Annotated in this window: 50 protein-coding genes and 9 pseudogenes (1 of these 59 cut by a window edge); 16 read left to right on the top strand and 43 right to left on the bottom strand. The window is 68.5% G+C overall.

Features of this window, described 5'->3' with window-relative positions; translation table 11 throughout:
- From ACNFOC_RS03010 to ACNFOC_RS02935, 16 genes and pseudogenes are all read right to left on the bottom strand, one after another.
- Positions 1-393: the 5' end (the start) of an IS5 family transposase gene (locus ACNFOC_RS03010; protein WP_416956281.1), read on the bottom strand. It extends 426 nt beyond the left edge of the window; 393 of the gene's 819 nt are visible here — the first part of the coding sequence; it begins with the start codon at positions 391-393; its stop codon lies beyond the left edge, outside the window.
- A 105-nt stretch (positions 394-498) separates the two neighbouring features.
- Complete coding sequence (locus ACNFOC_RS03005) at positions 499-2190, bottom strand: ISAzo13 family transposase (protein WP_416956280.1); 1692 nt, start codon at positions 2188-2190, stop codon at positions 499-501.
- Positions 2191-2226: 36 nt separating this feature from the next.
- The gene (locus tag ACNFOC_RS03000) at positions 2227-2769 is read right to left on the bottom strand and encodes a transposase (protein WP_416956278.1); all 543 of its coding nucleotides are present in this window, start codon (positions 2767-2769) and stop codon (positions 2227-2229) included.
- A 134-nt stretch (positions 2770-2903) separates the two neighbouring features.
- On the bottom strand, positions 2904-3809 hold the full coding sequence (locus ACNFOC_RS02995) for a hypothetical protein (RefSeq protein ID WP_416956276.1): 906 nt from the start codon (positions 3807-3809) through the stop codon (positions 2904-2906).
- 188 nt (positions 3810-3997) lie between these two features.
- Positions 3998-5128, bottom strand: a complete 1131-nt coding sequence (locus tag ACNFOC_RS02990) for a S1 family peptidase (RefSeq protein WP_521984458.1) — start codon at positions 5126-5128, stop codon at positions 3998-4000.
- A gap of 364 nt (positions 5129-5492) precedes the next feature.
- A complete protein-coding gene (locus tag ACNFOC_RS02985; RefSeq protein WP_416956272.1) occupies positions 5493-5789 on the bottom strand; it encodes a hypothetical protein in 297 nt (98 codons plus the stop codon).
- Positions 5790-5999: 210 nt separating this feature from the next.
- A pseudogene (locus ACNFOC_RS02980) lies at positions 6000-6212 on the bottom strand (transposase family protein); the annotation flags it as partial.
- A gap of 100 nt (positions 6213-6312) precedes the next feature.
- Positions 6313-6516: pseudogene (locus ACNFOC_RS02975) on the bottom strand (transposase family protein); the annotation flags it as partial.
- 160 nt (positions 6517-6676) lie between these two features.
- Positions 6677-6940, bottom strand: a complete 264-nt coding sequence (locus tag ACNFOC_RS02970) for a hypothetical protein (RefSeq protein WP_416956270.1) — start codon at positions 6938-6940, stop codon at positions 6677-6679.
- A gap of 33 nt (positions 6941-6973) precedes the next feature.
- On the bottom strand, positions 6974-7393 hold the full coding sequence (locus tag ACNFOC_RS02965) for a hypothetical protein (RefSeq protein WP_416956268.1): 420 nt from the start codon (positions 7391-7393) through the stop codon (positions 6974-6976).
- Positions 7394-7418: 25 nt separating this feature from the next.
- The gene (locus ACNFOC_RS02960) at positions 7419-7994 is read right to left on the bottom strand and encodes a hypothetical protein (protein ID WP_416956266.1); all 576 of its coding nucleotides are present in this window, start codon (positions 7992-7994) and stop codon (positions 7419-7421) included.
- A 426-nt stretch (positions 7995-8420) separates the two neighbouring features.
- Positions 8421-9260: a transposase family protein gene (locus ACNFOC_RS02955; RefSeq protein ID WP_416956264.1), complete on the bottom strand. Its 840-nt coding sequence runs from the start codon at positions 9258-9260 to the stop codon at positions 8421-8423.
- A gap of 53 nt (positions 9261-9313) precedes the next feature.
- Complete coding sequence (locus ACNFOC_RS02950; protein WP_416956263.1) at positions 9314-9760, bottom strand: hypothetical protein; 447 nt, start codon at positions 9758-9760, stop codon at positions 9314-9316.
- A gap of 312 nt (positions 9761-10072) precedes the next feature.
- Positions 10073-10573, bottom strand: a pseudogene (locus ACNFOC_RS02945) (transposase family protein); the annotation flags it as partial.
- Between the two features lie 39 nt (positions 10574-10612).
- Complete coding sequence (locus ACNFOC_RS02940) at positions 10613-10744, bottom strand: hypothetical protein (protein ID WP_416956261.1); 132 nt, start codon at positions 10742-10744, stop codon at positions 10613-10615.
- Positions 10745-10807: 63 nt separating this feature from the next.
- Positions 10808-11050: a hypothetical protein gene (locus ACNFOC_RS02935; RefSeq protein ID WP_416956259.1), complete on the bottom strand. Its 243-nt coding sequence runs from the start codon at positions 11048-11050 to the stop codon at positions 10808-10810.
- 55 nt (positions 11051-11105) lie between these two features.
- Between ACNFOC_RS02935 and ACNFOC_RS02930 the strand changes: the two genes are divergently transcribed.
- Complete coding sequence (locus ACNFOC_RS02930; protein ID WP_416956257.1) at positions 11106-11867, top strand: hypothetical protein; 762 nt, start codon at positions 11106-11108, stop codon at positions 11865-11867.
- Here the strand turns inward: ACNFOC_RS02930 and ACNFOC_RS02925 are convergent.
- Positions 11827-12615 (bottom strand): hypothetical protein, encoded by a 789-nt coding sequence (locus ACNFOC_RS02925; protein WP_416956255.1) that lies wholly within the window; start codon positions 12613-12615, stop codon positions 11827-11829. The genes ACNFOC_RS02930 and ACNFOC_RS02925 overlap by 41 nt on opposite strands.
- Positions 12616-12743: 128 nt before the next feature.
- Between ACNFOC_RS02925 and ACNFOC_RS02920 the strand changes: the two genes are divergently transcribed.
- The gene (locus ACNFOC_RS02920) at positions 12744-13898 is read left to right on the top strand and encodes a S8/S53 family peptidase (protein ID WP_416956253.1); all 1155 of its coding nucleotides are present in this window, start codon (positions 12744-12746) and stop codon (positions 13896-13898) included.
- A gap of 181 nt (positions 13899-14079) precedes the next feature.
- Here the strand turns inward: ACNFOC_RS02920 and ACNFOC_RS02915 are convergent, their stop codons facing one another.
- The 4 genes and pseudogenes from ACNFOC_RS02915 to ACNFOC_RS02900 all read right to left on the bottom strand — a co-directional run bounded on the left by ACNFOC_RS02915 (position 14080) and on the right by ACNFOC_RS02900 (position 17050).
- Positions 14080-14748 (bottom strand): nucleotidyl transferase AbiEii/AbiGii toxin family protein, encoded by a 669-nt coding sequence (locus ACNFOC_RS02915; protein WP_416956251.1) that lies wholly within the window; start codon positions 14746-14748, stop codon positions 14080-14082.
- 5 nt (positions 14749-14753) lie between these two features.
- Positions 14754-15146: a hypothetical protein gene (locus tag ACNFOC_RS02910; protein WP_416956249.1), complete on the bottom strand. Its 393-nt coding sequence runs from the start codon at positions 15144-15146 to the stop codon at positions 14754-14756.
- A 706-nt stretch (positions 15147-15852) separates the two neighbouring features.
- Positions 15853-16386, bottom strand: a pseudogene (locus ACNFOC_RS02905) (phosphorothioated DNA-binding restriction endonuclease family protein); the annotation flags it as partial.
- Positions 16387-16438: 52 nt separating this feature from the next.
- Positions 16439-17050 carry a hypothetical protein gene (locus ACNFOC_RS02900; protein ID WP_416956247.1) on the bottom strand — a complete coding sequence of 204 codons (612 nt, stop codon included), beginning with the start codon at positions 17048-17050 and terminating at the stop codon, positions 16439-16441.
- A gap of 253 nt (positions 17051-17303) precedes the next feature.
- Between ACNFOC_RS02900 and ACNFOC_RS02895 the strand changes: the two genes are divergently transcribed.
- Positions 17304-18668, top strand: coding sequence for an NAD(P)/FAD-dependent oxidoreductase (locus ACNFOC_RS02895; protein ID WP_416956245.1), 1365 nt, complete (start codon positions 17304-17306; stop codon positions 18666-18668).
- Positions 18669-18699: 31 nt separating this feature from the next.
- Positions 18700-18966, top strand: coding sequence for a WhiB family transcriptional regulator (locus tag ACNFOC_RS02890; RefSeq protein ID WP_416956242.1), 267 nt, complete (start codon positions 18700-18702; stop codon positions 18964-18966).
- Between the two features lie 70 nt (positions 18967-19036).
- On the opposite strand, the gene ACNFOC_RS02885 is transcribed toward ACNFOC_RS02890, so the two are convergent.
- The 5 genes from ACNFOC_RS02885 to ACNFOC_RS02865 all read right to left on the bottom strand — a co-directional run bounded on the left by ACNFOC_RS02885 (position 19037) and on the right by ACNFOC_RS02865 (position 25659).
- Positions 19037-20503, bottom strand: a complete 1467-nt coding sequence (locus ACNFOC_RS02885) for an aldehyde dehydrogenase family protein (RefSeq protein WP_416956240.1) — start codon at positions 20501-20503, stop codon at positions 19037-19039.
- A 56-nt stretch (positions 20504-20559) separates the two neighbouring features.
- Positions 20560-21021, bottom strand: coding sequence for an ester cyclase (locus ACNFOC_RS02880; RefSeq protein WP_329260488.1), 462 nt, complete (start codon positions 21019-21021; stop codon positions 20560-20562).
- A 3-nt stretch (positions 21022-21024) separates the two neighbouring features.
- A complete protein-coding gene (locus ACNFOC_RS02875) occupies positions 21025-21825 on the bottom strand; it encodes an alpha/beta hydrolase (RefSeq protein WP_416956238.1) in 801 nt (266 codons plus the stop codon).
- Positions 21826-21902: 77 nt separating this feature from the next.
- Positions 21903-24599 carry an AAA family ATPase gene (locus ACNFOC_RS02870; RefSeq protein WP_416956236.1) on the bottom strand — a complete coding sequence of 899 codons (2697 nt, stop codon included), beginning with the start codon at positions 24597-24599 and terminating at the stop codon, positions 21903-21905.
- 103 nt (positions 24600-24702) lie between these two features.
- Entirely contained in the window at positions 24703-25659 is a 957-nt protein-coding gene (locus ACNFOC_RS02865; protein ID WP_317887697.1) for a helix-turn-helix domain-containing protein, read from the bottom strand.
- A gap of 201 nt (positions 25660-25860) precedes the next feature.
- Between ACNFOC_RS02865 and ACNFOC_RS02860 the strand changes: the two genes are divergently transcribed.
- Genes ACNFOC_RS02860 through ACNFOC_RS02850 form a run of 3 tightly spaced genes read left to right on the top strand, consistent with a single transcriptional unit; the run spans position 25861 to position 29935 of the window.
- The gene (locus ACNFOC_RS02860; protein ID WP_416956234.1) at positions 25861-28596 is read left to right on the top strand and encodes a helix-turn-helix transcriptional regulator; all 2736 of its coding nucleotides are present in this window, start codon (positions 25861-25863) and stop codon (positions 28594-28596) included.
- Entirely contained in the window at positions 28593-29543 is a 951-nt protein-coding gene (locus ACNFOC_RS02855; protein ID WP_416956232.1) for a carotenoid biosynthesis protein, read from the top strand. The genes ACNFOC_RS02860 and ACNFOC_RS02855 overlap by 4 nt, the downstream gene beginning before the upstream one ends.
- Entirely contained in the window at positions 29528-29935 is a 408-nt protein-coding gene (locus tag ACNFOC_RS02850; RefSeq protein WP_416956230.1) for a nuclear transport factor 2 family protein, read from the top strand. The genes ACNFOC_RS02855 and ACNFOC_RS02850 overlap by 16 nt, the downstream gene beginning before the upstream one ends.
- Here the strand turns inward: ACNFOC_RS02850 and ACNFOC_RS02845 are convergent.
- From ACNFOC_RS02845 to ACNFOC_RS02830, 4 genes are read right to left on the bottom strand one after another with little or no spacing between them, the layout of a single operon-like run.
- Positions 29893-30921: an AraC-like ligand-binding domain-containing protein gene (locus tag ACNFOC_RS02845; protein ID WP_416956227.1), complete on the bottom strand. Its 1029-nt coding sequence runs from the start codon at positions 30919-30921 to the stop codon at positions 29893-29895. The two genes, ACNFOC_RS02850 and ACNFOC_RS02845, sit on opposite strands and share 43 nt — an antisense overlap.
- A 55-nt stretch (positions 30922-30976) precedes the next feature.
- Positions 30977-31933: an NADP-dependent oxidoreductase gene (locus ACNFOC_RS02840; protein WP_416956224.1), complete on the bottom strand. Its 957-nt coding sequence runs from the start codon at positions 31931-31933 to the stop codon at positions 30977-30979.
- A 46-nt stretch (positions 31934-31979) separates the two neighbouring features.
- The gene (locus ACNFOC_RS02835; RefSeq protein ID WP_416956221.1) at positions 31980-32759 is read right to left on the bottom strand and encodes an SDR family NAD(P)-dependent oxidoreductase; all 780 of its coding nucleotides are present in this window, start codon (positions 32757-32759) and stop codon (positions 31980-31982) included.
- Between the two features lie 40 nt (positions 32760-32799).
- Positions 32800-33618 (bottom strand): alpha/beta fold hydrolase, encoded by an 819-nt coding sequence (locus ACNFOC_RS02830; RefSeq protein ID WP_416956219.1) that lies wholly within the window; start codon positions 33616-33618, stop codon positions 32800-32802.
- 319 nt (positions 33619-33937) lie between these two features.
- Here ACNFOC_RS02830 and ACNFOC_RS02825 point away from each other — a divergent pair, with 319 nt between their 5' ends.
- Positions 33938-36685 (top strand): AAA family ATPase, encoded by a 2748-nt coding sequence (locus tag ACNFOC_RS02825; protein ID WP_416956217.1) that lies wholly within the window; start codon positions 33938-33940, stop codon positions 36683-36685.
- A gap of 461 nt (positions 36686-37146) precedes the next feature.
- Positions 37147-37730: pseudogene (locus ACNFOC_RS02820) on the top strand (HARBI1 family protein); the annotation flags it as partial.
- Between the two features lie 38 nt (positions 37731-37768).
- Here ACNFOC_RS02820 and ACNFOC_RS02815 read toward each other — a convergent pair.
- From ACNFOC_RS02815 to ACNFOC_RS02805, 4 genes and pseudogenes are all read right to left on the bottom strand, one after another.
- Positions 37769-39091, bottom strand: a complete 1323-nt coding sequence (locus ACNFOC_RS02815; RefSeq protein ID WP_416956214.1) for a hypothetical protein — start codon at positions 39089-39091, stop codon at positions 37769-37771.
- Positions 39092-39442: 351 nt separating this feature from the next.
- Positions 39443-40263 (bottom strand): annotated as a pseudogene (locus ACNFOC_RS02810) (HARBI1 family protein).
- A 193-nt stretch (positions 40264-40456) separates the two neighbouring features.
- Positions 40457-40847 (bottom strand): annotated as a pseudogene (locus tag ACNFOC_RS56050) (IS982 family transposase); the annotation flags it as partial.
- Between the two features lie 14 nt (positions 40848-40861).
- Positions 40862-41230, bottom strand: a complete 369-nt coding sequence (locus ACNFOC_RS02805; protein ID WP_416956212.1) for an MFS transporter — start codon at positions 41228-41230, stop codon at positions 40862-40864.
- Between the two features lie 350 nt (positions 41231-41580).
- Between ACNFOC_RS02805 and ACNFOC_RS02800 the strand changes: the two genes are divergently transcribed.
- The gene (locus ACNFOC_RS02800; RefSeq protein WP_416956210.1) at positions 41581-42195 is read left to right on the top strand and encodes a GntP family permease; all 615 of its coding nucleotides are present in this window, start codon (positions 41581-41583) and stop codon (positions 42193-42195) included.
- Between the two features lie 743 nt (positions 42196-42938).
- A complete protein-coding gene (locus tag ACNFOC_RS02795) occupies positions 42939-44156 on the top strand; it encodes a sialidase family protein (protein ID WP_416956208.1) in 1218 nt (405 codons plus the stop codon).
- An 85-nt stretch (positions 44157-44241) separates the two neighbouring features.
- Here the strand turns inward: ACNFOC_RS02795 and ACNFOC_RS02790 are convergent, their stop codons facing one another.
- The 4 genes from ACNFOC_RS02790 to ACNFOC_RS02775 all read right to left on the bottom strand — a co-directional run bounded on the left by ACNFOC_RS02790 (position 44242) and on the right by ACNFOC_RS02775 (position 48098).
- Positions 44242-44907 carry a response regulator gene (locus tag ACNFOC_RS02790; protein ID WP_416956206.1) on the bottom strand — a complete coding sequence of 222 codons (666 nt, stop codon included), beginning with the start codon at positions 44905-44907 and terminating at the stop codon, positions 44242-44244.
- On the bottom strand, positions 44904-46160 hold the full coding sequence (locus tag ACNFOC_RS02785; RefSeq protein ID WP_416956203.1) for a sensor histidine kinase: 1257 nt from the start codon (positions 46158-46160) through the stop codon (positions 44904-44906). Before ACNFOC_RS02785 ends, ACNFOC_RS02790 begins: the two co-directional genes overlap by 4 nt.
- A gap of 181 nt (positions 46161-46341) precedes the next feature.
- Complete coding sequence (locus ACNFOC_RS02780) at positions 46342-47178, bottom strand: ABC transporter permease (protein ID WP_416956201.1); 837 nt, start codon at positions 47176-47178, stop codon at positions 46342-46344.
- Positions 47178-48098 carry an ABC transporter ATP-binding protein gene (locus ACNFOC_RS02775; RefSeq protein WP_416956199.1) on the bottom strand — a complete coding sequence of 307 codons (921 nt, stop codon included), beginning with the start codon at positions 48096-48098 and terminating at the stop codon, positions 47178-47180. The genes ACNFOC_RS02780 and ACNFOC_RS02775 overlap by 1 nt, the downstream gene beginning before the upstream one ends.
- 328 nt (positions 48099-48426) lie before the next feature.
- On the opposite strand from ACNFOC_RS02775, the gene ACNFOC_RS02770 reads away from it, so the two are divergent.
- The gene (locus ACNFOC_RS02770; RefSeq protein WP_416956197.1) at positions 48427-49518 is read left to right on the top strand and encodes a hypothetical protein; all 1092 of its coding nucleotides are present in this window, start codon (positions 48427-48429) and stop codon (positions 49516-49518) included.
- 5 nt (positions 49519-49523) lie between these two features.
- Positions 49524-50132, top strand: a complete 609-nt coding sequence (locus ACNFOC_RS02765) for an SMI1/KNR4 family protein (protein ID WP_416956195.1) — start codon at positions 49524-49526, stop codon at positions 50130-50132.
- A gap of 213 nt (positions 50133-50345) precedes the next feature.
- Here ACNFOC_RS02765 and ACNFOC_RS02760 read toward each other — a convergent pair.
- Positions 50346-50752, bottom strand: a pseudogene (locus tag ACNFOC_RS02760) (transposase); the annotation flags it as partial.
- Between the two features lie 52 nt (positions 50753-50804).
- Between ACNFOC_RS02760 and ACNFOC_RS02755 the strand changes: the two are divergent.
- Positions 50805-51584 carry a hypothetical protein gene (locus ACNFOC_RS02755; RefSeq protein ID WP_416956193.1) on the top strand — a complete coding sequence of 260 codons (780 nt, stop codon included), beginning with the start codon at positions 50805-50807 and terminating at the stop codon, positions 51582-51584.
- Positions 51585-51707: 123 nt separating this feature from the next.
- A complete protein-coding gene (locus ACNFOC_RS02750; protein ID WP_416956191.1) occupies positions 51708-52070 on the top strand; it encodes a hypothetical protein in 363 nt (120 codons plus the stop codon).
- Between the two features lie 1317 nt (positions 52071-53387).
- Here the strand turns inward: ACNFOC_RS02750 and ACNFOC_RS02745 are convergent.
- The 4 genes and pseudogenes from ACNFOC_RS02745 to ACNFOC_RS02730 all read right to left on the bottom strand — a co-directional run.
- A pseudogene (locus tag ACNFOC_RS02745) lies at positions 53388-53687 on the bottom strand (IS1380 family transposase); the annotation flags it as partial.
- A 114-nt stretch (positions 53688-53801) separates the two neighbouring features.
- Positions 53802-54293, bottom strand: a complete 492-nt coding sequence (locus ACNFOC_RS02740; RefSeq protein ID WP_416956189.1) for a DUF4188 domain-containing protein — start codon at positions 54291-54293, stop codon at positions 53802-53804.
- A 34-nt stretch (positions 54294-54327) separates the two neighbouring features.
- Positions 54328-54537: a 2TM domain-containing protein gene (locus tag ACNFOC_RS02735; protein WP_405905939.1), complete on the bottom strand. Its 210-nt coding sequence runs from the start codon at positions 54535-54537 to the stop codon at positions 54328-54330.
- 26 nt (positions 54538-54563) lie between these two features.
- Complete coding sequence (locus ACNFOC_RS02730; protein WP_416956187.1) at positions 54564-55286, bottom strand: alpha/beta fold hydrolase; 723 nt, start codon at positions 55284-55286, stop codon at positions 54564-54566.
- Positions 55287-55458: 172 nt separating this feature from the next.
- Between ACNFOC_RS02730 and ACNFOC_RS02725 the strand changes: the two genes are divergently transcribed.
- Positions 55459-56890: phytoene desaturase family protein (locus ACNFOC_RS02725; protein ID WP_416956185.1), on the top strand; the 1432-nt coding region annotated here is incomplete at its 3' end.

Raw genomic sequence — 56890 nt, 5'->3', positions numbered from 1 at the left:
CGTCCGTCCCCGGTCCACCGGTGACGCCCCCGTCTTCGCGCCGCCCTTCATCGCCCGCAGATGCGAACCGTCGACCGCAGCCCGGGAGAAATCCAGCAGGCCGACCGCCCGTAACTCGGCCAGCAGGAGTTCGTGCAACGCCTGCCACACCCCGGCCTCCTGCCAGTCCCGCAGCCTGCGCCAGCACGTACTCCCCGAGCCGTACCCCAGCTCCTGCGGCAGGAACTCCCACGGGATGCCCGTGTACAGCACAAACAGGATCCCGTTGAGCACCCGCCGGTCATGCAGCCGCTTACGCCCCGGATACCGCTGCCTGCGTTCGACCACCGGCAACAGCGGAGCGATCCGCTCCCACAGCCCGTCCTCGACCTCCCACGGCCGACGCTGCCCCACACCCCACCCCGATCTATCGGATGCAGGCACAACACCGACTGACAGCCTGTCATTCCAAGGCAACAGCCGGTCATTTTGCTAGGACTCCTAAGGGCGTGCAGATCTTTAACTCGTCTTTTTGATCTTGGCCTTGGCGGTGTCGGGAGTGAGGAACGTCGCGACGTCTGCTGGTGTGCGGAGGCGGGCGGTAGAGGTGCTGACGGAGTGGCCGTGTGCTTCGAGGAGCGGGTGGACTTCCTGTTTCGCGCGGCTGATGGTCATGGCGGTGACGCCGAAGAGCTGGCCGAGGAGGTCCATGGTGGCGAGTTTGCGCAGGTGGAGCACGGTGACCAGGATCCGGTCGGCTGGAGTGAGTTTGGCTTTGGCGCCTGTACCGGGGGCGACCAGGCGCTCGTGACCGCGGCGTGCGCGGAGCACGTGCTCGCGTTGAGCCTCCAGCTCGGGAGTCAGCGCGTCGATGAGCTCGCAGAGCTGCTGGCGGGTCATTCCGGTCAGCTCGGGGTCCTGCAGTGAATGCCGCGTGAGGCGGGGCGGACTGCTCGCCGGGGCCTGGTCTGACGTGCTGTTGATCGCCGTCGCGTCCAGTGGATGCCGGGGGTGGAGGCTGTAGTTCCAGTCGCCGTGGAAGCGGTGCCGTGTGATCGGCAGGGCGGCGATCTCGTCGTCGCTGACCTGGATGCCAGTGGGGTAGGGGTTGGTGTCGAGTTCGGCGTGCACTCTCAGGCCGGTCTTGGTGGTGGTCGCGGCGATGCTCTCGACGATGACTTCGTGGCTGGCCAGGGGCCTGCCGCGCCAGTTCATGGTGATGTGGGAGAACAACCGGTGCTCGATCCGGTTCCACTTCGACGTGCCGGGAGGCAGGTGGCAGACGGTGATCGTCAGGCCGGACTCGGCTGCGAACCGGGCGAGTTCGGTCTTCCAGGTGCGGGTGCGATAGCCGTTGGAGCCGCCCGCGTCAGCGGTGATCAGCAGCCGGCCGGCCGTGGGATAGACGGCCCGCCCGGTTGCATTCCACCAGCGGCGGATGGACTCGACGGCGAACGCGGCGGTGTCATGGTCGGTGCCCACGTTGACCCAGCCGGTGTTCGCGGCGACGTCGTAGATGCCGTAGGGCACTGCCCTGCCCAGCTCGCGGTCGGGGAAGTCGTGGGTGTCGACCCGTACCGGCGCGCCTCGCGGCTCCCATTCACGGCCGTTGTTCTTGAACGGACCGACCAGCTCCTTCTTCTTCGTGTCCACGCTGATCACCGGCGCCCCGCCGTCCTGGTGGTCGCGGGCCTGTTCGTTGAGGTAGTGGAACTGGGCGTCCCGATCGGGATCCTGCTTGCCCTCCAGGGTCTTGGCGTTGCTCTGCAGGCTGAAGCCCTCCTCGCGCAAGAGGTCGCCCACCGTGTCCGCGCAGATCCTGTGACCCTGCCGGGTCAGTTCCTCGGCGAGCTTGCGGGTGGACTTGGTGGTCCAGCGCAGCGGCGACATCGGATCCCCGCGCACGTCGGGCTCGACCAGTGTGAGTAGCGCCTCCCGGACGGCCGGGTTCAGATCGGCGACGCGTTTGCGGCCGGCGCCGGGCCGTCGGATGCGTCCCAACGGGGCTTCCCCGGAGGCGAGTTCGCGTATTCCGGCAGACACCCTGGCCTCACGGACACCGGCGGCGCGGGCGACCGCTCTGATCCCACCGCGGCCGAGAGACTGGGCCTCCGCACCTATCAGCAGGCGACGCTGCCGCTCGTCGAGGTGCGGCAGAATCGCCCCGAACTTGGCTGCCAGCACAGCCCGTTGCTCTTCCAACCCGCTCATGCCGGACCAACGAATCACCGAGCAGAAAGCCACGAGTTAAAGATCTGCACGCCCTAAGGTGCCCTTGAACGTGCCGGCGGCGCCCTGTTTCCTGGAGGCCGCGGTGATGACCGTGGCGTCCATGTCGAGCACGATCCAGCCCTTCAGATACCGTCCCGCGACGGTCAGATACGGGAAGCCGCCGGGCCGCAGGTGCAGCAGCGTCCAGACGTGGCGACGCACCCGCTGTCGTACCTTCGCGATCTGTGCGCGCCTCGTCTCGTCCGTCGTGGACAGCAGCCGGTGCAGCGTGGAGTCCGACACTGCCGGTCCGAACAGCGGGCCGTGGTGGAGCTGGAGGTGCTCGGCCTCCAGCAGATTCGTGGCGCCGAGCGCGATCGCGACGACGAGGCCGACGAGCGCGGTGGCCCGGTCCCGCCACGACGAGGCCGTGCCCGATGGCAGCACTCCCGCCAGCGCGTCGGTCAGGCCGACGCGGTCGGCGAGCCGACGCAACAGCACCGCCCCGGCATGCCCGACCAGCCCTTTCCCGTCGGCCGTCACAGACAGACCGCGCTCCCACCCTGTACGCTCGCTCACCAGAAAGGTGCCCTGACTCCTGCGCCGGATTCGATCTAGACACTCGCATCCTTGCAGGTCGGCGGCACTTTTCTGCTGTCAGGCCGTCAGATCAACCAATTCCGCTGAATACACAGGGTTAACAGGCGGCTTTGTTAGGTCCAACTCGGCGACAGTCCGTTGGCCTCTCCGTACGGCACTGGCTGACCCGTGAGGGCGTCCAGAAGAGTGCGGTCACCGAGTGACCTCCGCAGCTCCACCTTCACGCTTTGTTCGGTCATGCTTGCGTTGCAAGGACCGCTTTGTGCACCTTTGATGGAGGCGTACAGCACTACGTTCTCCTCCGACTCCAACGCCTTCACGACGGGGCCGTCGTCGCAGGCTCCATGAGTGGCCTTCACCGTGATGGACCGGTCGTCCATGGCCGTCTCAGCCAGCCGGGTGATGCTCCTGAGGCCACCGGCAGCTCCTTGCTCAACTTGCCCGATAGGCGACTTGGGGAGTTTCGACGGGGTGACGGCAACACGTTTCAAGGGGGTGTCGTAGCCCTTCAGCGTGAACAGCCAGGCAGGAACGGTCGCTGGGCCGCGACTCGTGGTGATCGTTGTTGTGCCGAGCCTCGCTCCCGTCACGGTCAACTGGGGTCCGTCGCTCTGGTTGAGAGCGAATGACCGGTACGCCTGCTGCGCCCCCCACAGCGGACGGGGCAGAGTGTTTCGGCTCCCCCACTCCACCGTCCCGTGGTCAGGAGTGGTGGTCGGCAAGCTGCCCCGGAGGACGAAATTCTTGGTCGCGTAGGCCCGCTCATCCGCCTTGCTGTGCCAACCCGATTCCGGGATCTGCACAGCGTCGCCCATCGGGTAATACCCTTCGTTCCACGCAGTGGCCGACGCGGAACCCCTCCATGCGTCGGCGACCTGGCGTGCACGCTTCTCCTGTTTCGGCAGTGATATGGCCTGGCTGTCGGCGGTGTGTGGGCTGTCGCCGCAACCGGTCAGGAGGCAAGCACCCAGGAAGGGGGCGAGCAGCAGGCGGCCGAGGCTCTTTGTGTGCGTGTTCATGGACTTCCCTTGGACCTTACCAACGACGGATTCCTTGCTGTGAAATCATGGAGCAGAAACCGTGCAACTCCTAGAGCTGACCCGGTCTACCCTTTCCGCTGGGGGGTACGTCCGATTTCAACCTTAGGTACTCTCGCCGTCTGCCGCGTTCCCGTCATGATCCAAGAGAGCGAGTGGCTGGGCGCAGCTCAGTAGACCTTCAGGTCCTCCCAGGAAAGCACGAGGTACAGCGGTTCGTACCAACTGACGCGGTCCGCTTGAGAGTCGGAATCTCCGCAGGGTTGATCAACGTAGTTTCCCCCTGACGTTATGCCCAGAGCAGTCTCGCCGCTAAAGAGAGCTCCTCCGCTGTCGCCAAGCATTACGCAGTTATCCGTTTTGATCATGTGTTTGAGAGTAGTGCCCTCGTCGTAAGTGACCGTTGCGTCTGTCGCGAGCACATTGCCCACCAAGTCCTGGCTTATGGTCCCCACGCGCTTCACTGGCTCCCCCTCGTACGCAGAGGCGGAACTCGAAATCTCCCCTACCGAGCCATCCTTATACTGGATCGCTCCGTAAGGTGCGACGTTGGCGTTTTCGTACAGCACCACCGCATAGTCAGACTGGTTTGTGTCGTTTCCATAGCGCCAGTCGATGGCTGATCCTAGTGGAATGTCGCCGCTGGACCGGCGCCACTCGGTAGCCCCACCGTTCTTGGTAATGCAGTGGCCGGCAGTGAGCATGTACCTCGGTCCCGTGCCTGTAGCGTCCTGCACGTTGAATCCGGCGGTGCAGGTGGCGGTATAGGTCGTGCTACCGGAGGTCCAATCTGCTTTTATTCCCAGACCGCCGCGCATGGCATAGGCGGATGGTTCGATCTTGCTGGAAATTTTCGTTATCTCGACCGTATCTCCATACCCGGATACGGCATTATCAATTCGCGACCTGTCTGCGGAGGGAACCCCGTCGTAGATCTGTACCTCTACCCGATTTCTTCTTTGGTCAATACTCCAGGAGGTGTTGGGAATGCCTGTCAGCTGATCCAGTTTCGCTTTAAGGGAGTGGAGTTCGGCTGTGCTGTGGGTGACAACCTCCGCTACTGCGCCAGCACTTCGCACAGTTTCCGCGGCGGTCGGATCAGTGACCGCCACCACGAGTCGGCCGTTCCGATAATAGACACCCGCCGCACGATTGCTGCCCAAGCGGTCAGCAATTGCTGATGCCTTAACCGGATCCGTGAGCGGTGGCGGGGCCGCTTGAGCAGCGGCTGTGCTGGTCTGGGACAGTACTCCACAGACTGCCGTCGCGATGAAACCTCGGTAGACGTGACGTCTTCGCATCTACGGCCTCACATTCTCGAAGGATGCACCTATGGACGCGATTCGTGAGGCTGGTTGGGCAAGGTTGCCATGAGGTGAACTGGACATGGCAACCTCGTTTGATGGTGGGATGTTGACCTGAATTCATGGCCTGTGGCCAAAACACATCCCTGGGACTGAAACGGTTCCGGAGAGGACTACGACTCCTGTCTCACGGATGGGCACCAGAGGGATCCGGCATTGCTGACGGTGGAAAGGGCTTAGTCGACCGGACCGAGGATGATGCCCGCACCCGTTGCAAAGCGACGTAGCCTGGTCCCGCCCGGCAGTTTCGACCTACGCCTCAATCGAGTGATCACGCACCCTCTACGAGCTCCTAACACGATCATGATTGGCCTCGATTCGTCAGCGGGATTCGGTGGCTGACTTGCTCGACTGTCTCGTCGAGCGCCGCCAGGGTGCGGCGAGCGGTGGAGTCCGAGGCCGACCGCCCGAACAACGGCCGGTGATGAAGGTGGAGTTGTTCGGCCTCCGACAGATTCGTCGCGCCGAGCGCGATCGCGACGGTCAGGTGCACCAGTACCCCGGCGCGGTCCCGCCAGCCGGCCACGGTGCTGGACGGCAGCACTTTCACCAGCGCGTCCGTCAGCCCCGTCCGGTCCGCACACCGGCGCAGCAGCACCGCCCCGGCATGCCCGACCAGCCTCTTCCCCTCAGCCACCACCGACAGCCGACGATCCCACCCTGTACGCTCAACCACCAGAAAGGTGCCCTGACTTCTGTGCCGGATGCGACCTAGACACTCGCATCCTTGCAGGTCAGCGGCACCTTTCTGCTATCAGAACGTCAGATCGCCCAATTCCGCTGAATACACAGGGTTAGTGAGCCTCTTTCATCCTGAATAGTCGCAGGTCATGAGTGTGTGGATGGCTTGGACGGTGCGGCTGATGCGGCGGGTGGAGCAGCGTGCTCTGCCCATGATGCGCCAGGACTTGAGCCGGGCGAAGGCGCGTTCGCCGGGGGCCCGGAGCCGGGCGTGGTCGCGGTTGAACTGCTGGTAGTGCTCGGGCTGTTCGCTGTGGTGGTAGTACGGGGTGCGGAATGAGAGGTGTGCAAGCTGAAGTTGCTGGCCACGGGGCTGGTGTGCGTGGGCATCGGGATGCTCGTGCTGGTCGCTGGCAGGTGGCTTGGGTGAAGATCGTCGGTCATCGGGCGACTTCGCGGTTCGTGAGGACCAGCAGGGTCCGGACCAGGGCGGTCGCCCAGGCGGGGTCGGTGCGTACCTTGCCGAGGACGCGCCAGTTCTTGAGATGGGCGAAGCCGTGCTCGACTGGCGCCCGGACGGCCGCCAGTGCGGTGTTGGACAGCTTCTGGCCTCGTGTCAGGGGCCGGTTCCGGGCGGCCTTGTAATCGCAGTGCCCCGGAATCGGACCGGGTCGGCGACGCAGCAGACGTGGCGCAGGGACACCTTTCCCCTCCTGCCAAGATCCTTAACAGCAGCCCGAGCCCGAAAATGCCAGCGGGGCTCCCCGCCCACAGAAACGGGAAGCCCCACCCTGCCTGCGCCGGTCAACCGGCCATGGCCGCCACGACTAGCGCAACAGCCGCACCGCACAGCAGCACCACAAGCGGCCATGCCAGCCAGCCGCGCCCGGTACGCCTGCGCCACAGCACCAGCCACAGCGCACACGCCGCCACGAACACGACCGTCACACCGCTCAGCTCGCCGTCCCGCCACGCCACCCGCACGGCGCCAGGATCAGCACCCCATACAAGGAGCGCAACGAGGACGCCCACGGTCAGCGCACACACCGCTTCCAGCAGCCGGCTCATACGGTGCCCCTCTTCTCCGTCGTCTCCGTCAGGTCAATGCGCGGGCGGAACGGACGCCTCAACCTCGACGGTCTCCGTCTTACGGCCTTCTGCGTCCGTGCCGGTGGACCGCTTCTCCCCGGCCCGGGGACCGGCTAAGGGCGCCTGGGGCGTACCGGACTGCGCGATCTTGACGCGCGTCTTGACCATGAGGGTCTTGCCGTCCGCGTCCTTGACCACCTTGCCGTCCGCCCCGATCAGCGGCAGCTCTTCGGGCATCTTGGACTCGTCCACCGTGCCGTCGGGGTTGACCCACTCCGGGGTGGGCGGCGCCGGCGGCACCGCGGCCTTCTCGGCCTGCCCGCTGTCGGCGGGGCGGGGTGCCTCATTGGCGGAGGCGTTCGCCGCCAGGGCGCCCAGCAGCAGCACCCCGGCCACTGCTCCCACAGCGAGGGATACACGGGTCTTCTTCATGCGTGGTGTGTCCAGTCCTTGCAGGTTACGGCTCGATGAAGTGCTGTCCGGACCAGATGGGAACGTTGCCCCCGTACCAGGTGCCGCCGTAGTAGACGGTGGACCCGGCCTTGGTGGCGTAGTAGCCACCCCCGCAGGGCGGGTAGACCCCGAAGTCGTAGGTGAGTTCCATCCTGGAGGTCTCGGTGGTGTTGGCGTAGCCGCTCCAGGTGCCGTCGGGGTTCTGGGTGCCCATGAGCTGCCGGCACACGCCCCACTGGGTGCCGTCCCAGTAGAAGTACTGCCATCCGGTCTTGAGGTTGCCCGGGGGACGGTTCCAGACCAGGATGCACGACTGGGCGAGGGGGATGCCGGAGGAGGACAGCCCATAGGACTTGGCGTAGCCTCCTCTGCTGCCGTGGGAGACCTCCGCGTAGGTGTACAGGCACTTGGAGGAATCGGTGTTGGCCCACACCTCGTCGGACTGGTACACGACGTGCGCCTGGGCGGCGGTGGCGGTGGTGAACACCAGCAGCAGGGACGCGCCGAAGGCGATCAGGGCGCCGAGCGGCCGGGTTAATCGGCGTCTTGCCCGTGGAGCGGGGTGTTGGGTGGGTTTCACAGGGATCCTCTCATCTTGTTCGTTCACGGCTGATGCGGGCTGTTGGTGCGGGCCCGCATACGCGTCTGGCCTTATGACATGTCCGCGCTCAATTTTACTGTTTATTTAATTTTGGAGGTGGGCAAGGGGGAGACCGAGCGTGCTCCGCAGCCGGCGCACAGTGCCAGCTTCATGTCCGCCAGGTCGGGATGGGTGAGGGCGACGTCGCGGATGAGTTGGAGAAGGAAGCGCGGAACATGGCTTCACCGTTGCGGGTGGTGAAAACGGGGCCGTGGTCGGGTCCGTTCGGTGGACCCATCGAGGCGACTCCAACGGGCCCCGGTTCGCAGATAATTCGGGAAGATCAGGCGTCGTGAGGGCTGGTGTGCGTGGGCATCGGGATGCTCGTGCTGGTCGCTGGCAGGTGGCTTGGGTGAAGATCGTCGGTCATCGGGCGACTTCGCGGTTCGTGAGGACCAGCAGGGTCCGGACCAGGGCGGTCGCCCAGGCGGGGTCGGTGCGTACCTTGCCGAGGACGCGCCAGTTCTTGAGATGGGCGAAGCCGTGCTCGACTGGCGCCCGGACGGCCGCCAGTGCGGTGTTGGACAGCTTCTGGCCTCGTGTCAGGGGCCGGTTCCGGGCGGCCTTGTAGCCGGTGATCACCGCCGGGTCGGCGCCGGGATCACTGTCGTCGAGGCCGACGAATCCCAGGTCGGCGATGGCCCCGAGTCCGGCCGCCCGTAGCTTGGCGGTGAGCTGGTCGTGCCGGCAGGCGGTGATCTCCGAGGTGCGCCCGGGGCGGGCCGCCGAGATCCACAGCAGTCGGCCCCGGTCGTCGGTGAGGGCGATCACGAGCAGGCCGTGGCATTTGTTCTTGCCGGAGTAGTTCTTCCGGTTCTCCTTCCCGGTTCTGCGCCGGGTACGGATCACCGATCCATCCAGCAGTACGATGCCGCCGCTCGTTCGGGTGATCTTCTTCAGGGCCCGGTCCAGGCGTGGAGCCCGGGCGGCGAGCAGGCCGACGACCTCCCTCACCCATCGGGCCACGGTGGTGCGGTGTACTCCGTTGCCGCCGGCCAGGTCGCCGGGCCGCTGGTCACAGCGCAGCACTGCCAGCACGATGGCGGCGATCTTCCCCGCGGGCAGGGTGCGCCACCGCGAGCCGATCTTCTTGAGGTGGCCGCGTATCAGGTCGGCGAGCCAGTTCAGGGTGGCACTCGACAGCGGCAGGCGGGCGGTGTAGACAAGGCCGCCAGGGCCCTCGACGGGATGGTTGTTTTTCGTCACACAAAACTCAACTGCCGTCGGGGGCCCGTCAGTTACGGGCGCGCCCCGCACGACTACGGACGTGCCGTGAACCGCCCGTCGCCCCGCTTGTGCAGCCAGCCACGGTCGGCGAGCTTGGTCATCTTCGCCCGCAGCGGCTCCAGCTTGCCGCGTACCGAGGCGTCCAGGCCCAGCCGCTCGCCGACCGCCCTGACCTGCACCGGGCCGTCGGCCTCCCGCACGATCGCCAGGATCTTGCGGTAGTCGCCGGGCAGCGCGCCCTCATCGGCCGCGTCGCTGCGGTGCGGGACGAGCAGGACTGCCCGCCCGGCCACCTGCGCCGCTTTCGGAGCGACAGCCGCGGCGTCGGCGAGGGCCTGCTCGGCCAGGCGGTTCAACACCCGCTCCGCGATCGCCAGTTCATCCCGCTCGGCCTGGACCTCCTGGAGCTGCTTGGCCAACTCCTCGGCGAGGGCGTCCAGTTCACTCCGACGGGCGATGATCCACTGCCGTTCCTGCATCCCCCGCGTCCTCCCGCGTTCTCACAGCGTGCCGAACTGCTCACGGATCGTAGGCAGAGGTCGGCCGTGGGCGCAGCCGAACCCGGCATCCCACCGGAGCCCGACCCGCCCGACGATCTACGCCATGGTCATGCGCCTGCGACCGGCACGAGTACCCCACTCGCCATCCACACCAGACCCGTGACCTGCGACATCACGATGCACACCGCTCACTGTAGGGGACGTCTACTCAGGTTGAACTCGTCATGTCTTACGACCCTGGGGGCGATTGAGTTCGGGGCGTGCTGGCCTGGCGGATCGGCTGTTGGGTGATCAGCAGACGGCCTGTCGGGCGAGCACGAGTTCGGTGCTGGGCTTGCGGTGGGTCGCCCTGCGGGCGGAGCGGTCGGAGACGAGTCCGGCGATGGCGAGGTGGGTCTCGGTGTAGGTCTCGCGCCGTCCGGTGAATCGCTGCAGGGGCCGCCACTGCTTGTACTCGGCGTTGGTGTGCTCCACGCAGATCCGCTCGGAGGACTGGCGGCGGCGCTGCTCACGCGAGGTGTGTTGCTCGCCGAGCGGGGAGTCGTCCTTTGGCTTCTTCGGTGGGGCACTGACCTGGGCGGGGAACTCGTTCGCCAGACCTCGGTAGCCTTCGTCGACCTCGGCCTTGACCTTGGGGTGCCGACGGAATTGCTCGGCGATGCCCTCGGTGTGCACGGCGATCTGGTCGTGCATCCGGCCGGGCCGGACCACCCCGCTGAACAGGGTGCGGCCCTGATCGTCGCTCAAGGTCGTGGTCTTGATGGTGTTCTGCTTCTTCTTGCCGGACACGAACGCCTTGCGGCCCGGGCGGCCTGCGCGCGGGCGGCGGACCTACACCTCGGTGCCATCGATCCGCAGGCTGACCCCTTCCGCCTCGGCGTAGGCGAACACGTCTTCCAGCGTGCGCAGCCGAACGCCGGGCCGTTCGGGAACGGCGAAGCCGCGGTTCGCCAGCAGCGTCACAACTCGCCCAACCCGTGCGACCCTTCTCACATCACGGGCCGACCGCCACCGCTCCCAAGGTCGTTAGCGGAAGTCGTAGTCCTCATCCATGCCGCTTGAGAGCCAAATTTCCTCGGCTCCAGCGAACGAGGAGTGCTCAGGCTCCTCCTCGTAGTCAACCGAGTCCGGACCCTCGATGTGATCCTCGCCGATCATGCACCGGCAGGGGAATATCTCCTGGGTGAGTTCACTTTTGACGATGCTGTTGACGGCGCGGTCGTGCAAAGGTCCCGCATCTCCAGCGATCACCAGTTCGTGCTTACCCACTGCCAGTGGCCCCCGACCGCGTTTACGGTGGATGCCACCGTCCTGCGGAGCTGCGATGGCAAACGCTGATCCGCCCTGGCCGGGCCGCGACCAACTGCACGAGGCTAGACGGACGGCGCACTTCCTGCGTCAGGTCCAGCGAGCCCACACCGGGCGGCTGCGGGACAAGGAGGAACTGCCACTACGGGAACCCATTCTGCGCGTGCTCGACCACTATTTGGAACGGTCGCACGCCTTGCTCGGCAGTGAACCCGAGATTGAATACGTACGCCTGCTGCAACTGCATCGGTCCACCGGCGAGGAGATGCCGCGCTCGCAGGCGAGAGGCTTCGTCGCCCAGATTGCTCAGGCGATTGAGGATGAGCACGACATTGAGCAACCGAGGACCCGCCGCAAACCGGACAAGGCCGCAAAACGGGCGGCAGGACAGTTTCGGCAGATGGAAGACAACCACCGGGACCCGGAGCGGGACGATGATCCGGTTCACATGGCCTACTGCCAGCGCATCGATGACAACAGGGGCAACCTCCGAGAACTCCTCCGCCAGGCAATTGAGGGGGAGCAACCGCCCAGCCCGGACCATCCCCTCCTGCCGATCGTCGCCGACCTGGAAAGCCGAGCCCACCACGGTGTCCTCACGTACGGCGAGCTGCAGGAGAGCGCGGGGCTGATCGCCCAAGGGCTGGAGGACGAGTTCGACCTGCCGCCACGCGGGGGCAACACCTACGCTCTCCAGTACCCCATGGAGCGCGTCACCACCACGGTTGCCCGCGATGCTACGGGGCCCGGGGCAGGAACCAGACCAGCATCATCATGATCGTAATCGCCGCGAGAGAACCGAATGCCGCATAGATGGCCCAGCTCAACTGCCGGGCAGCGCGGGCTGCGTAGGCGCCCTCGTCGGTGTGCCACAGTCGCAGCTTCTCGTCGTCGCCCACGGCGACCATGCGCACCCAGCCATAAGCAGCCAGGTACCCCAAGAAGAGCGCGGTGCCCGCGGCTGCCACGCCAGCCAGCATGGCGGCCGCGACCAGCCATCGCTGCCCTGAGGACAGGCCGTCTAACGCGTTTTTGGCCGTGGCCACGCCAGCCAGCGAGAAGAGGCTGTAGACCGCGCTGATCCCGCCGATCCACTTCTCGGCCGCCCCGTGCACACGCGCATTCTGTGTAGCCTGCGCGTCGGCGAGAGCCTCTGCGGCGGGCAGCATTCCAAGATCCCGCTGTACCGATAGATCGTACGACGCGCCGTTCTTGGTCAAGAGGGCCAGCCAGTAGCGTCCACAGCCGAGCATGACTCCTCCGGGTCGGTTGTGCCCGGCACGGCAGTTACAGGTGACCAGGCGGGTCAGTTGGGGCGGCCGTTCGTTGCCGCCCGCCGACTTGGTGCCGCCTTGCAGTACCTCTTCTGGAACTGGGTAGTCGCAATCGTGCTGGCAATGAGGGCAGTTGCCCGAGAGCGTGGGCAGGCGTTTCCCCTCGGGCATGTCCACCCGCCACCCGGCAATGGCACTGTCCCCCACCTGAACGAACTCGTTGTCGTAGGTGATCGTGCTCTGAGCGGACATGTGGCCTCCTCGGCTTGGAATGATGGCCGGAGATGGCGCGGAATGCTACGCGCCAGGGGCCCACTTACGCGGATCAGACTTACTGTTGGCTGGTCCTGTCCACTGGGCGAGGGGGCGAGGGGGCGATCATGCAACATCAGCATCAGCATCAGTCGCAACCGCAGCAACGGCAGAGTCAGCAACTCAACGCCGCCACAGCGCCCAGAAGCGAGCCGCGGCTCGGACACCCTGTGGCGCTGTCAGACGGACGAGGCAGGGCGGCCTTTTGCACCGTGGTCGGAGAGCAGAGGGATATCGAAACCCTGCTGACGCAGTGGGACGAGATCTTCGCGGCCATGGCGATCTCTGGTGTCACCGCCCCGCGCTTGATTCCGCTCTCGCCATTGGCCCGGGACCGATCCCTCGACGTGCTGCGTGTCGCAGTGGTCGAGCACCCGTTAGGACTGGCCCGTGCTGTCGCCGACGCGCTCGAAACGCAGGCCGACCGCGTTGGCATTCCCGATCTCACCATCGACGAGGGTTTCTACCTCGATCCGGCCAGACGATCCGAGACGGCGGCCAAGCGATGGCTCGCCATCAACTGGAACACCATGCACCTGGACGAGCTGAGCGGTTCCCCCACGGGCCAGCTCCCGCCGACTCGGCCTGGCAAGATCGCTCTGGTGGATACCGGGGACGAGGGCGCCGCCGTACAGTACGGCTTCGAGCTGACCGGCAGCGCATTGGAGCCCGCGTTCGACCTTGATGGCCACGGCACCTCGATCGGGGGGCTGATGCGCCTCGTTGCCCCGCACGTCGCGGTTGACAGCTTCCGGGTCATGCAGCGCAACGAGGAGCAGGTGCATTCCGGGCTGCTCCTTGGCGCGCTGACTGAGGTTACGGCCGCACACTCGGGCTACTCCGTGATCGCCGTGGCGCAGAGCGCGCACATCGCCGAGGTGGAGAAGAATCGGCAGCACGTACTTGAGCGCATGCTGGGGCGTAATCCGCACCCGCCGTCGATCGTTGCTGCTGCCGGTAACAAGTTTCCCCGTGACACCCTGGAGATGGGCTACCCAGCCACTGCTCCCCGAGTTCTCGTGGCTGCTGGCCTGGAGTGGAGTGGGAAGGTGGCCCAATACAACTGCACGCCGCCTCATGGAAAGAAGGTGCGGATCGCCTACGCGCTCGGTGGCGAGCCAGAGGATGGAGTAGGCACGATTACGCTTCCGGACGGCAATGACGAGATTCTTTACGGAAGTTCCTACGCCACCGCACTCATCGCCGCTACCCTCGCTCGTTGATGAGCTTTTTCATTGGAGCGGTATCGTTCTTTGGCGCCGTAAGCAACCCGGCGCCGCATCGCGACGGTGCTGGTGTCCGCCCTTCGCCCGTTGCTGACCTCCTTCCTACCTACTGATTTCTTGGCTCCTATCCTGGTCGGCATCGTAGGCAGCTTGGAGATCCGGTCCCGCCCGACCGTGATCAGTCGATGTCCGGATCATCGAACACTTCGAGGAGGCGGGTTGCGAGGTCGTCGGCCCACTCCACGGCCCACGTGCGGAGAGCGGCGACGGTGGCATCATCGAGACCGTAGGCCGCGAAGGCTTCGTCGTCAGTCCACTCGGCGCCCGTGAGGTTCGACTGCAGATCCTCGCGCTCGAAGCGGCCACGGGCGTGGCGGCGGCCGAATTCCTCGAGTTCGGCGTTGGTCCAGCGGCGGGAGGCTGCGAACACGTCGATCAGATCGCGGGGCGCTCCGCGGTCGGCGAGGGCGCGGACCTTGGTTCCGATCACGTCCTCCTCCGCGAGGACGGGCCCGTACGGGCTCTGAGCGACCGGCCGCCAGAAGATCTCCTTGAGGATGTCGACTTCGCAGTCCTGCCCGGTGGCTGGGTCAGTCACGGTGAAGCGGGCGGACAGCGGAGCGGTCTCCAGCGCGTGCACCTTCCAGCCGCGGGCTTCCAGGCCGGCCCGGAGCGTGGCGGCGATATCGGCCATGGGCGCCGGGTTCTCGGTGGCGACATCAAGGTTCTGGCTGGGGCGGTTCACGAGGCGGTGTGCCCGTACGGCATATCCGCCGGTGAGGACCAGGGGATATGGCGAGCCGAGCGCGATCACATCCGCCAGGAGCCGCGCGTGCAGCTCCGGCATGTCCGTCACGCGGCTGCCCGGGTGCGGGAGGCGAGCTGGGGGAAAGCGTCTTCCCATACGGCGCGCACGGTGCGACCGACGAGTGTGCGCAGCACCGGCCACAGCTGGAGGAGCAAGTCCTGATTGAGGTAGCGGGGCAGGTCGTCGCGCAGGCCCTCGTGCAGGACGGTGCGGTACAGGCCCATGCGCTGGCGAGGCTTGCTCATGTCGTACGAGGTCATTCCCGACCAAGCCATGTGCAGCGGCAGATCCACGATCCCCTGGACCGGGCCGTGCAACTCGTCCAGCGACTCCGGCAGACGCCGCCGGAACTTCTCCCGGTACAGCGCGAGGTCCTCGGCGACCGCGCCCGAGAGGTCGCTCGGTGTGGGTGCGGGATGCTGTGGGCTGGAGGACATGAGTCCATTATGGCGGCCGGAGAAGTGGCGCGGGTCATGATGAGCCAGCTGGCGTCTGGAGTGAGCGGGACGGAGCCTGCTGGGGAACTGGTCGTGGGAACTCGGTCTGCCCCGACTAGGCGGGACGGGCTGTCGGCCGTGACGCTCGTTTGACGCTCTGGGCGCCCTCACGCTGGGCGGTGAGCCGAGAAAGCTGCTCTGACCTGGTCTTTTCCACTACCTGATCAGGCCGACATCTTTCCGATGACCCATCATGTGGAGTGTGTCGCGATCCTTGAGCCGGTGGCCAAGCTGTCCTGACCTGCGGTTTTGTGCGTGCGTGTTATGTGCGGTGTGGGCGTTACGGGCGATATCTTGACGCTGAAATGACGCTCGTTCTGATGGGGTGTCAGGCATGTTGGGATGCTGCTCAGGCCGCCTGTAGCGGCGCGGGAACGGGTGACTCTTCAGCGAAAGAGGGGGCCCAGCGGGGCCGGTAGATGGCATGTGCTGGAGCGCAGGTCTGCCCAGATCAGCGCGGAGTGCGGCACACCGGTGCGGACGAGCGTCAGCCGTTTGGTGACGGACGCGGTGGCGTCTGCGCTGTTAACGTTCCCGGGGGCTGCGAGGGATTCGTGCAGCCTTCCGGCCTCGTCACGTTGGAGACCTGGATGGCTATGCCACCCGCTCAAGGCCAGGAGTTCCAAGAGTCCCCCATGACCCTCCCGTAGGCGGTCAGCACCAGTTCGCGCATCCGACGGTCCCGCTGCCTTCGGGCGGCGGGGAGTTGGCGGATCTCCGTCGGCTCCGGGTCCAGGCTGACGGCTTCACACGCCTCGCTGTGGAGCGAGGGAGGGAAGTGCAGGTCGAGGAGCGATCGCGTTATTCGGTGCAGGAGTTCGGGTTCGCGCCGTAGCGCATGTCCGAGGTCGGGCGCGAGTCGTCCGGTGGCGCCCGAAGCCCGGAGGTCCCGCAGGCCGCTGCCTGGGCTGCCGGGACCACGGTCGGTTCGCACCTCCCATACGCCGTCGCTGACCAGGTGGTGGAAAGGGTAGGCGGGCGACGTCTTGTTGGGCGGCCCGTACTCGGTCAGCAGTCGTTGCAGGTCCTCCTCCACCGCGCTGTACCGCAGCTCGCTGTCGGCGTCCTCCTGGAATCGGCCGAGGGCGTACAGGAGAAGGAGCGGCTTGTGCGGTGCGCGTGTTCCGTTTCCGTCTCGGGTCCACTGCCTCAGCTTCGCTGTGCGCTCGAGCCAGTCCATGGCCAGTGATCGTAGCGACGGTTCGGACCTCGGCGGGCTGTCCGTGTCACCGCTACGCCGCGCGGGTGGCGGCCCATGTGCGATGGCCCAGGCTCAGGCGGGTGCAGGACCGGTGGATCACGTGCTGGACCTTCCGCTCGGGGCAGTTCAGGGCCAGGGCGATGTCCTCGGCGCCGAGCCCGTTGGCGAGCAGCCGCAGCATCTCGGCCTCGCCCGCGTCCAGGGCGAGGCCGGACAGGCCCGCCGTGGACCGGTTGCGCAGTGCGCGCAGGTCGGCTCGTAGCGCTCGGACCATCGACTCGGGTGGATCGAGAGGGGTTCGGCCGTCACGCGTACGCAGCAGGGCGAGGACGATGCGGTCGAGCCCGGCGCGTGAACGTGGCAGTACGCAAACCAGTCCGTGGTCGACCGCCCGCAGCAGTTGCCGCTCGGTTCCGAACCGCTCGGCGACGAGGACCACCTGCGGCCCGCTTCCTCGCGGCGGACGGTCCGCGTCGTGCATCACCTTGAGCGTCTGTTCGCCGAGTTCGTGAGCCATTATCAGCATCGCCTCCGCCCGGGCCGCCTGCTCCTGGCCGAGCACCCGCAGGCGAGGCTGGGCCCGCAGAGCAGCCGCGACGGGGGCTGCGGCCATCTCCCCGGAGGAGGTGACGGCAACTGTCATCGGAGGTGTTCCGCGTCCAGGTCTCATGGCCTGTCTCCTTCGCCGTTGTCGGACGCGCCGACTTCGAACCGAAGGTAGGTGTGGTGAGGGCGGTGTGACTTCAGTCGGCCGACTGTCCCGGAGGGACGTGACCGGGGCCCGACAGCCGCCCCTCATCCGCCCGTCAGTCGTCCGACTGAAGTCAGGGCGGCCGTCGGCGGATCACGATGGTGACGAATCGGACCAGCCCCTATTGGCCTGGGAGGACGACATCGTGACTCGGCCCCGCATCCTGATCGTCGGCGGTGGCTTCGCGGGTATTGCCTGCGCGCGCCGTCTGGAAAGGCTTCTCAAACCCGGAGAAGCAGAGCTCGCCCTGGTGGCGCCGCTCGGCTACGAGCTCTATCTGCCTCTGCTGCCACAGGTGGCGGCGGGTGTGCTGACTCCGCAGTCGATCGCTGTCTCGCTGCGCAGAGTGCTCCGCCGCACTCGGATCGTGCCCGGTGCCGCGCTCGGTGTCGATCCCGTGGCCAAGGTGTGCGTGGTGCGGCTGATCACCGACGAGGTGGTGCGGGAGCGCTACGACCTCGTGGTGCTGGCCAGCGGCAGCGTGACCCGCTCGTTCGACATCCCGGGTGTGCCCGAGCACGCACACGGCATGAAGAACCTCGCAGAGGCGGTCGCCATGCGCGACCACGTCATCTCCCAACTCGACCTGGCCGACGCCACCGATGACCCGCGTGAGCGGGCGGCCCGGTTGCGCTTCGTCGTCGTGGGCGGTGGCTACGCCGGTACCGAGACCGCCGCCTATCTGCAACGGCTCACCCTCGCCGCCGCACGCCGCTACCCGGCGCTGCACCCGGAGATGATCGAGTGGCACCTCGTCGACGTCGCTCCGCGGCTGATGCCGGAGCTGGGCGACCAACTCGGCGACAAGGCACTGAAGTTGCTGCGACGCCGCGGGATCGAGGTCGCCCTCGGTGTGAGCGTCGCCTCGGCCGGGCCCGGCGAAGTCGTCCTCACCGACGGGCGGCGGATGCCCACTCACACCCTGTTGTGGACCGCAGGGATCGCGCCGAGCCCGTTGATCGCCTCCATGGAGGCGCAGACCGTACGCGGACGGCTCGCCGTCACAACTGAGCTGACCGTGCCGGGACTTGATGGGGTGTTCGCCGTCGGTGACGCCGCCGCCGTGCCCGACCTGGTCACCGGCGGGGACGCGATCTGCCCGCCCACCGCACAGCACGCGCTGCGCCAGGGCAGGACAGCAGGTACCAACGTCGCCGCGCGGGTACGCGGACAGCGGCTGCGTCCGTACCGGCACCGCGATCTGGGCCTGGTCGTGGACCTGGGCGGCTTCGGGTCGGTGTCCCGGCCGCTCGGGATCCCGCTCAGCGGGTTCGCCGCGCAGGTGGTGGCGCGCGGCTACCACCTCCTGGCGCTGCCCACGCTCGTGGCCAGGACCCGGGTCGTGACCAACTGGGTTCTGCACGCGGTCGCGGGTGACGACTTCGTCCGTACGGGATTCCTCGCCCGCCGGCCGACCACGATCCGCGACATGGAGGGGACCGGGGGCTATCTGACTCCGGACGAAGTCCGTGCCGTCTCCGCGACCCCGCACCCGGCCCCCGGGTCGTGACCGCCGGGTCCGGAAGGAAGGAGCAAGCAGCGTGATTCCTCGATACCGCCCGCTCGTCGACCACTGGGACTGGCAGCGCTACGCCCTCTGCCGGGGCATGGACACCTCGCTCTTCTTCTCGCCCACGGGTGAGCGGGGCCGGGCGAGACAGGTCCGGGAGGAGAAGGCGCGGGCCATCTGCGCGGCCTGCGCCGTCAGGGAGATCTGTGCCCGTACGGCCCTCAACAGCGGAGAGCAGTACGGATTCTGGGGCGGTCTGACCGAGGGGGAGCGCGAGGCAATCCGGCTCCGGCTCTAACGTCGGCACTTCGACGCCGGGGTGAGGGGCTCTTTCAGAACATCGATCCACCTCAGAACGCTCATGGACCTCAGAACACCAGCGGACGCGGCTTGTGCTGGATGCTGATCCAGTGGTGTGTGGTGAAGTCGTCGGCGACCCACCTGCCGCCGAAGCGGCCGATGCCGGATGCCTTCTCGCCCCCGAACGCGGCGTGGACGTCGTCGTGGACGGTCGTGTCGTTGATGTGGGTCATTCCCGCCTCCACCCGCTGGGCGAAACGCAGGCCGCGTTCCACGTCCCGGGTGAAGACGCCGCTGGAGAGGCCGTACTGGGTGTCGTTGGCGATCCGCAGCGCATCCTCCTCGCCGTCGGCGCGGACGAGGGTGGGGACCGGGCCGAAGACCTCCTCGGCGGCCGTGGTCACGTGGTTGTCGCCGAGCAGTACGTGGGGTGCCAGGACGCGGCCGGCCGGGCCGGTCGGTTCGCCGGAGAGCAGCAGTTTCGCTCCGTCGGCCACCGCGCGGGAGATCTTGTCCCGGATGCCGTTCAGTTGCTTGTCGTTGATGACGGGGCCGATCTGGGTAGCCGACGCATGGGGGTCGCCGGTGCGCAGCAGCCGGGTGAGTTCGACGAAGCGGTCCACGAACTCGTCGTAGACCGAGGTGTCGACGACGACCCGGTTCGTCGCCATGCAGATCTGGCCCTGGTGGTAGTAGCTGCCGAACACGGCGCATTCGGCGGCCCGTTGGAGGTCGGCGTCGTCCAGGACGACCAGTGGGCCGTTGCCGCCCAGCTCCAGTGCGAGCTTCTTCAGGCCCGCCTTGGCGGCGATGCCCCGGCCGACCGGGGTGGATCCGGTGAACGAGACGACCCGGGGGATCTCGTGCTGCACCAGGTGGTCGCCGATGTCCCGGCCCCGGCCGACGACGACGCTGAGCAGGCCCGGGGGCAGTCCCGCCTCCTCGTACACCTTGGCGAGCAGCAGGCCGCCGGTTACGGGCGAGTCCTCGGCCGGTTTGAGGATGACGGCGTTGCCCAGGGCCAGCGCCGGGGCGACGGATCGGTTGGACAGGTACATCGGGAAGTTCCACGGGCTGATGACGGTGACCACACCGGCGGGTTTGCGGTAGACCCGGTTCTCCTTGTCGGGGACGTCCGTGCCGACCGTGTCGACGACGTCCGCGGTGTGGCCCGCCCCGGCGGCGGTGACCGCGGCGGTGATGGCGACCTCCACGGCGGCCCGGGCGCGGGTGGCGCCCACCTCACGCGTCAGCCAGTCGCCGAGTTCGCCCGCTCGTCGCATGACGATGCCGGCCGCCCGCTCGAAGACCGCCGCCCGCTGCTCCGGGGCGGCCCGCGCCCAGGCGCGCTGTGCCTCGCGTGCCGCACGGCAGGCGCGATCCACGTCCTCGGTACCGGCCAACGGGATCTCGGCGAGTACGGCGTCGTCGTAGGGGTTGGTGTCGGTGAGGACGGAACCGGAGCCGCCGGAGCGCCACTCGCCGGACAGGGGCATCCGGTCGAATCCGGTGTAGGGGGTGGGAGTCTCGGGCATGGCCTTCCTCCTTGTAGAGGTCGTGCTGTGTTGCGAGGTGTGCGTCGCGGTGGGCCTCAGTGGCCGACGGCCGGGATCTGGGCGGCGAGCAGGTGCGGCGGCAGGGCCCCGAGCTGCTGGAACAGGCCGAACTGGTCGATCACCGTCCAGTTCTCGAACACCTTGCCGTCGTGGAAGTGGAAGACCGTCAGGGCGCGGACCTCGACCCGCCGTCCCGTCGCGGGGAGCCCGCTGTAGTCGCCGGTGTGCGTGCCACGCCAGGTCAGTCGGGTCACGACCTTGTCGGCCACGGCGATCTGGTCCTCGATCACCACGTCGAGGTCGGGGAACCCGGTCAGCCGGTTGGCGACATTGCGCCTGGGGCCCTCGGTTCCCACCGTCCTCCCGTTGGTGCGGAAGTCGTGGGTGAAGATCTCGTCGGCGAGACCGACGTTCCCGGTGGCACCCTCCGTCAGCCAGCGCCGGGCGATCGCGGTGTTCCGTTCCTCCTCGCCGTGAGATTCCTCTGTGGGGGACACCGGCTACAGCCCCTGCTTGGCGAGCCAGCCGAGGCAGGTGTCCGCGACCGCGTGCCAGCCGTTGTCGACGGTGAGTGAGTGGCCCCGGTCGGGGAACTCGACGAGATCGGTCACCGCGGTCGAGTGGCGGTACTGCTTGAGCGTGGACTTGGTGATGGCCTCCGGAACCGTGTGGTCCTGGCCGCCCATGATCAGCAGCAGCGGCCCGCGGTCGTCGTTGCCGGTGTCGACCGCCGCGGGTGAGTGCGGGGCGAAGTTGGCGCCGGCGGCCTCGAACAGCGGCTTGCCCGGCGCCGGGATGGTCCACTGGTCGTAGAGCGCATCCGACTCCTCGGCACCGACCGCGTTCCCGAAGGCGAACCGGAACTGGTCGGCCGTCAGGGACACCGCCCGGTGTTTGTTGGCCGGGTTGGCGAACACCGGGAAGGTCGCGCGCAGCGCGGACAGTGGGAGCGGCAGTACGCCCTTGATCTGGGCCGCGTCGATGGCGATCGCGGCGGCTGCGAGATTCCGGCCCAGCAGCTTCTCGGCGATCATGCCGCCGAAGGAATGGCCGATCAGGATCGGCGGCTCCGGAAGCTCGTCGATGATGTCCGCGTAGTGCTCCACCACGTCGTCGATACCGTGGTCGGCGATGCTGTCCGGATGCGCGCGGGCGAGTTCGACGGTGTCCGCCACACCCGGCCAGCCGGGTGCGACCGGGCGGTAACCCGCCTCCTCGAACAATTCCTCCCAGGGTTTCCAGGAGGAAGCGTGCAGCCAGAGGCCGTGGATGAAGACGACGGGTGTGCCGTTGCCGGTCATGGCGGGGTCCTTTCGCCGGGAGACGCGCCGGTATGTCGCTGTGCCTGCATGGTCACCGGCGGGGCGCGACCCCGGCTTCAGTCATGCGACTGTCCGTTGCTCCGGGCATCACGGAGCTGCTGCCGGTACATCGCCACGACGTCCGGCGGAAGGTGGAGCTGTTGCGCGATCTCCGTGTCCGGCAGACCGCCGGCGACGAGCGCGCCGATCCGCCGCTCCCGCTCGGGTAGGCCCGTCTGTCCGACCGTGGCGGGCCAGGCGGGCCGGGTGCCCACGGCCATCAGTTCCAGCCTGGTCCGGTCGCCCCAGGTGGCCGAACCCGCCCGGTCGAACGTGGTCTGCGCGGTGGCGAACAGCGCCGCCGCCTCGTCCGGACGGCCGTGACGGCGCAGCCAGGCACCGTAGGCGAGCTCGGTCCTCGCTCGAACCAGGGGCCATACGGAGAGGTCCTCGCGCAGTGCGGCCGAGTAGAGGTTCTCGGCGTCTTCCTCGGCGGCCAGTACGGCCCGCGCGTACGGCAGATGGGCGTGCAGGATCGGGGCAGGGGTCGTGAGCGCGATCTCCTCCATCTCCGCCAGCACCCGCCGGGCGTCCTCGCGGTCGCAGGCCCGGTCGGCTGCTTCGGCGAGGAACGTCAGACCGGTGAACCGCTCCCGCTGGTGGAAGCTCGGATCGGCCGGGTCGAACGCGCGGCGCAGCGCCCGGTAGGCGTCCTCGTTCCGACCGGCCGACAACCAGGCCACGCCCCGGGCCAACTGGACGCAGGACAGCAGGTCGTTGAGCCCACGGCGGCCTGCCTCCAGTTCGGCTTCGGCCGCCAGCCGCAGGGCAACCTCCGCGTCGCCCCGCAGCGCGTGCAGGACCGAGCCGCACGCGAGAGTGCCGGTCCGCCAGGTCGGCTGCCCGGTCTCCTCCGACAGCCGCTCGCCCTCCCGCGCGCAGGCCGCCGCCCGGTCCAGGTCCCCCAGATCCAGATGGACCATGACCTGCATGCTGAGCACGTGGGAGAGCAGACCGAGCCTGCCCTGCTCGCGCAGCGCCGTCTCCGCCCGCCGCAGCAGCCCGGCTGACAGCGCCTCATGACCGACCGCGTGCGCGGCCATGCCCAGCAGGCGCAGCGCGTCGGCGTCCACGCGACCCTCCGGCGGCACCCGGGACAGCGCCTCGATCGACACCGCACAGCGAAGCACGGGTTCGGCCACGGCCAGGGCCGCGGTGCGGCGGGGGTCGTCGTCCACACCGTCGAGCCCTTCCGCTACGGCCACCACCCGGGCCCGTGCCGCCGGACCGGTGTCGCCCCACCAGCAGCGCAGGGCCGCGCCGAGCAGGAGGTTCAGCGCCAGGTCGTGGTCGTCGGCCTCGGCGGACCGCAGCGCGATGTCGCACAGGTCGAACACCCGCCGGGCGTCGCCGGGAACACCGTCGTCGAAGATCTCGCTGAGCCACTCCTTACGGGCCAGGTCCAGTTCGGACAGGTCGGTGCGGGCCGCGGCCCGGAGCAACTGGTCGACGAGGTCGGCCCGCCCGAGCCCGAAGGCGTGCTCGGCCGCCGTCAGCAGCCGGTGGCCGCGCAGGGCGGATCCCCTCGTCAACCGCGCGGACCGTTCCAGGTCACCGATGGCCGACATGACCGCTCCCCGGCCAAGCGCCAGCGCGGCGTTGGCCTCCAACTCATCGGCGATCTGGTCGTCGGGGCCGACGATCGACTGCGCGCGGTGCCGCGTACGCCGGTACGGCTCGTCGACCAGCGCCTCGGCGAGCGCCGCGTTGGCTGCCTGGAGCCGGGCCAGGCACTCGGCCTGCAGTACGCCGGAGCGCATCAGTGGGTGCCGGAACTCCACGGCTCCGTCGCGTACTTCGATCAGTCCCACCGTCTCCGCCGGGACAAGCACCGTCCGTGCGACACCGCTGCCCCGGAGCACCGAGGTGGCCGCCAGGATCTCGGCCAGGGCGCCGACCGAATCCACCGCGGCGACGAGCAGCGCGTCGCGGGTCGGCCCGGGCAGCTCGCGGACCCGGCCCGCGAACGCCCGCTCCAGCCGGTCGGGCAGGCTCAGCGGACGGAGCCCGTCGGTCGGCGACAGGCGGAGCGCGTCGGGGAGTTCCAGCAGCGCGAGCGGATTGCCGAGGGCCTCGCCCTGGATCCGCTGCCGTTCGGCCGGGCTCAGACCGGGGGCGTGGGCCGACAGGATGCGTGCGGCTGCCTCCCGGTCCACCCCGCCCACCGTGAGCTGCGGGAATCCGGCGGTCAGGAACGGGCCGGGGTGACCGGTGCGCATCGCGGCCACCACCACGACCGGGCCCACCGCACGGCGGCCGAGGAACGCCAGGACCTCATGGGTCTGCGGGTCCAGCCACTGGATGTCGTCGGCCAGTACGACGACCGGCCGGTCCTCGGCCACCGAGGCCAGCAGGTTCACGACGGCCAGCGCGATGAGGTACGGCTCGGGTGGCGGCCCCTCGGTCAGCCCGAACGCCGGAAGCAGCGCCGCGCGCTCGGTCCTGGGCAGCAGGGACACCAAGTCGAGTACCGGGCGCAGTAGTTGGTGCAGCCCGGCGAAGGGCAGGGTGGCCTCGGACTCCACGCCGACCACGGTGAGCACCCGGAACTCCCGTGTACGGGCCGTGTGTTGGGCGGCGCGCAGGAGGGCCGACTTGCCGATGCCGGGATCGCCGAGCAGTAGGAGGACCCCGGGCCGCGGTGGTGTCCCGTCGAGGAGCGCGTTCAGCACGTCCGTCTCGCGCCGCCTGCCGACAAGCACGCCGCTGCCCATGGGTCTCCTCGTCTGGTCGCCATTGACGGGACGAGACTATGGACACCGCGCGGGTGCCCGCTTCAGTCATGCGACTGAAGCCGCCGACGGGTGGCCGCCGCCCTCAGGCCGACAGGGCCGCGCGTCGCCACTCGCTCGGTGACAGCCCGTAGGCCGCGCGGAACCGGCGGCTGAAGTGGGCGGGATCGCGGAATCCCCACTGCCGGGCGATCGCGGAGACGCTTCGCCGGGAGCTGTCGGGACGGGCCAGTTCCTCCCGCGCGCCGTGGAGCCGCAGGCCGATGATCCACTGTTCGAGGCTGAGATCGGCCTGGGCACAGATCTTGTACAGGTGGCGTACGGAGATGTTGTGCGCGGCGGCGATGGAGACCGGTCCCAGCTCGGGATCGGTGAGGTGGCTCCGCACGTGGGCGCGTATGCGGGTGAGGAGCGTTTCGGCGAGCACAGGGCGGGAGTACCGCTCGTCCTCCGCGGCCGAGGCGAGCAGCGCCATGGCCAGTTCGGTGACCGTGGTGCCCAGGGTCACCGCGGCCGGGTGGTCGCTGAGCCGCGCCGCGTCCTGGGTGACCTGGCTGATGTGGTCGGTGACCAGGCGGTACAGGGGACTCGTCGGGAGGTGCTGGGCAGCCCGCCGGACGACGTCGACCGGAAGGCCGAGCGCCTCGATGGGGACCTGCACGCAGCCCACGGCTCCCTCGCCGGACCAGCTGAAGTCGTAGGGCGCGGACAGGTCCATCACCAGCATCTCCCCGGGCGGGACGAGACGCCGGCAGGCCAGTTGCTCCTGACGTCCGTCGGCGAGCTTCTGGACGGAGAGCGCCACGACGGGTGCGGCGTCCTGGCGGGCCTGTTTGGGCGTGCGGAGGAGCCGCAGGCCGGACGACCAGGTCGAGAAGATCTTGACGTCGCCGAGCTGCCACAGTTCCATCCGGGTGCGGATGCCGAGATCGGCGTCCTCGTGGATCACATGGCAGGGGACCGCCGCGTACTTCATGGCCGCGCCGACCGCCTCCGCCCGGTCACGGGCGGGTAGCCGAGCCGTGTCGAGGATGATTCCCAACCGTTCCTCCAAGGCCGTCCAGGGCCGAACCCATGATTCCCGTGCCGAAGCGGAGATCGCGGCCGGTGCAGCCTCAGGCAAGACCTGTGCACAGACAGCCAATCCGCACGAACGCCTCGCTCCTAGTGTTCCAGGAGAGCGCGCGGACTGCTTCCGCATCGGACAGCAGGTGGGGGCCGTGCCCGGCAGAAAGGCGGCGTGATGACGGCCTCGGAATTCGTCGGGCGTCACAAGGAGCTGAGAGCGCTGTCCGACGCCATCGACCGGGCCCCGGAACACGGCGCGGCGATCGTCGTCCGGGGCGAGGCGGGCATCGGCAAGTCGGCCCTGCTGGGCACGGCGGCCGACCACGCCCGCGGCGCCGGGCACCGCGTGGTGCGGGCCACCGGGACGGAGGCCGAGGCGCGGCTGCCGTTCGCCGGAATCCATCAGCTCCTCGGTCCGTTCCTCGACGATGCGGACAAGCTGCCCGCGTTGCAGCGCCGGGCGCTGGCGTCGGCGTTCGGTGCCGAGGACGCGCCCTCTCCCGAGCCCTTCCTCATCGCGCTGGCCGCGCTGAACCTGCTCACGGAGATCTCGGCCCGGCGGCCGATGACCGTCCTGGTCGACGACATCCAGTGGCTGGACCGGCCCAGTCACGAGGTGCTGGCGTTCCTGGCCCGGCGGATCGGGAGCGACCCGATCGTCATCATCGCGGCGATGCGGGAAGAACACACCGGACCGTTCGCCGCCGTGGGCCTCCCGGAGCTGCGGCTCGGCGGGCTGGACGAGCGCGCCGCACGTGAACTGCTGGAGGCCACCGCCGCCGATCTGACCGCGGCCGACCGGACCAGGATCCTGCGGCAGGCGGACGGCAACCCACTCGCACTCGTCGAGCTTCCCGCGGCCTCGCGCTCGGCGCGTGATCCCGTCGTCGAACCCGTCCTGTCGTTCCTGCCGCTGAGCGCACGGCTGGAGGAAACCTTCGGCGGACAGATCGTGGAGTTGCCCGCCCCGACCCGGGACGCCCTGCTCATCGCGGCCGTCGACCACGAGAGCGTGGTGGCGGAGATCCTCACGGCGGCCTCGTCGCTCTCGGGCCACCCGGTGACGGTCGGGGTGCTCGACGCCGCCGCGGCGGCCGGGCTGATCCGGTTCGACGAGGTGAGCCTCTCCTTCCGGCACCCGCTGGTCCGCTCCGCCGTCCTCCAGACGGAGTCGCTGCGCCGCCGCCTGGCCGCCAACGCCGCGCTCGCCGAGGCACTGGCCGACCAGCCGTACCGCCGCACCTGGCATCGCGCCGAGGCGATCGTGGGTCCGGACGACGAGGTCGCCGACGAACTCGACGCTCATCACGTGCTGAGCATGCGGCGCGGAGCGGTGGCCGCCGCGATCTCGGCACTCGAACGGTCGGCGCAACTGACCACCGACTCCGCGAGGCGCGGACGGCGGCTGCTGCTCGCGGCGGAGCACGCGTTCGGTCTCGGCCGCGCCGATCTGGTCGACCGGCTGCTCGCCCTGGCCGACGGCAACGCCCTGTCAGAACTCGACCGCGCGCGCAGGGAGTGGCTGCGGGAGATCTTCCACGACGGGGTGCCCGGAGACGCCGCCAGGGTGGTCGAGCTGTGTGACATCGCGCAGCGGTCCGCGCGGGCCGGCGACGACGACCTGGCGCTCAACCTGCTGCTCGGGGCGGCCCTGCGCTGCTGGTGGGCCGACACCGGTCCGGCGGCACGGGCCCGCGCGGTGGCCGTGGCCGAAGAGCTGGACGACGTGGACGGCGACGCCCGGTACATCGCGACGCTCGCTCTCGCGGAAACCGTCCTTCGATCGGCCCGCGTCACCGAACTCCTCTCCCGGGTCACCGTGGACACCGTTACCGACCCCGCCGCGATGCGACTCCTCGGCATGGCGGCCATGGCCATCGGCTCGCCGGTGGCCAGCCTGGACTTCCTCGACCGGGCGGAGGCGAGGCTGCGCGAACAGGGCCGCCTCGGGCTCCTCTCCCACGTACTCAACATGGGCCAGGTCAGCCGCATCGAACTGGGCGAATGGGAACAGGCCGAGATGGCCGCCGCCGAGGGCGGCCAACTCGCAGACGAAACGGGCCAGTTGATCTGGAACACCGGGACGCTTGCCTACCGCGCGGTCACCGCGGCACTGCGCGCCGACAACGAGACCGCCCAACGACTCGCCGACGAGGCCGAGGAAACCGCCGCAGAAAGACGCCTGAACTGCGTGCTGTCGGTCGTACAACGCGCCCGCGGCACAGGCTGGTTGGCCGTGGGCGAGTACAGGCGGGCCTACGAGAGTCTGCGACGCCTCTTCGACCCCCGCGACCCCTGCCACCACAGCACCGCCTCCTTCCACGGGGTGATGGACCTCGCCGAGGCGTCCGTGCACGCCGGCCGCCGCGACGACGCCCGTTCAGTGATCGCCGGTCTGGAGGAGCTGACCTCCCGTTCGTCGTCGACGACCTTGCGCGTCCAACTCTCGTACGCCCAGGCGATCCTGGCGGACGACGACCATGCCGAGGCCCTCTTCACGGCCGCGCTGAACCAGGACCTCAACCGCTGGCCCTGGCCGGCCGCCCGCCTCCAACTCGCCTACGGATGCTGGCTGCGGCGGCACCGGCGGGGGACGGAGTCACGGATACCGCTGCGGTCGGCGCTGACGACGTTCGACCAGATCGGTGCCAGGTCCTGGGCGGACCATGCACGGGCTGAACTGCGCGCGGCCGGAGAACGGACCTCCGCGAAGGGACCTTCCGCGCAGGGCCTTCTCTCAGCCCAGGAACTCCAGATCGCCCGCCTCGCCGCCGAGGGACTGTCCAACCGGGAGATAGGCGACAAGCTCTACCTCTCCCCTCGGACGATCGGCTCGTACCTCTACCGGATCTTTCCCAAGCTGGCCATCACCTCCCGGTCCCAACTCGCGGGCCGACTGGAGGCGGTGTGAGCAACGACGGCCGGGGCAGGGGCAGTTGGCTCGCAGCCCGGTGGCTGCTGGTCGCCGTCGCGGTCACGCTGGCCCTCGCCGTACCGCTGACCGGGCGGGAAGCCGCGCTCCCGGTGCTGCTGGTACTGGTCCCGTTCTCGCTCGTCCACGGCGTCCGGCGCTACGGCGCGAAAGTGCTCCTCTTCTTCCTCGCCGAGACGCTCGTCGTGAGCAACTTCTTCGAGGACCTCAGCATCTCCACCGGGTTCCCCTTCGGCCACTACCACTACACCGGTGGACCCCAGTTGATCCACGTCCCCATTCAGATCGGCCCGATCTACTTCGGCCTGGGGTACGCGTGCTGGTTGGTGGCCAGTGCCCTGCTCGATGAGGCCGACGCGGGTCTTGGCACCCGCACCCGAACGGGCCGGCGGCGCATCGACGCGGTGGCGCTGCCGATGCTGGCCGCGGCGCTGATGACGATGTTCGACGTCGGCAGCGACTCGATCGCTGCCACCGTCGGCGGGATCTGGGTCTGGGAGCGCGGCGGGGGCTTGTTCGGCGTTCCGTACACCAACTACCTGGGCTGGTGGCTCGTCACCTACGTCTTCTTCCAGATCTTCGCCGTCCACCTGACCCGCTCGCGTGTGCCCGTGCACACCGAGGACCGGGGCGCCCTGCTCCAACCCGTCCTGGTCTACGGGGCACTCGGCCTCAGCTCCGTGCCGTACTTCGTCGCCGCCCCGGACGGAGCCGTCACGGACCCGACCGGGACCGTCTGGAGCGGGCACGCCATCGACGAGAGCATGATGATCATCAACCTGTTCTCGGTGGTCCTCGTCGCGCTCCTCGCCGTGGTGAAGCTGGCGGGCCGCGACAGTCAGGTGACGGAAGCGCGGCCCAACCCGCCGACCGATCCTGGTGGTACCGCACCCATCGAAGGAGAACCGTCGTGCCGACACCCCTGACCGACCAGCCGCAGGACGACCTCGCCGTGGTCCGCGCGGTCTACGACTTCATCAACGGGGTCAACCCGGAGGGAGCCGCCCTGGCGGATCCGGAGATCACCGTCCACCAGTCCGAGGAGCTGCCCTGGGGCGGCTCGTACGAGGGGCTCGCCGGATTCCAGCGCTTCTACGAAGCCGTGTCGGGCGCGATCCACAGCGAGGTCGAGACCGAGACGCTCTACCAGGCTGGCGACCGGGTCGTGCAGAGCGGCCGGTCCCGGGGTTTCGCCCGCGCCACCGGCAGGCCGTTCGACGTCCCCGAGACGCACATCTGGCGCGTCCGGAACGGCCGGATCACCGACCTCGAAATCTACGTCGACACGCCGGCCCTGCTGGAAGTGCTCAAGCCGTAGCCGCCGCCTGAGTCCCGCCACTCGCGCGGGGACATCCCGTAGGCCGCCTGGAACACCCGGCTGAAGTGGGCGGCGCTGGTGAAACCCCAGCGGCGTGCCACGGCAGCCACGGTGCGGCGTGCCGCTTCCGGGCGGGCCAGTTCACGTCGGCACTCCTCCAGTCGGCGGCGCTGGATCCACTGGCCCACCGTGACGTCCTCCTGCTGGAAGAGCTTGTAGACGTAGCGCACGGAGATGTGATGGGCGCGGGCGATGACCCCGGGGGTCAGATCGGGATCGGCGAGGTGCCGGACGACGAACGCCTGCATCCGCAGCAGCATGACCCGGTCGGCGCCGCGGGTGGCGGCCGGCTCCCGCCCCAGTTGCTCGTGTGCCAGGCCGGTGATGAGGTCCACCGCGTTACGGGCCAGCAGGTCACCGATGTGCGGCGGACACGACCCCGCGGCATCCGCGAGCCTGGACAGGAAGGGCGACACCAGCGCGCCCAGCGCCGTGTCGGTGCGGATCGGGGTGGCCGTGATCCGTTGCAGATCGGACTCCTTCAGTCCCAGGAGCCGCCGGGGGAGGAGCACGGACTTCGTCTGGTGTCGCTCGGGGAAGTCCATCCGGTGGGGGCGCGTCATGTCGTAGAAGACGATCTCCCCGGCTTGCAAGTACGCCTCGCGGGCGTCCTGTTCGAGTCTGGCGACGCCCTTGCCCTGGAGTCGCACGATCAGGTTCTCGGTGGTGCCCCGGGCGATCAGGCGCGGGGTGCGGACGGCTCGCAGGGAGTCGCATTCCACCGTGACGACCTGAAGCCGTCCGAGCCGGGCGGTGCGGATGGTGCCCGAGTACACGTCGTCGGGGACGACGATGTCGACATCGGTGAACGTCCGGGACAGTGCCTCGCGCCAGTACGCCCGCCTTCGGCCGGCCGGCGCCGAATCCGTGGAGTAGCCACTGCTGGGAAGGCCGCCGTGTTCCGGCACCTCTGAACCAGACGTCATGTTCTCGACCCCTCGACCGGTGTCGTCACTCGTCCCTGCCGTATCCCCACGCGAGTCAGCCGCCGTCTCCCACGTGCAGCACGATCTTGCCGCGACGGTGTTCCTTGCCGAGGGCCTCGTACGCGGCCGGTGTCTCGGCCAGCGGGACGATCCGGTCCACTGCCGGGGCGAGCCGGCCGTCGTCGATCAACTCGGTGATGGCGTCGAGGCCGGCGCGGTCCGGCTCGACGACGAAGAAGACGCCCCGGCCCTTGGCGGCCGAGGCCGCTTCCGGGTCCGGCGGCTGCACGATGCTGACGAGGGTTCCGCCCGGGCGCAATACGCCCCATGAGCGGGCCTGGGTCTCGCCGCCGACCGCGTCGAACACGACGTCGACATCGGCGACTTGGTCCTCGAAACGGCCGGTGCTGTAGTCGACGACGTGGTCGGCGCCGAGCTGAGTGACGAACTCCCGGTCCTGCGGCAGTGCGGTGGTCGTCACCCGGGCGCCCCGGGCCCTGGCGATCTGGACGGCGAAGGAACCGACGCCTCCGGCGCCACCGTGGATCAACACGTGCTGGCCAGGCGTCAGTTCGGCGTGCCCGACCAGTCCCTGCCAGGCCGTGAGTGCCGCGAGGGGGACGGCCGCCGCGCTGTCGTGGTCCAGCCGGGTGGGTTTGGCGGCGAGGACGTCCGCGGGGACGGTGACGTACTCGGCGGCTGCTCCGTCGCGGGTGAAGGGGATCAGGCCGTAGACCTCGTCGCCCACAGCGAGGCCGGTCACCCCGGTACCGAGCGCGGCCACGACTCCCGAGACCTCGTGGGAGGGGACGACCGGCGTGCGGTCGCGCCCCGTCCCGTCGAAGCTGTCGGTCCAGCTGGCGTCCCAGTCGAGTTCGCCGGAGGTGATGGACGCGGCGCGCACCGCGACCAGGACCTCGCCGGGGGCCGGTTCGGGACGCGGAGCCGACTCGTACGTCAACTGCTCGGGTCCGCCTCGTTCATGGGCTCGTACGGCACGCATGGCGTTCATGGTTCGATCACTCCTCGGGTGGGGTGGGGGGCGCCCGCCGGTGTGCTCACCAGGTGGGGATGAAGCCTCCGTCGACGGTGATGTCGGCGCCGGTGACGTTCGCCGTCCGGTCGGCGGCGAGCAGCAGGACCACGTCGGCGATCTCGGCGGGCCGGGAGAAGCGGCCGGTCACCGTGGTCCGCGCGGCGTTGTCGATGACGTCCTGGGGTTTCATGCCGGTCGCCTCGGAGACCGTCGCGGCGACCCCGCCCTCCCCGAACCAGAGATCGGTCTCGACCGGTCCCGGGCTGACGGTGTTGACGCGGATCCCCTTCGGGCCGACCTCTTTGGACAGGGCCTTGGAGAAGCCCGCGAGGGCCGCCTTGGAGGCGCTGTAGTCGATGACCGCCGGGTCGGGGAGCGCCGCGTTGACGGAGCAGATGTTCACGATCGATCCGCGTCCCTGGGCGAGCATTACCGGCAGGGCGCTGCGGGTCGTACGGACGGCCGCCATCAGGTTGAGGTTCAGGGTGGCGAGCCACTCCTCGTCGGTGACCGAGAGGAATCCTCCGGTACGGGCCGGGGCCGATCCCACGTTGTTGACGAGGATGTCGATCCGGTCACCCGCGGCCTCGACGAGCCGCGCAGGTCCTGACGCCTCGGCCAGGTCGACCGGTACGACCCGCACGTTCCCCGTCGCGGCCAGTTCCTCCAGTTCGGGCGAGGAGTGCCGGGCCCCGGCGTGGACCGTGACCCCCTCAGCGATCAGCGCCCGTACGACCGCCAGCCCGATCCCTCTGCTGGCACCGGTGACCACGGCCACCTGTCCGTTCAGTCCGAGATCCATCGTGTGCTCTCCTCTCGCTCTCGCACATCACACATGCCGGTCAGCCGGAGTGCCTGGCGGCGTCGAGCACGATGCTGACCACCGCGTCGGGATGCGACACCATCACCGCGTGTGACGAGCCGACGGTCTCGACATGAGCATGCGCCCGCCGCGCCATGAATCGCTGCCCGGCCGGCGGAATGGCCTTGTCGTTGAGCGTGATCAGGTCCCAGCTCGGAACCGTCTTCCACGCGGGTGCTCCCGACACCTGGGTCTCGGCGGTCAGCGACAGCGGGCGCTGGGTCGCGGCCATCTGCGCGGCCGTACGCGCGGGCACGTCGGCGGCGAACACTGACCGGAAGTCGGCGGGCTTGATGTAGATGTCGGCGTCCGTGCCGCCCGGCGCCGCCGGGTTCGGGAACGGCCGTACGTCCGTCGTGTCCTTCCCGAGCAGGGATCCGGGGTAGGTGGTCGGGTCGAGCACCGTGGCGATGCTCTCGCCCTGGTCCGGGACGTACGCGCCGACGTACACGAGCGCCCGGACGTCCGGGACGCCCCGCGCGGCATTGGTGACGACGGCGCCGCCGTACGAGTGGCCGACCAGCACGATGGGGCCGTTGATCGTCTTCAGGATCGAACGGACGTAGTCGGCGTCGCCGGTCAGGCCGCGCAGCGGGTCTGCCGCGGCGATCACCGGATAGCCCAGCCGTTGCAGCGCCGAGACCTCGGCGTTCCATCCGCTGGAGTCGGCGAAGGCGCCGTGGACGAACACGATCGTCGGCTTGCTGCCGCCGGCGGCGATGTCCGCGTTCGTGTGTGTGGCGGAGGCCGTGGCGGTACCGGCGAACACCAGCACGAGGGCGCCCGCGGCGGCGGTCACGGCGCGACGCTTCCGGATCAAGGCGACGGATCGCCGCAGGTGAGGAGACATGGTCTTCCTTCCGTCGGATGTACCGACGCTAGGACCGGCGCGTGGCAGTCGGCTTCAGTCACGTGACTGCGCCTTCGGGGCCGTCCGGACCACCGGGGGAGCCGCGGGTGATCGGCGTGAGCCGGGCCGATGCAGTAATTTGAGACCAGCCGGGGTCCGGCGGCGTCCGGCGTGCCGTGGGTGCGACAGACGGCGGCAAGTCGGACGTGCGGACGGGAAGCAGGCCATGGCCATCCATGCCTGACGGGTAGGTCTGAGGACTCGTGCCATGTCGACAGAGATGACCTCGGCGGAACTGTTCGGCCGCCGTGCCGAGCTGGATGCGCTGTCGGGCCTGATCGCCCGGGCTCCCGAGCAGGGTGACGCGATCGTTCTGGTCGGCGAGGCGGGCATCGGCAAGTCGAGCCTGCTGCGTGCCACGGCCGCCCACGCCCGCGGTCGCGGGTTCGAAGTGCTCCAGGTCACGGGCATGGAGGTCGAGGCACAACTGCCCTTCGCCGCCCTCCACCAACTGCTGAGACCCATCTTGGGCCATGCCGACAACCTGCCTCCCGTGCAGCGCAGAGCACTTCTGTCGGCGTTCGGTGTCGAGGAGGGACCGCCCCCAGATGCCTTTCTGATCGCCCTGGCCGTACTGAACCTGCTCGCCGAGGTGGCGACCGGGTACCCCGTGGCCGTCCTGGTCGACGACGTCCAGTGGCTGGACCGGCCCAGCCACGAGGGCCTGGCGTTCGTGGCCCGCCGTGTCGGCAGCGACCCGATCGTCTTCGTTGGAGGGATACGCAAAGGGCACACCGGGCCGTTGACCGCCATGGGCCTGCCCGAGCTGAACCTCGGCGGCCTGGACGACAGCGCGGCACGCCGACTCCTAGACGTCACCGCCACCGGCCTGAGCGCGGCCGACCGGATCCGGATCCTGCGGCAGGCGGAGGGAAACCCGCTGGCCCTCGTCGAGCTGCCGTCGGCCCTGCGCTCGGCCTCGACTCTGGCCGTGGAGTCGGTCCCGGCACACCTGCCGCTGAACGCACGGCTGGAGAAAGCCTTCGTCGGACGGCTGACCGAGTTGCCCCAGCTCACCCGAGACGTGCTGCTCATCGCCTCCGTCGACTACGAGAACACCCTCCCGGAAATCCTGGCGGCGGCCTCGGTCATGTCCGGCCGCCGTGTGACGGTCGACGCCCTCGACGCCGCCGCCGGGGCCGGGCTGATCCGCCTCGACGAGACGAGCGTCGCCTTCCGGCATCCCCTGGTGCGTTCGGGGGTCCTCCAGACCGAGCCGGTGCAACGCCGGCTCGCGGCCAACGCCGCGCTCGCCGAGGTGCTCACCGACCAGCCCTACCGCCGTACCTGGCACCGGGCCCAGGCGGTCGTGGGCCCCGACGACGAGGTGGCCGACGAACTCGAAGAGAACCACGTGATCAGCGTGCGCCGCGGCTCGGTCACGGCCGCGATCTCGGCGCTCGAACGGTCGGCCCAACTGACCGGCGACTCCTCGGTCCGAGGCCGCCGCCTGCTGCTGGCGGCCGAGTACGCCTTCGAACTCGGCCGTGCCGACCTCGTGGACCGGCTGCTCGGGGTGGCGGCCCGCAACGCGCTGTCCGCGCTGGACCGCGCACGGATGGAATGGCTGCGCGAGATCTTCGACGACGGCGTACCGGGCGACGCCGCCAGGGTGCTGGAGCTGTGCGACATCGCCCAACGCTCCGCGCAGGCCGGTGACAACGACCTCGCACTCAACCTGCTGCTGGGCGCGGCGCTGCGCTGCTGGTGGGCCGATACCGGACCGGCCGCACGGGCCCGGGTCGTGACCGTGACCGAGGGACTCGACGGCGTCGGCCACGACCCACGCCTCATCGCGACGATCGCCGTCGCGGAACCGGTTCTACGGTCGTCTCGAGTAGCGGAGATGCTCTCGAACGCCACTGTGGCAGCGGTCACTGCCCCCGACTCCCTGCGGCTGCTGGGTATGGCCGCCCACGCGATCGGGTCGCCGGTCGTCAGCCTGGAGTTCCTCGACCGGGCCGAGACGAAACTGCGCGGACAAGGCCGCCTCGGGCTGCTGTCCCACGTACTCACCATGGGGCTGGTGAGCCGCCTCGAACTGGGCGAATGGGACCGGGCCGTGTCCGCCGCCGAGGAGGGCTCCCATCTCGCCCGCGAGACCGGCCAACTCATCTGGGACACAGGCACCCTGTCCCTCCGCGCGATCACCGCGGCACTGCACGGCGACAACGAACGGGCCCAGCGGCTCGCCGGACAGGCCGAGGAGACCGCCGGCGGCCGACGGCTGAACAACCTCCTGGCCTGTGTCCAACTGGCGCGCGGCATCGGCTGGTTGAGCGCCGGCCAGCCCGCCAGGGCCTACGACGAGCTGCGGCGGCTGTTCGACCCGCGCGACCCCTGCTACCACGCCACCGAGCGGTTCCACGGCGTGATGTTCCTGGCCGAGGCCGCCGCACGCGCCGAACGTGGCGAGGACGCCGCGGCGGTTGTCGCCGGCCTCGAAGAAGAGGCCGCCGTGACCTCGTCGACCACCCTGCACGTCCAACTCTCCTATGCCAGAGCAGTGTTGGCCGAGGACGACCAGGCCGAGGTGTTGTACACGACAGCACTCGCCCAGGATCTGATCCGCTGGCCGTGGACGAAGGCGCGCATCGAACTCGCCTATGGGATGTGGCTGCGCAGACAGCGGCGCGTGGCCGAATCACGCGTCCCGCTCCGAACGGCTCTGACGACCTTCGACCTGATCGGAGCGCGTACTTGGGGAGACCAGGCCCGCACCGAACTTCGGGCGGCCGGCGAACGCACCGCGTCGAGGGAGCAGTCGGCGGGGATCGTGCTCTCGCCGCAGGAACTCCAGATCGCCCGACTCGCGGCGGACGGCCTGTCCAACCGCGAGATCGGCGAACGGCTCTACCTGTCCCCGCGCACGGTGGCATCGCACCTCTACCGGATCTTCCCCAAACTCGACATCACCGCCAGAGCGCAGCTCGCTGCGCGGCTGAACGCGGTGTGAGGCGGGCCGAGCAGTGCACTCCCGCCTGCTCCTCCTCCGGGAGACCCATCACGTGGAGTGCGTTGCGATCCTGGAACCGGTCGCCAAACTGTCCTGAGCTGCGGTTTTGTGTGTGCGCGTTATGTGTGGTGTGGGCGTTACGGGCGATATCTTGACGCTGAAATGACGCTCGTGACGCTCGTTCTGATGGAACGTCAGGCGCCTTGTTGGGCAGGTCAGACCATGTCAAGGGGCCGGATCACGGACCTGAAGCTCCAGAAACGGATCATGGCCGACCGCACCGGCGTTCCGCTCCTGCGCTACCGCGTCGTCCTTGGCGCACCTCCGACGCCGCTACCTGCGACGGAGCGTCACCGGCGTGCGGTGGCACAGTCCCGCTTCACGAAAGTCTTGCCAGGGCCGCATATGCGAGTACGCCGACACCGGGAGGCCCAGCGGCTGCAGAACCTGCTGGAGGATTCCTGACCGTGCTGGCGGCCGGAGCCCCGGACCTTGCGACCGCGCTGGAGCGTGCGAAAGCAGCCGGGCTGACGCATCCGAACCTCGACGGCACCGTCATCCGCACCGACCGCGTCGCCGCCCCCGGCCCAGGCGGCGCAGACCTGTGGTGGTCCGGAAAACACAAGCACACGGAGGAAACGTACAGGTCATCTCCACCCCGGACGGCTGGCCGATCTGGGTCTCGCCAGTACGGCCCGGCAGGGAGCACGACACGACCTGCGCCCGCCACCACGGCCTGACCGACGCCCTGGACCGCATCGCCGCCGAACTGGGCATGCCGACCCTCGTCGACCTCGGCTACGACAACGCCGGCCCAGGCTTCCGCCACTCCGTCAAGAAGCCCGCAGGAGGGGAGCTGACCGAGGCCCAGCAAACCTACAACAAGGTCGTCCGAGGCATCCACAGCGTGTGCGAGCGCGCCAATTCCCTGCTCAAGACGACCTTCAAGGCCCTGCGCAGGGTCAGCCTCGACCCCAGCCGCATCACGAAGATCGCCGCCGCAGCCCTCGTCCTGCTCCAGCTCGAGTACGGCCGCATCATCTGAACGATCACGCACCGTCGTGATCCATTACCGGGAAAGACTCAGTCCTGCTCCTGGTAAAGGAGCTCTTCGCGTACGTTGCCGGCGTGGTCCCGGGACACCAGGACGGCCGTGGCGGGGCCGCGCTCGGTGAGGTCGGTGAGGTCGGGCCCAGCGATGAGAAATGTCCCGCCGGCGATTTGGGCCGGCAGGTCGGGCATGTTGTCACGGCGCAGGGCCAGGGAGGCGATGTCAGCGTCGTCGACCAGACCCACAACGGCGATGGTGCCGCTGGCCCCGTCAACGAAGTCGTAGTACATCCGTGTGAACGCGATGCTCTTGCCGACCACGGCGAAGTCCTGGACCGGGCCCTGCTGAGGGGTGAAGTCGAACACGAAGGGATCCTCGACGCTCTCCCGCCCACCGGTTCGGTGCCAGACAAGTAGCTTGCCGTAGCGGCCGAGCCGCACCTGCTCGGTCGGTGTGAGGTCCGCGTGGACGCCGGGCCGCCACTGCTCAGGATCGACGATCGGAGGTGCGTCGGCCGCGGCGAGGGCCGCCATCAGACGGGCGGTGGCCTCCGTGGCCGGTGCGGGCCGGTCCACGACGGCGGCCGAGCGCGGTGGCAGGGCCGCCGCGGGCACGACCTCGCCTCTGGGGCTGTGGTTGATCCGCAGGACGAGACCTGCTGGGCCGACGAGGAACGCGTTGGGTGCGACGAACACGCCGTCGGCGACCAGCGTCCAGCCGAGCGGGCGCCGGTCCGCGGCCAGCTCCACGGCCAGGCCGGTTACATCGGGCGCAACGACACCCGCGATCGTGCCGAATTCGCTGTGGAAGGTCACCGACGCTCCCTCGCCCGCCGACGGCGCCTCGCCGGCGGGCGAGGACAACGTGACCCGCTTCGGGGTGAGTTCGGCGAACACCGCCCCGGCCGGTGAGTCGAACGCGATCACTTTGACACCGTTGTACCGCACGGTGAGCAGCGGCAGCCACTGCGCCGGATCGGGATGCGCACCCGTCGAGGCCGCGGCGCAACGGCGCACGTCCGACGCATCGGCCCACCCGGTCCGCAGGCGGTAGAAGTCCTCCACCGTACGAGTGCCGGTACGGCGCCGGTCGCCAGGTGTCCCGGGGAGCGCGGTGAGATGCTCGCGCAGGCGTGGCCAACTCAGGAACCCGTAGAGACGGGCGATCACCAACTGGGCGGTGTCGAGGGTGAATCCGGCCGGATCTTCCAGACTCTCAGGCGCGTGTCGGGCGACCAGCGCCAAAGCGGTGGGGGACTGGGATCGCACGGCCCGCTGCAAGTCCTTCGCCCGCTTCTTGAGCTGCTGCGGACTGGGACGCTCGGGCAGGGACAGGGGCCGAGGTGTCGTCGGCACAGAACCTCCTTCGGTGAACCGGTGGTCCGCCGCGCCGGCCGAAGGACGTAGGCCAAGATGACACGCTCGTGTAAGCCAGGTGGGCTCTGCCCTTCCCGCGGACCCGGAGGCGCCCCGCGCGCCTGGCGGATCACTCTACTGGGTTCCGTCCGGGCCTGCCAGCAACCGCAGAAGCCGTACAGAGAGAGGGGGGAACACTTCCGGGTTCATGCGGCCGGGGCCATTCGTGCGGTGACCGCGAACGTTCGCGGGCTTCCTTGTCGGCTACGGCAACAGGGTGCAAGAAGCTGCCGAGAAGCTTCAGGGTCAGTGAGTCTTTCCCGGTAATGGATCACGACGGTGCGTGATCGTTCAGATGATGCGGCCGTACTCGAGCTGGAGCAGGACGAGGGCTGCGGCGGCGATCTTCGTGATGCGGCTGGGGTCGAGGCTGACCCTGCGCAGGGCCTTGAAGGTCGTCTTGAGCAGGGAATTGGCGCGCTCGCACACGCTGTGGATGCCTCGGACGACCTTGTTGTAGGTTTGCTGGGCCTCGGTCAGCTCCCCTCCTGCGGGCTTCTTGACGGAGTGGCGGAAGCCTGGGCCGGCGTTGTCGTAGCCGAGGTCGACGAGGGTCGGCATGCCCAGTTCGGCGGCGATGCGGTCCAGGGCGTCGGTCAGGCCGTGGTGGCGGGCGCAGGTCGTGTCGTGCTCCCTGCCGGGCCGTACTGGCGAGACCCAGATCGGCCAGCCGTCCGGGGTGGAGATGACCTGTACGTTTCCTCCGTGTGCTTGTGTTTTCCGGACCACCACAGGTCTGCGCCGCCTGGGCCGGGGGCGGCGACGCGGTCGGTGCGGATGACGGTGCCGTCGAGGTTCGGATGCGTCAGCCCGGCTGCTTTCGCACGCTCCAGCGCGGTCGCAAGGTCCGGGGCTCCGGCCGCCAGCACGGTCAGTCCTTCGTGGAGGTACCGGTAAGCGGTGGAGGCCGACAGACCGTTGTCGCGGGCGAGTTGGGACAGACGGGCGCCGTCGAGGAACCAGCGCAGGATCACTACCGACTGCTTGAAACAGCTCAGCGCGCGCCGCCCCCTGCGGGCCTTGACCCCGGTCCGGTGGTCGCGCAGCAGCCGGGCCAGGTGCTCGGCGGTGGACCGCTTCACATCGAGCACGGCGGTGTATGTGACACTGATCGGCACGTGAGGCCCCTTGTTCGGAACTTTCCTTCGCAAGATCGTTCCTACCAGGGGCCTTACGCCTGCCCGGACTTGGGGACCACACGGAACCACAGCGCCAGCAACGCGATCACAGCGAGCGACAGGCGCTTACTGGGAAAGGCTCAGTGCCAGGATGCGCTGGAGAGCCTGTGCGATCACGCCTTCGGGCGGTGGAGTCCATCCCCCACACATTGTCGCTCCACCGTGTGGTCTCGATGGCCAGCAGCCGGATGGTCTGCTTGAGCAGGGCCGCTGCCTTGCGTAGCCGTTTGTTCTAGCTGGGCGCCTTGGGTAGGTACGGGGGTAGATGCCCGGAAGTGAGCGTGGGCATGCCGGTTCCAGCGCCGCTCTGAGGTGAAGCCGAGGAGGCTCTGTCACACCGCCAGTGTGACCAGGTCCGCGCCGCTGAGTTTCGGTGTGATGCCCACTGACGGGCGCCGGGGCGACGGCTGAGGCGAAGCCTTCAGCAGGTCGTCGGGTCGCACGTACAGTGTGGTGGCCAAGCAGTCGAGATCCGGCTGTACCCATGTCTCCACCTTTACTGCACAACGCCCGAACATGCTGGGCGAAACGGCTATCGCTGCCTTCCCGCCTTTGGGTCAACGGCCTTCGCCGGATTCCATGTTGACGGTTCGGTTCCAGTCGGTGCGGTGACGGCGCCGCGGGTCGCGGTCACGGCGGCCGCGCAGAGCGCGATCGCGGCGGCGACGAACGTGGTCGTGTAGCCCGATTCTGCCGGCGGCTGTCCGGGCGCGGTCGCTGATGACGTCACGATCACGGCGGCGAGCACCGAGCCGCGAGCGCCACCGATGGTGCGCAGGATGGTGTTTATGCCAGTGGCCGATCCAGTCTGCTTCTGGTCGACGGCACCGAGGATCAGGCCGCTGAGCGAGGCGAAGGCAAGGCCGTAGGCCAGGCCCAGAAGAGTGCACCATCCGAGCATTTCTGCGATGTGCGCGTGGCGCAGGCCGAACCCCCAGCGTGGCTGCCGCGAGCACCGCGCCCGCCAGGAAGGCAGCCCTGGCGCCCAGGGCGTTTGAGACTCGCGCTGCGGGCGGCGCCGCGAGGAGCATGCTGACTGCGATCGGGGCCATCAGGAGCCCGGTCCGGGCAGGGGAGTAGCCGAAGCCATAGCCGAGGGCGGTGGGCGTCTGGACGAACGACGGCAGAAGTGTGACCGCAGCGAACATCCCCACGCCCACGACCAGAGTGGCGACGTTCGTGGCGAGTAGTCGCGGCCCGATCAGCAACTGTAGGTCGACCAGCGGGGCGGCAACGCGCCGCGTCGCTCTCATGCTGCTGCGCACCCTCGCCGAAACCACCCTCGACGAATCCAGCCCGCTGCGCTCCGCGCTGACCTTCGTCGGCGAACCTCTCATCGCGATGCTCGCCGGATTCCTCTTCGCCCTCGGCGTCACCGTCATACGCGGCAACAACCAGGGCGAGGAAACCCGCCGTTCCATGACGGCCAGTCTGCAGTCCATCGCCTCCATCCTGCTCATCATCGGCGGGGGCGGCGCGTTCAAACAGGTCCTCCAGGATTCCGGCATCGGCGACGCCATCGCGTCCGCGGCCGAGGGCACCCACATGAACCTCATCGTCCTGGGCTGGCTGATCGCCCTGCTCCTGTCCCTCACCACCGGTTCGGCCACGGTCGGGATCGTCTCCGCGACCGGCATCGTCGCACCACTGATCGGCACCGGCGGCGGACTGGAAGCCTCTCTTCTCGTGATCGCCATCGGTTCGGGCTCACTCGGCCTGAACTACGTCAACCACGCCGGCTTCTGGCTGGTCAAGGAATCCTTCGGGATGGACCTGACCCAGGCAGCGAAGACACAGACCGTCGTGCAGACGCTGGTGAGCGTCCTCGGCCTCGGGATGGCCCTCCTTCTGTCCGCCTTCGTCTGACAGCCGCTCCTCGCGGCTCTGCCCACAGAGGTTGGAGCCAGCCGTCAGTTGCCTGATGTCGGCGGCGCAGCGGGGCTGTTGACGACAGGGCTCCGCGCAGCATCGTGGCTCGGGTCCATTCACTCAGCCCTGTCGAGAATTGGGCCAAATCCGCCGACTCGACCGCCACTCTTGTATCGCCGGCGACAATCCCATTGATCTCCACCGTCACTTTCGGTCGAATTACACACAGATGCGGGATTCGCCCGGCGGAATGGTACTGCGGTACCACTCCGCCGGGCCAATTGTCTCCCGTGGTCCCACGGATACCGCAGCGGTTCTCTCTAGCCTGGGCGGGCCGATCACAACAAAGCGAAGAGACGCCAGTTTACCGCCCGGCGCAGTCGATTTTTCATTTTGGTAATGGAACGGGTCATTGACTCCCGGACCGTGGGCGGAAACCCGACGTCAGCGGACCAGGCCGAAAACAGGCGTCATGAGTAACGTGTGTGAGAGGTGGCCGACCCTGCGGCACCGGGCCGATATCAGTCCGACCGATTTCGGTCCCGTGCCGCAGAGAACAAATGAATTCTGTTCCACCGGACGTGGAAATCGAGGATTACATGGTGCTGTCCAGAAGCTCTTCCGCAACGTTAAGCGCAGCGGCACTCTCAGCGCTGTTCCTGGTGTATGGAACACCTGCCGCCGTAGCCGCGCCGATCGGCGCAGGCAACGCAGCCATTCACGAAGTCGACGTCACCGACATGCCGGCCACCAAAGAGGGCCAGCCGACGGTCGCCGTCAACCCGAAGAACCCGAAGAACCTCGTCTTCGTCTCGACGATCTTCCCGCCGTCGCCGGGTCTTGAGCCGGTCGACGGCGGGTGTTTCCTCGCCTACTCGAACGACAGGGGCGACACCTGGACCCGGGTGGCGTGGCCGCTGGGCACGGCGGCGCCCAAGTGCGGGGAGCCGAGCGTGCAGTTCGACGCGAAGGGCACCGTGTACGTGGACAACAACCAGGTCAGCTCCGGCCTGGACGCGAACCTCGTGAACCACAACCAGGTCGCGAAGTCCACGGACGGCGGCAGGACCTGGAGCGACCCGGTGTCCACACCGCTGCTCCTCGGGGGCGCCCCGAAGATGCGGGTGGATGCCGCGACGGGCAAGGTCTACGCGGTCGCCGGGGCGGCGTGGGAGTACCCGAGCGCGGTCTCCGTCAGCGCCGACGGCGGCAAGACCTTCAGCAGCGACTCGCGGGTGATACCGGGCCCGATGCCCTGCATCGAGGTGGCGCCCGGCATCCCGCTCGTGTGCGGCTATCCGGGTCGTGAGATCGCCGTGTACGGCGGCATTCTCGTGTCCGCCTCGCAGGAGGCGGGCAAGCCGGTGAACTTCCACGTCAGCCACGACGACGGCAAGACGTGGACGAACACCACCCTCAAGGACGGCCAGGGAAACCCGGTCGCGGCGGGCACCGGATCCCTGGTGCCGGTTCCGGCCCTGGGCGCGGCTGCCGACCCCGTTCCGTGGGTGGCGGCCGACACCTCCCACCGGGGCCGGTTCGCCGTCATGGTGCCCCGGGACTCCAACACGCTGGACGTCTACGTAACCCCGGACGCCGGCAGGACCTGGACCGGACCGGCGACGATCTCCGCGACGGGCGCCCTGCGGCCGGCCATCGACTTCGGCGCCAACGGTGACCTGGGTGTCATGTGGCGGACCACCACGGGCGACGCGTTCTCGGCCGTCTCGTTCGACCACGGACGCTCGTTCAGCGCCCCGGTGCAGGTCAACCACGTGACCGAGCCGGTCGGCGAGACAGGCCCTCCCGGTGACCGCTGGTCGGGCATCACGCTCACCGACAAGTACGCCTACGTCACCTGGGCCGACGGGCGGAACAACTCCTCCCTCGACTCGGTCATCAGCCGGGTGCCGCTGAAGCTGTACAAGAAGGAGATCGCCTCGACGTCGACCAACTGAGACACGAAGCCTGACGCACGGCAGTGTGCCGCCGAGTCACCTCGGCGGCACACTGTCATGTCTACGGCATAGCAGGGTGCGGTGCTCACTGCCGGGGAGTGACCAGTCCCGCGTCGTAGGCGATGATCACCGCCTGGATACGGTCCCGAGCGCCGAGCTTGGCCAGCACCCGGCCGACGTGCTTCTTCACCGTGGACTCGGTCAGTACGAAGCGTTCGGCGATCTCGGTGTTCGTCCAGCCCGTACCGATGGCTACGAGCACCTCGTGCTCACGTTCGGTGAGCGTCGCCAGCCGCGGGTCCGCACGAGGCCCGGCGTCGGGTGCCAGGACGTCGTGGGCATGGGCGTCCAGCAGGCGGCGAGTGAGCCTCGACGACACGACGGCGTCGCCGGTCGCGACAGCCTGGATCCCGGCGAGCAGTTCCGCCGGCTTGACGTCCTTGAGCAGGAAACCGCTGGCCCCGGCGCGCAGACCGGCGTAGGCGTACTCGTCGAGGTCGAAGGTGGTCAGGATGAGCACGCGGGTACGGCCGCCGGCCGCGACGATCCGCCGGGTCGCCTCGATGCCGTCGAGACCGGGCATCCGTACGTCCATCAGGACCACGTCGGGGCTCAGTTCGGCCGCCATGCGCACGGCCTGTGCGCCGTTGTCGGCCTCGCCGACGACGCTCACGCCGGGGGAGCCGTCGAGCAGCATCCGGAAGCCCATGCGGGGCAGCGGCTGGTCGTCGGCGATCAGGATGGTGGTCATGGCGTGGGTTCTCCGGAGGTGGCCTGGGCGGACGGATCGAGCAGGACGTCGACGATCCATCCCTGGCCGTCGTCGCGTGGTCCGATGGTCGCGGTGCCGTCGTAGAGCGCGGCCCGCTGGCGGATGCCGACCAGGCCGTGCCCACTGTCCCGGCGGGGAGCCGTGGACGGTCTCCGCGAGAGCGAACCGGTGTCGGCGATCCGGACGTGCAGCAGCCCGTCCTCGACCGCGACCGTGACGTCGGCCGTGGCGCCGGGGCCGACGTGTTTGAGGGTGTTGGTCAGGGCTTCCTGCACCACGCGGAACACCGTGAGCTGCACGCCCCGGCCCAGGGCGTCGACCGGGCCGACGGTGCGGTAGGCCACCGGCAGGCCGGCCGCGCGGACCCGGTCGAGCAGGGTTTCCAGGTCCTGGACACCCGGCTGCGGGGACCGAGGGGTGTTCTCGGGCTCGTCCTGCTCTGCGGAGTCGCGCAACACCCCGAGCACGCGCCGGAGTTCGTCCATCGCCTGCCGGCCGGTGTCGCCGATGAGATGGAGCGCCTGCCCGGTGCGGCCGGGGTCGCGGGTGGTGAGCACGGCGGCGCCGTCGGCGAGGTTCACCATGACCGACAGGTTGTGGCCCACGATGTCGTGCATCTCGCGGGCGATCCGTGAGCGCTCCGCCGCCGCCGTCAGCCGGACGCGCTGGTCGCGCTCGACCTCCAGCCGCGCAGCCCGGTCCCGGAGCGCCGACAGGTACAGCCTGCTGATCCGGAAGGTCAGACCCAGGGCCACGGCCCCGACGCCGGTACCGACGGACAGGACGAGGAAGGTCACCGGACTGCCCGTCGGGATCACGGTGACCACGAGCAGCACCCACCCGGTCACGGTGACCGGCAGCGCCCAGCAGATCGCGCGGGGCGAGGCGTGCAGGGCGAGGTTGAACAGGGCGATCAGGAGCACGGCGGCAGCAGCGGGCCCCAGGCCCAGCGACCACATGACCGGACAGACCACGAGGCACGCCCCGAAGACCGCGGCGGGACGACGGCGCCGCCACCACAGCGGCACGATCAGCACAGCGGCGATACTCAGCACCACACCGACAGGCAGCCCGCCACCGACCGGGCGCGACACTGGATTCCCAGGGCTGTGCACCAGCAGATCCGGCGGCGCGGCGGCGATGACGAGGATCACCATGGCGGTGTCGAGGAGCCACGGACGCCGCCGGTCGGCCGCCCGAAGCCAGCCCAGCACCCGCATCAGCAGTCGCATGACGGGGTGCGCCCAGACAGCCTCGGCCCCCGGGCCGACAGGTGTCCGACCGGGGGGCAGCTCAGGCGAGGGCGACGCCTGCCCTGCCGGAACCGACCCGGCCGGGCGGGATGCCGCCCCCGCCCGGCCCGAGTGACCCGGCCTTGTGTGATCCATCGGCTCCATCCTCGCGGACGCGACCTCAGACGTCACTGCGGCGCAACCGGTAGGCGGCACCGGCCAGCAGCAGTACGGCCCACACCAGCAGCGCCGTCAGACCCGCTCCCGGGCCGACCAGGGAGTCGCTCGCCTCGTGCAGGGTCATTACCGACTGGCCGGCGTTGCTGGGCAGATACCGGCTGACGGTGTCCCCCAGCGAACTGGGCAGCAGCCCGGTCAGACCGGGCAGGACGAGGACCACGCCGGCCAGGATCGCGATGCCCCCGGCGTTGTTGCGCACCAGCAGTCCGACCGTCACGCCGTACACGCCGACCAGGCCCAGGTACACGCCCGCGCCCAGCAGGCACCGGAACACCCCGGGATCCCCGAGCGACAGCGCGATCTTCTCGCCGTGCAGGGCGGCGCTCCCGAGCCCGAAGGAGACCAGGGCGCCGACGGTGGACGTGACGAACGCGATCGGGCCGTAGACCGCGCACTTCGCCCACAGCACCGGCAGCCGGCCGGGCACCGCGGCGAACGTCGAGCGGACCATGCCCGTGCTGTACTCGCCGGCCGAGAGCAGGACACCGAGCGCGCCCACGGCCAGTGCCGCGAGGTTGGTGCCGGCCAGGGCCAGGGTCAGCGCGGCACCGGATGCCGCGTCCTTGCCGCCGAGCGGGCCGCTCGGACTGTAGACGGCGGCGGCCACTCCTCCGATGGCCACCAAAAACAGCACGGCCATCCCGAGCGTGATCCAACTGGAGCGCAGCGACCAGAACTTGGACCACTCCGAACGGATCACCCGTCGGCCGGTCACGCGGTACATCGGACGCACCGGCGATGGGACGGCCGTAGGCGAAGTGACGGTGTCGGCGGTCATCAGGCGGCCCTCCGCGTGTCGTTGCTGTGGTACTCCACCGCGTCCTGGGTGAGGTTCATGAACGCCTCCTCCAGGGACACCGACTCGGTGACCAGTTCGTACAGCGGCACCTGGTGCTCGGCGGCCAGTTGCCCGATCCGCCGCGTGTCCAGACCGGAGACGACCAGCCGCTCGGCACCGGTCGAGGTCACGGTGACGCCGGGGGCGGCCAACAGCGAGCGCAGCCGCGCGGGTTCGCCGGTGGCCACCCGCACCCCCTTGTCCTCCGACCGCTCCACCAACGCGTCGACGGTCGTCTCGGCCAGCAGCTTCCCCCGCCCCACGACCACCAGACGGTCGGCGGTCTGCGCCATCTCGCTCATCAGGTGCGAGGACAGCAGCACCGTGCGGCCCTCGGCGGCCAGTCCGCGCAGCAACTCCCGTACCCAGCGCACCCCTTCGGGGTCCAGGCCGTTGACCGGCTCGTCCAGCACCACGATCGCGGGATCGCCCAGGAGCGCGGCGGCGATACCCAGCCGCTGCCCCATCCCCAGCGAGAACGCCCCGACCCTCCTGTGCGCCACCTCGTGCAGACCGGCCAGGTCGATGACCTCCTCCACCCGCCGCTTCGGCACACCATGGGTGTACGCCAACGCCATCAGGTGGTTGAACGCCGAGCGGCCCGGATGCACGGCCTTCGCCTCCAGCAGCACCCCCAACTCCTGCAAGGGCGCCCGGTGTCGGGCGTAGCGCTTGCCGTTGACCAGGGCCGTGCCGCTGGTCGGCGCGTCCAGGCCCACGATCATCCGCATGGTGGTGGACTTGCCCGCTCCGTTCGGCCCCAGGAACCCGGTCACCTGCCCCGGCGGCGCGGTGAAACTCAGGCCGTCCACCGCCGTCCTGTCCCCGTACCGCTTGGTCAGACCGCGCACTTCGATCACTGTGCCACTCCCCGCCTCTGCCTGGCCCGGCTTCCCGCCGGGGCACTGCTTCGAGGCTAGGAGCGGCTACGGCGCGACCCGTGGACCCGGAGGTCACAATGAGCGCTGATCACTGGTACCGCGGTACACCGGCAAAGTCGTCATCGCCGGTCCGGCCGGATGCCCGGAACGTCGTCCGGGGCTCAGCCGTGCAGTGCGCGGTAGGCCGCGATCGCCCCTCGGTGCAGAGGGACGGCGCCGGTGCCGATGAGGCTGCGGACGTCGCAGAACGCCGAAAGCCCATCGGACGAACCGATGTTGTGGTGTGCCGACTGCGTGGCCGCGCCCGGTGACTGAGCCGCGCTCCAGCCCGCGTGCCGGACTGCCGGGTTGCTCTCGGTACAGCGGCTCGGGCACCACGACCGGTACTTACTCGCACACGTACACCAACGTCCTCTCCCAGTCGTACGCGGGCAGCGCGTCCAGTGCGCTCTCGGCCCAGGCGGACGCCATGTACCGGGGCGCCGGCAAATCCGCCCTCGTCTCCACCGGCACCGGCACCTACACCTGCACCTACTCCTGCGGCGGTATCACCACGCCCACCCAACCGCGGGTGATCATCCCGCCCAAGCCGCCCATAGACCAGAACCCCAACAACGGACCGCACCCGAAGCCCGCACCGACCCGGCCGAAGCCCAAGGTGGACTGGGGCGGCAACGGAAACGGCGACGGCGGCGGCTGGAAGCCGGGCGACGTCATCGACTTGATCATCGGCGCAGCGCAGATGCTCGACCTCGCGGACAACGACGACTACGCGCCGGACGACGCCCAGGAACTCCTGCCCGCGCCGGTCGACAACCCCGGCGGAAAGAACAACGGCCGTGACCGGGACGACGAGAAATGCGACGTCGGTCCCGGAGTGAGCCCGACGGGACACGCCGTGTACCTGCCGCGCGAGCGCTACTACGACACCTTCGAGGACCGCTACGAGTGCCGGGCGACCGGCGTGTACGGCCTGCTGGACCAGAGCGACTACAACAAGGGCCGCAAGGCGCCGGGGACGAACACCAACTCGTCCACGCGGCCTCCGGGCATGGCGGAGATCGTGCAGCAGGGCCACATACCCGCCAACGGCCATCTGATTCCCGCCGCGGCGAGTGGTTCCGGGATCGACCTGCGGAACCTGGTGGCGGAGTACGAGCAGACCAACAGCCCGTACCTCAATCACGGTGTGGAAAAGGAGATCAGGAACTTCGTCAAGTCGGGCAAGCACGTGGAGATCTCCGTGATCCCGCACTACGGCAACAGCGGCAGCGGAATACCCACCGAGATCGAGTACAACTACGGGACTGTGGAAGACGGAAACATGAAGCACTGTGTGATCACGCAGTCGCCGACGGGTGGGACCACTCGGGGCAGCGCAGACTGCCCGAGGAGGTGACGGGGTTGAAGAACGAGAACTTTCTTGAGCGCGTGCTGGTGATGCTTGGTGAGCCCTCGTGGCGGTACCGGGATCCCGAGGCGTGGCGGAGGGTGGAGAACGAGCTGGGGGTCGGTCTCCCGGCTGACTACAAGGAGATCGTCGACGCCTACGCCCCTGTTCAGATCAACGGGCACCTGTATCTGACCCATCCCGCGACCGAACGGTTCAATCTGGCCGAGGACATTCGCCGTACCTCCGAGTCCTGGTCGCAGGTCGAGTGGGACGAAGGGGAGCCCGAGGGCGACCCCCGCATCTCGCTCGGCGTCCGTGAGCTGGTCTTCGGTACTCCGGACGGCCTGATTCCGATCGCGAGCACCGACCGGGCCGAGGTGATCTTCTACGCTCCCAGGGGAGCCTCGGGCCGGGGGTCGCTGTTCATCGAGAACGGCGACTATGAATTCCTTGAGTACTCATTCTCGTTCGCGGAGTGGCTCTACCGCTGGCTGATCGGCGAGGAGGTGACGGGCCCGGGCGGTTCCGCCTTCTACCCTGGGCCGGTGGCACTTCAGGACCTGCCAATGACCCCGGACGAGCGTCCTGAGACGCGGTACGGCCCACCTCGCGGAATGTGATGAGCAGCTCGCTGTGGCTGCTCGGTGCCCGTGAGCGCTTCCGTCCGGCTTCGGCCGAGTCCTGGCGAACCGTGGAGGAATGGCTTGGGCGCGGCCTTCCGAGGAAGCGATTCGCTGCTGGTGTTCATGCAGGAGGAGCGCCGAAAATTCCAAGATGTACGCGATATTCGTGAGAGGTCGTTTCATTTTGCTGTTTTATCCCTGTGTGCGGCTTTAGTGTGCTGGTGTCGGGTCTCGCCAGGAGATGGTGTTCTCTCCGGTGAGGCGGCGGGTCATCAGGTCGGTCATGGCGAGGTGGATCATGGCTTCGGAGCGGTGTGGGTGAGTTTCGTAGTCGCGGGCCAGGCGTCGGTGCATCATGAGCAGCCGTAGGTCCGCTCCACTGCCCATCGTTTCGGGATCGGGGTGAATCCCCTTACCCCTGCTGCGCGTTGGACGTTTTGAAGGTCGATGCCGAGGCTGGCGGCGTGCTCGACGAAGTGCTTGCGGTAGCCGCCGTCGACCCAGACTTTGCGTAGGCCGGGGTGGTCGGCGGCAGCCTGTTCCAGGAGGGTGCGGCCGGCCGTGGAGTCCTGGACGCCGGATGTGGTGACCAGGACTGCCAGCAGGAGGCCGAGGGTGGATGCGGCACGACATAGCCTCTCCTGGCACGCACACGACAAGGGGAGGATCATGAGAGGCAGAACGGTCTGGGCCGCGGCCAGCGCGGCGGCAGCCCTGGTGCTGACGATGGCGACTGGGGCACACGCGGAGGGGCGAGGAGACGTCCGGGTGGTGAAGACCGTCGTCAACGGCGGCGGCAGCGTCATCGTGGGCACGGCGAAGACGATCCGCTACCCGGTCGACATCACCGTCAAGGACAACTCGGGAGTGAAGGGGCTCACGCACGTCAGCACGTTCAACAAGACGAGCGCCTACACCTTCGCGACCTGGAACGACGACTCGCGGTGCACGAAGAAGAGCGCGACGACCTCGGTGTGCCGGGCCACGCTGACCATCGATCCCACCTGGATCGCCGACAGTGACGACATCGACTCCAACAAGGTCGCCGGCGTCTGGCAGGTCAACGCGACCGTCAAGGCGAACGACGGCGACTACTGGATCTCCGACCACATCGCCGAGTACAAGGTCAAGCGGGCCGCCCAGCTAACCACGGTCATCGCACCCGAGAAGGTCGCCAAGAACGCCAAGGTGACCGTCACCGGCAAACTGGCGCGGGCCAACTGGGAGGACCGCAAGTACCACGGGTACCCCGGGCAGCAGGTCAAGCTCCAGTTCCGGAAGAAGGGCGCCGCCCACTACAGCACGGTCAGGACCGTGACGACGGGCAACCTCGGGCAACTGACCATCAAGGTGACCGTCGCCTCGGCGGGCATCTGGCGCTGGTACTTCCCCGGCACCACGACCACCTCGCTGAAGACGTCGGCCGGAGACACCCTCAACCTGAGGTAGTCGACAAACGGCTCCATAAGTCCTCTTTGGCCACTGCGTACCCCGGGGGCTGCGTCGTGGTCGGCACCATGTGCCGACCACGACGCAGGGGCGTTGTCAGTACTGGCGGATACGGTCCGCACCATGACGTCGACGACCACTCACTCCAACACCGCGCGGTGGCTGCTGGAGGTCACCGCAGCCGCAGCTCCCGCCGACCCGGCTGCCGTCGAAGAACAGCGTCAACTCCTGCGCTCCATCGCCCAGTTCGACTCCGTTTCACGGACGTGGTGGACATGCATCGGTGTGCTCAATGTCCGTGCGCTGGAGATCCTGCAGCGCCTGCACGAGGCCGCGCGGCGCTTCGGGACCGAGGCGCACGCGCAGGCGGTCGCCGCCCCGGACGCCTGGCATGGTCCCTGTTTCACCGACGTCGGCGAGCTTGCGGCGCTCACGGCGGGGCAGGCCGACCAGGGCAGGCGGCTGGGGGAGCTTCCGGTCCTCTGACTCGGTCGGCCGCCAGGATCGGCGGCCGACGTTGTCTGGCTTTCCATCCCGTGTTGTGACTCATCATGTGGAGTGCGTCGCGATCCTGGAGCCGGTCGCCAAGCTGCCCTGACCTGCGGTTTTGTGCGTGCGCATTATGCGCGGTGTGGGCGTTACGGGCGATATCTTGACGCTGAAATGACGCTCGTTCTGATGGGGTGTCAGGCGTGCTGCGTTGCTGGTCAGGCGATCCAATGTGCAGCCTGGCTGACGGATACCGCTGAGAATTTCGCGATCTCAGGCGATTGTACTCAGCCGCTTGCGCACAGCGCTCAACAGATTCTTGGTCTGCTGGTGGTACACGGCGCGCATGGCCCTGGCCAGCGCGAATGTGGTCTTTGAATCAGAGATGAAGGGCTTTGGCCCGCGCATGGTCCGGATCTTGGCTGTGAACTGGGCAAGGCCGGAGTCGGAGACGGGCTCGTACAAGACAGGGTGCGATGCGCGAAGCTGGTGGAACGAAAAGATCTTCTTGAAGTTGTCTATCGGGTGGCGTTGACCTGCGATGATGTCGCTGAAACCGTCGCTGACCTGGTCTGATCCATCTTTCTGGATCTTTCGGATTGCCGCTCGGCTACGCAGTCGATTCTCCCCGCGCGCTCCCCAGCGCCGCCCGCACTCCCCGGATTCTCCCCAGGAGCCCTTCCCGCCAGCGGTCGATGGGGCATGGCGGGGAGGCTCCTTCGACGACGTTCGACGGTTCACGAAGAGTGGTCAGGGCAACAGGTGCATGGTTGGGACCGAGCCATCCTGGTGTATCGACACGGGGCCGTTCCACTCCTCGTCCCAGGTGTCCGCAGGCCACTTGGTGCGCAGAGCGTGGACCTCGCTGCGGTACTGCTGCAGGCGGCCGCGGCCAGGTGACCGAAGAGGTCGGCGTGGACTCCGGAGAATGCCTCCACGCGTGTTCCGTTGAGACGGAAGACGTGGTCGGTGCCGACGAATGGGATGCCGACCGGTGTGTACGCGGAGTTAACGTCGCCGGCGAAGGCGGCGAGCCCTGCGGCGGAGGTTCGCGCGAGGACTTGCTGGAACCATCCGGAGGGTTCAGGGGTGACGTGAACACCGGGTTCCACGGGCGTCCCTTTGCCGTCGTCGGCCGGCGGGTGGATGCCTGGGGTCACGCCTCGTCGCGGAGCTGTTCGTCCAGGTTCCCGAGAGGGAAGGTGTCCGATCCGGACAGCCATCCGTCTGTGCCGTCGGCGTTCAGTGTGTGCACAGCGAGCGACTCATCGAGGGGCAGTTGTGTGCTGAAGAGCAGGCCGGGTGTCTCGTCAGTCTCAGCGGGGCGGCCACCGGTTCCCCGGTCCTGCCCGGACCGTGGTCGACGAAGCCCGTCAACGGCGGATGACCGTAGGTTTTCGCCCAACTCGGGGCCGCGTCCTGCTTGTCCGAGTGCACGACGACGAGAACGCCGTCCAGGTCTTGGTCATCTCCCCGCCGGTAACCGGGGCATGGCCGTCGGCCAACGACCGGACCCCGCTCGGCCCGCAGCATGGCGATGTCCGTGGGACAGTTCCCAGCGAGCGTGACTGCCAGAGCAAGATTGAGGGGGATCTTGCCCGGGCCGTCCACGGCCCAGGCAAGAGATGCAGCCAACCGGCCCCTGGACAAGTCCTGTCGCTGCAGTTCAGGAGCGTTTCTCGCAAGTGCCGGGCGGTTCAGCGTGAGCGATCGTCGCGGAACGGACGCCTACCTCTCTGCCGCCCGCAGACGCTGGGCTGCCGTGTCGCCGCGCCGACTGACCGGAACGACACCTGTCGCGGCGCCGAGGCCGTAGGCGGGCATGTCGACGTACACCGATTCGTAGGAGCCCACCGGGACGATGAACGTCTCGTGCCAGATACCCACGTGGCCCCTCCCGGCGCGTGCTCGTCGGTTGAACTCCGTCCATGCGGGCCGGTGTTCCTTGTCCTGCTGGTGGGCGTAGGCGAGGAGCCGCTCCTTGTCGGTCCAGTACTGGACGACGTAGAAGTCCCGGAGGCTGCCGTAGAGCACCTTGTAGCCGAGAAGTCCGCTGCCCTTCTCCTCCGACAGCTCGCGAAGCATGCGCGGCATCGACATGAACGCCGGCAGCCAACTGGAGAATGCTCGCAGCCGGTTGATCCGTAGTCCGATGTAGAAGACTACGATGTCGCCCTCGGCAGCGGCGGTGTTGCGACCCGGGACCACTTTCTCGGACATGAATCTCCTCTTTTCTCCCTCGCGTTGGCTCAGTTCATGGCCGGACCAGTGAGCGGGACTTCGCACGGATCACCCAGAAGTGGATCACCAGCCCGACACCCCAGCCGAGAATCGACCACAAGGGCCAGAAGAATCGGTCAGGGGTGAGGATGCCCCACAGCACCACCTGGGCCAGATTGGCGACGACGTACCAGAAGAGATGGATCCGCAGACCCCACCTCATGGCCTTTTCGCTCTTGTGCATGTTCCCTCCCATGGATCATCGGACTGTTACTGCGTGAGCGTCTGCTCCTGCACGGCTGTCTCGATGAGGCCCACCGTCGCACCCGGCCGTGAGACGAACACCATGTGCGAAGCACCCTCGACCACCTGGGTCTTCGCGCAGGAGCGCTGGGCCATGAACTCCTGCGTCGCCGGTGGGATGATCCTGTCGGCGCCGCTGATCAGGTTGTAGTTCGGGATCGTGTGCCATGCCTGCGGACCGGTGGCGGGCTCGCCCAGGGCGGTGCCGGTGGCCGGGCGTTGCGTGATCGAGTAGAGGGTCGCTTCCTCTGCCGACACGTCGGCGGCGAAATGAGGATGGAAGACCTTCGGGTCGATGTACAGGTCGACCTGACCGTCGGGCAGCGGCACAGGCTTGAGGGACTCGCCCACGGTGCTGCCCGGGAACTTCTCGACCAGTGCTTGCGCGCTCTCGCCCGTCTCCGGCACGAACGCCGCCAGGTAGACCAGTGCCTTCACGTTCGCGTTTCCCTCGGCGGCAGTGGAGATGACCGCTCCGCCGTAGGAGTGCCCGACCAGCACGATCGGTCCCGCGATGCTGTCCAGCAGTGCCTTGACGTGTGCCGCGTCAAAGGCGAGCCCTCGAAGTGGATTCGGTGCGGCGATTACTGGATAGCCGTCGGCGACAAGCCGCTTGGCGACGGCGTTGAAGCCGCTGCTGTCGGCGAAGGCTCCGTGTACGAGCACGATCGTCGGTTTCCCGTTCACCATGGACCAGCCTCTCCTCGGGCGTGCGGATCGACGCAAAGCTATGGCGTCGGACTGGACGGGAAATGAATGAGACCGGGACCTGGTTCCGGGTGGCTTCACTGGTCATTCAGTCGACGTCAAGCCGGTTCGGCCAATCTGAGCGCCTCGGAGGACAGCTGACTGGGGGGTTCCGATGGTGTCGGACGAGGAAGCCGATGTGGTGGTGATCGGGTCGGGTATGGGCGGCCTCGCGGCGGCGCGCACGATCGCGCAGTTCGGCGGGAAGCGTGTTCTCGTCCTCGAACAGCACTACACGCTCGGCGGGATGACGCACGAGTTCTCCCGCGCCGGGCGATACCGGTTCGGCACCGGGCTGCACTACATGAGCGCGGACGCCGGTCCGTTCCTCGGGTTCATGACGGGCGGGCGGGCGCAGCTTTCGCCGCTGCCGGACGAGTACGACGCGCTGCACTTCCCGGGGTTCGATTTCGCCATCCCCGCCACGAAGGAACGGTTCCGTGCGCGTCTGAAGGAACAGTTCCCCGCCGAGGCCGACGCGATCGACGGATTCTTCCGGACCACACGGTGGGCCATGGCGGGTCTGACCGCGCGCAATGTCTTCGCGTCGTTCCCCGCCGGCGTACGCAGAGCGGGTGAGTCCGTCGTCGAGCGGCTCTTCCCGTCGGCGTACCGGTCGTTGCAGGACCAGGTCGCGCGGAGTTTCCGCGATCCGCAGTTGCGGGCCGTGCTGGCCGCGCGATGGGGACTCTACGGCACTCCGCCGGCATCGAGCGCGTTCGGCTATCACGCGGCGGTTCCGCTGACCTTCTTCATGGAAGGCACCGCACATCCCGTGGGCGGCCCGCAGGAGTTGAACCGGGTCGTTCTGGAGATCCTCGCGCGGTACGGCGTGGTGCTGCGCTCCCGGCAGCGGGTCCATGAGGTCGTTGTCGAGGGGGGCAGGGTGGTCGGTGTCGACGTCGAGGACACCGCCAACGGCCGCCGGTACCGGGTGCGGACGGACACCGTCGTCTCGGCGGCCGGGGTGCGCAACACGTACGCCCTGATCGGGAAAACCCACGAACTGGCGGAGCTGCCCGCGGAACGGTCGGCGGTGATGCTGTTTCTCGGGCTGGACCGGTCGCCGGCCGAGTTCGGGCTGCGCGGCGAGAACCACTGGTTCATGCCGGATCTCGATGAGCACGACAGCATCCATCGCCCTCCGGGGGAAGGCACCCTGTACGTCTCGTTCGCCTCGCTCAACAACCCCGCCGCTCGGTTCCACACGGTGGAGCTGTTGGAACTCGTCGATCCGAAGGTGGTCGACCAGTGGCGTGGCACGCCCGAGAACGAACGGCCGGACAGCTACCGGAAGTTCAAGGACGAGCTGACCGGCAGGCTGATCGCCCGCCTGGAGGAACGGTGGCCCGGTTTCCGCGAGACGATCGCATTCGCCGAACTGGCGACGCCGCTGTCGTTCGAGACCTATCAGCACAGCGTGCTGGGCTCCTTCTACGGCCTCGCGGCGACTCCCCAGCGGTTGCGCTCGGCACGGGCGGGATGCCGTACTCCGGTCAAGGGTCTGTTCGTGGCTGGGCAGGATGCCTGGGGTTCCGGTGTGGTGG

The sequence above is a fragment of the Streptomyces colwelliae genome, assembly GCF_048158785.1.
GTDB lineage: Bacteria > Actinomycetota > Actinomycetes > Streptomycetales > Streptomycetaceae > Streptomyces.
The sequence above is the reverse complement of the archived record's forward strand: the minus strand, read 5'-3'. Positions and strand labels throughout refer to the sequence as shown.

Coding starts and splice junctions, on each gene's coding strand:
- ACNFOC_RS03005 (WP_416956280.1), bottom strand. CDS start 2,190: ATGAGCGGGTTGGAAGAGCAACGGGCTGTGCTGGCAGCCAAGTTCGGG.
- ACNFOC_RS02995 (WP_416956276.1), bottom strand. CDS start 3,809: ATGAACACGCACACAAAGAGCCTCGGCCGCCTGCTGCTCGCCCCCTTC.
- ACNFOC_RS02990 (WP_521984458.1), bottom strand. CDS start 5,128: ATGCGAAGACGTCACGTCTACCGAGGTTTCATCGCGACGGCAGTCTGT.
- ACNFOC_RS02970 (WP_416956270.1), bottom strand. CDS start 6,940: ATGAGCCGGCTGCTGGAAGCGGTGTGTGCGCTGACCGTGGGCGTCCTC.
- ACNFOC_RS02965 (WP_416956268.1), bottom strand. CDS start 7,393: ATGAAGAAGACCCGTGTATCCCTCGCTGTGGGAGCAGTGGCCGGGGTG.
- ACNFOC_RS02950 (WP_416956263.1), bottom strand. CDS start 9,760: ATGCAGGAACGGCAGTGGATCATCGCCCGTCGGAGTGAACTGGACGCC.
- ACNFOC_RS02930 (WP_416956257.1), top strand. CDS start 11,106: ATGGCAAACGCTGATCCGCCCTGGCCGGGCCGCGACCAACTGCACGAG.
- ACNFOC_RS02925 (WP_416956255.1), bottom strand. CDS start 12,615: ATGTCCGCTCAGAGCACGATCACCTACGACAACGAGTTCGTTCAGGTG.
- ACNFOC_RS02920 (WP_416956253.1), top strand. CDS start 12,744: ATGCAACATCAGCATCAGCATCAGTCGCAACCGCAGCAACGGCAGAGT.
- ACNFOC_RS02915 (WP_416956251.1), bottom strand. CDS start 14,748: ATGCCGGAGCTGCACGCGCGGCTCCTGGCGGATGTGATCGCGCTCGGC.
- ACNFOC_RS02910 (WP_416956249.1), bottom strand. CDS start 15,146: ATGTCCTCCAGCCCACAGCATCCCGCACCCACACCGAGCGACCTCTCG.
- ACNFOC_RS02900 (WP_416956247.1), bottom strand. CDS start 17,050: ATGACAGTTGCCGTCACCTCCTCCGGGGAGATGGCCGCAGCCCCCGTC.
- ACNFOC_RS02885 (WP_416956240.1), bottom strand. CDS start 20,503: ATGCCCGAGACTCCCACCCCCTACACCGGATTCGACCGGATGCCCCTG.
- ACNFOC_RS02875 (WP_416956238.1), bottom strand. CDS start 21,825: ATGACCGGCAACGGCACACCCGTCGTCTTCATCCACGGCCTCTGGCTG.
- ACNFOC_RS02870 (WP_416956236.1), bottom strand. CDS start 24,599: ATGGGCAGCGGCGTGCTTGTCGGCAGGCGGCGCGAGACGGACGTGCTG.
- ACNFOC_RS02860 (WP_416956234.1), top strand. CDS start 25,861: ATGACGGCCTCGGAATTCGTCGGGCGTCACAAGGAGCTGAGAGCGCTG.
- ACNFOC_RS02845 (WP_416956227.1), bottom strand. CDS start 30,921: ATGACGTCTGGTTCAGAGGTGCCGGAACACGGCGGCCTTCCCAGCAGT.
- ACNFOC_RS02840 (WP_416956224.1), bottom strand. CDS start 31,933: ATGAACGCCATGCGTGCCGTACGAGCCCATGAACGAGGCGGACCCGAG.
- ACNFOC_RS02835 (WP_416956221.1), bottom strand. CDS start 32,759: ATGGATCTCGGACTGAACGGACAGGTGGCCGTGGTCACCGGTGCCAGC.
- ACNFOC_RS02825 (WP_416956217.1), top strand. CDS start 33,938: ATGTCGACAGAGATGACCTCGGCGGAACTGTTCGGCCGCCGTGCCGAG.
- ACNFOC_RS02805 (WP_416956212.1), bottom strand. CDS start 41,230: ATGCTCGGATGGTGCACTCTTCTGGGCCTGGCCTACGGCCTTGCCTTC.
- ACNFOC_RS02800 (WP_416956210.1), top strand. CDS start 41,581: ATGCTGCTGCGCACCCTCGCCGAAACCACCCTCGACGAATCCAGCCCG.
- ACNFOC_RS02795 (WP_416956208.1), top strand. CDS start 42,939: ATGCCGGCCACCAAAGAGGGCCAGCCGACGGTCGCCGTCAACCCGAAG.
- ACNFOC_RS02790 (WP_416956206.1), bottom strand. CDS start 44,907: ATGACCACCATCCTGATCGCCGACGACCAGCCGCTGCCCCGCATGGGC.
- ACNFOC_RS02785 (WP_416956203.1), bottom strand. CDS start 46,160: ATGCGACTGCTGATGCGGGTGCTGGGCTGGCTTCGGGCGGCCGACCGG.
- ACNFOC_RS02780 (WP_416956201.1), bottom strand. CDS start 47,178: ATGACCGCCGACACCGTCACTTCGCCTACGGCCGTCCCATCGCCGGTG.
- ACNFOC_RS02755 (WP_416956193.1), top strand. CDS start 50,805: ATGAGAGGCAGAACGGTCTGGGCCGCGGCCAGCGCGGCGGCAGCCCTG.
- ACNFOC_RS02750 (WP_416956191.1), top strand. CDS start 51,708: ATGACGTCGACGACCACTCACTCCAACACCGCGCGGTGGCTGCTGGAG.
- ACNFOC_RS02740 (WP_416956189.1), bottom strand. CDS start 54,293: ATGTCCGAGAAAGTGGTCCCGGGTCGCAACACCGCCGCTGCCGAGGGC.
- ACNFOC_RS02735 (WP_405905939.1), bottom strand. CDS start 54,537: ATGCACAAGAGCGAAAAGGCCATGAGGTGGGGTCTGCGGATCCATCTC.
- ACNFOC_RS02730 (WP_416956187.1), bottom strand. CDS start 55,286: ATGGTGAACGGGAAACCGACGATCGTGCTCGTACACGGAGCCTTCGCC.